Here is a 55,913-nt window from a genome sequence, read left to right as displayed (position 1 = left end):
CCCGGGACACCCGGATGCTCAACAGCATCGGCTTCCTGACGCTGATCTACTTCGTGATGGTCCTCCCCTTCACCATCTGGACGCTGCGGGGATTCATCGCCGCGGTCCCCCGGGAGCTGGAGGAGGCCGCGATGATCGACGGCTGCAACCGCGCCCAGAGTTTCTTCCGGGTCGTCTTCCCGCTGCTCGCCCCCGGGCTGATGTCCACCTCCCTCTTCGGATTCATCACCGCCTGGAACGAGTTCGCCATGGTGCTGGTGCTCAACAAGGAGTCCGAGGCGTACACCCTTCCCCTGTGGCTGACCCAGTTCCAGTCCGCCTTCGGCAACGACTGGGGCGCCACCATGGCCGCCTCGTCCCTGTTCGCCGTCCCCGTGCTGCTCCTGTTCCTCGTGCTCCAACGACGTGCCGTCGGCGGTCTGACCTCCGGCGCGGTGAAGGGATGACGCACCGACCATGACGACTCGCACCGGTTCCGCCGACGCCGCCGGCACACTGGCCCGCGACGCCCTCGCCGTCCTGCAGCCGGGCTTCACCGGCACCGAGGCGCCCGACTGGCTGCTGCGCCGGCTCGACGAGGGACTCGTCTCCGTGGGACTGTTCGGCCGCAACATCGCTTCCCCCGCGCAACTGGCCGAGCTCACCGCCCGGCTGCGCCGGGTCCGGCCCGAGGTGCTGGTGGCCGTCGACGAGGAAGGCGGAGACGTCACCCGCCTGGAGGCCCGCACAGGATCGTCCTTCCCCGGCAACCTCGCCCTCGGCGCGGTCGACGACACGGACCTGACCCGCGCCGTCGCCCGCGAGCTGGGGCGCAGGCTGGCCGAGTGCGGTGTCACCATGGACTGGGCACCCTCGGCCGACGTCAACTCCAACCCCGACAACCCGGTCATCGGCGTCCGCTCCTTCGGCGACACGCCGGACCTGGTGGCCCGGCACACCGCCGCATGGGTCGAGGGGCTGCAGTCCGCCGGAGTCGCCGCCTGCGCCAAGCACTTCCCCGGGCACGGCGACACGGCGGTCGACTCCCACCACGCCCTTCCCCGTATCGACGCCGACCTGGCCACGCTCACCGAGCGCGAACTCGTCCCGTTCCGGGCGGCGATCGCCGCGGGCAGCAAGTGCGTGATGAGCGCCCACATCCTGCTGCCCGCCCTCGACCCGGCACTCCCGGGCACGCTCAGCCCGGCCGTCCTGAACGGTCTGCTGCGTGCGCCCGAGGGCGAGGGAGGGCTGGGTTTCCAGGGGCTGATCGTCACCGACGGGATGGAGATGCGGGCCGTCGCGGCGGCCTACGGGATCGAGCGCGGCAGCGTGCTGGCCGTCGCCGCGGGTGCCGACGCCATCTGCGTCGGCGGAGGACTGGCCGACGAGGACACCGTGCTGCGCCTGCGCGACGCACTGGTGAGGGCCGTGCGGGACGGGGAGCTGCCCGAGGAGCGGCTCGCCGACGCCGCGGACCGGGTCCGCGCGCTCGCCCACTGGGCCGCCGAGGCCTCCGGCCGCGGAGCGGAGACCGTCCCGCCCGACCCGGGGATCGGGCTGGCCGCCGCCCGCCGCGCCCTGAGGATCACCGGCGCGGAGGACTACACGCCTCCGGACGGGCCACCGTACGTCGCCGCCTTCACCCCCGTCGCCAACATCGCCGTCGGCGACGAGACCCCCTGGGGAGTCGCCGCCGAACTGGCGGACCTCCGTCCCGGCACCGTGACCGGCTCCTGGAACCGCGAGCAGGCCGAGGAGGCGGGTGCGGCCGCGCTGGTCGAGCGGATGCTCGGCGAGGCGGCGAACCGTAGGATCGTGGCCGTGGTACGCGACGTCCACCGGCACCCCTGGATGGCGGAAGCCCTGGACGCCCTGCTCACAGCCCGGCCGGACACGGTCGTGGTCGAGATGGGCCTGCCCCAGGCGCCGCCGTCCGGAGCCCTCCACATCGCGACCCACGGCGCCGCCCGCGTCTGCGGACGGGCCGCCGCGGAGGTCATCGCCGGCCGGGGGACCGGGGACTGAACCTCCGTGGACCGTACACACCACGGACGACGGGAGGCACCAGCATGTCCGCCACCACCGCACCCCGCGGCGAGCGGCCGGGCCGGATCATGGCCGGTGAGATGGCCGAGCAGCCCGCCGTGCTGCGGCGGATCCTCGGCGAGGGCGCGCCGAGGATCCGCGAGGTCGCCGAGCGCATCGCGGCCCGCCGCCCCCGCTTCGTCCTGCTGACCGCCCGCGGCACGTCCGACAACGCGGCTCTCTACGCGAAGTACCTGCTGGAGATCCTGCTGGGCAGGCCCTGCGGCCTGACCTCCATGTCCACCACCACCGCCTACGGAGCCCGCCAGGACCTCACCGACTGCCTGGTCGTCGCCGTCAGCCAGTCCGGCGGCTCCCCGGACCTGGTGGCCTCCACCCGGGCCGCACGCGAGGCCGGTGCCGTCACCCTGGCGGTGACCAACAACCCGGGCTCGCCGCTGGCCGAGGCCTGCGAGTTCCACATCGACATCCTGGCCGGCCCCGAGAGGGCCCTCCCGGCGACCAAGACCTACACGGCCGAGCTGCTGTCGCTGTACCTCCTGGTCGAGGGGCTCCGCGGCGGCGACGGCACCGCCGCGGCCAAGGCGCTGCCCGATCTGGCCGAGTCGGTCCTGGCGCGCCAGGACGAGGTGAGGCGGCTCGCGGCACGCTACCGCTTCGCCGAGCGCATGGTGATCACCTCCCGCGGCTACGGCTATCCGACGGCCAAGGAGGCCGCGCTGAAGCTGATGGAGACCAGTTACATCCCGGCGCTGTCCTACTCCGGTGCCGACCTGCTGCACGGTCCGCTGGCGATGGTCGACAACGTCTCACCGGTGATCGCCATCGTCACCGACGGCAAGGGGGGCAGGGCGCTTCAGCCCGTCCTCGACCGGCTGAAGGACCGAGGCGCCGACCTCGTCGTCATCGGCCCCGAACAGCAGGTGGCCGACGCCTCCGCGGGCTTCGTCCTGCCGACGGAGGGGGTGGCCGAGGAACTCCAGCCCGTTCTGGAGATCCTCCCGCTGCAGATGCTGGCCCATGAGGTGACCCTCGCCCGGGGCCAGGATCCGGACGCCCCCCGCGCCCTGGCGAAGGTCACCGAGACCCGCTGAACCCACGCGGCCCCCGTACCGCGTCCGCCCGGCGCGGAGCCCGCGCGCGCCGTGGGCTACAGCAGCGCGCCACCCGTCGTGTCCAGCCAGTGGCCCGTCACCCAGCGGCTGTCGTCGGAGGCGAGGAAGGCCACCACGTCGGCCACGTCCCGCGGCTCGCCGACCCGTCCCAGGGCGCTCTGCGCGGCGGTCCGCCGCCGTGCCTCCTCGTTCCCGCGCAGCCAGTCCGCGTTCATGTCGGTGTCCACCGCACCCGGAGCCACGGCGTTGACCGTGATGCCCCGAGGCCCCAGTTCCTTCGCGAGGGTCAGGGTGAAAGCGTCGAGGGCGCCCTTGGTCATCGCGTAGGAGATCAGCTCCGGCACGGTGTTGCCGCGGGTCAGGTTCGTGGAGACGTTGACGATCCTCCCGCCGTCGCGCAGCCGTTCCAGGGCGAGACGGGTGATGAAGAACGGCGCCCTGGCGTTGACGGCGAAGACCCGGTCGAAGTCCTCCGGTGCGATCCCGGACAGGGGGGCGCGCCGACCGGTGATCCCGGCGTTGTTGACCAGGATGTCCAGCCCGTCGGCCTCCCGGTCGAATGCCTCCCACAGGGACTCCGCGTCACCCGGCACCCCCAGCTCCGCCCGGATCGCGAAGGCCGAACCGCCGGCGGCCTCGACGGCGGCCACCGTCTCCTTCGCCGCCGCCTCGTCGTGGCCGTAGTGCACCCCGACCCGGGCGCCGTCCCTGCCCAGCCGCTCGGCCACGGCCCGCCCGATGCCCCTGCTGCCGCCGGTGACCAGGGCCGTCCTGCCCGCGAGCCGGGCCCCTTCAGCGGTCCTCGCACGCTGCTCGAGTACGGACACAGTGGTCCCCTTTCATTCTTTAGCGCTCGGTACAGAAAAACCGTAGCACGATTTTTTGAGTGCTCGCTATAGAATCGGTGGCATGACGACCGGACAGCGGGGACGACCCCGCTCCTTCGACCGCGACACGGCTCTGGAGAAGGCGCTGCGCGCTTTCTGGGAGCACGGCTACGAGACGACTTCGATCGCCGACCTCACCCGGGCCATGGGCATAGCCGCGCCCAGCCTGTACGCCGCCTTCGGCGACAAGAGGACGCTGTTCGAGGAGGTCGTGGAGGTCTACGTCCGCCGGTACGGCGGCTTCATCGGGCGCGCGCTGACCGAGGAGCCCACGGCCCGGGACGCCGTCGGGCGCGTTCTGCGCGAGGCGGCGGTGGAGTACACCGAACCGGGCCGCCCGCCCGGCTGCCTGGTGATCAACGCCGCGGTCAACGCCGCACCCGCCTCCGCGGAGGTGGCCGGGGCGCTGCGGGCGATGCGCGAGGAGAACGTCCGTGCGTTCGCCTCCCGCATACGGACGGGCGTCGCCGCCGGGGAACTGCCGGAGGACACCGACGCCCTCGCCCTCGCCCGGTTCGCGACCTCCGTGATGCAGGGCATGTCGCAGCAGGCACGGGACGGCGCCGGCCGCGAGGAACTGGAGGCGGTGGCCGCCACGGCGATGCGGGCCTGGCCGGAGGGGCCTGGAGGCACCCCCTGAGAACACCCGCGGGCCGCGGCGCCGGGACGGGACCCTCAACCCGTCCGGCACCGCAGCCCGGAGCGATCGGAGACCCGGCGCAGTCAGGGCAGAGAGCGCCCGGTCTCGCTCCACCCTCCTGTGCGGGGAGGGCGGAAGTCGGCGGCCATTCTGGACCGGACCGGCAGCCCGTGTCCATGCCTTGAACACAACACCGGTCGTTCGGAACGGCTGCCGTCAATTCTTGCGCACACGGGCGCGTATGGACAGACGTGCGACACGACCGGTTGCGGTTAGGCTCGCACCGTGCCCTCCATGAACGACCTCGTACGCCAGCACACCGCCCTCGGCGACTCCGACCTGGAATGGCTGCACCTGCTGGTCTCCGAGTGGCAGCTGCTGTCCGACCTCTCCTTCGCCGACCTGGTGCTGTGGGTTCCCACCAGGGACGGGACGCGCTACGTCTCCGTGGCGCAGATGCGCCCCAACACCGGCCCCACCTCCTACCAGGACGACATGGTCGGCCACTTCGTGCCGCGCGGACGCCGCCCGCTGCTGGACATCGCCCTGGACGAGGGCCGGATCGTGCGTGAGGGCGACCCGGAGTGGCGCGAGGAGGTGCCGGTGCGGGTCGAGTCCATCCCCGTGCGCCGCGAGGGACGTGTCCTCGGGGTCATCGCCCGCAACACGAACCTGCTGACGGTGCGGACGCCCAGCCGCCTGGAGCTGACCTATCTGCAGAGTGCGTCCGACCTCGCGCAGATGATCGCCGCGGGATCGTTTCCCTTCCCCGACCAGCAGGTCGACATGGACGCCTCCCCGCGGGTCGGCGACGGACTGATCCGCCTCGACGCCGAGGGGGTCGTCCAGTACGCCAGCCCCAACGCGCTCTCCGCCTACCACCGGCTCGGCCTGGCCGCCGACCTGGTCGGACTGCACCTGGGCCAGACCACCGACGAACTGGCGCCCTCCCGAGGCCCGACGGACGAGTCCCTGGTCAAGCTCGCCAGCGGCTGGGCGCCGCGCGAGACCGAGATCGAGGGCAACGGCTGCGTGGTGCAGTTGAGGGCCATTCCGCTCAAACCGAAGGGCGTCCGGATCGGTTCGCTCATCCTGCTGCGCGACGTCACCGAACTCCGCCGGCGGGAGAGGGAGTTGATCACCAAGGATGCCACCATCCGGGAGATCCACCACCGGGTGAAGAACAATCTCCAGACCGTCGCGGCCCTGTTGCGGCTCCAGGCCCGGCGCATCGGCGCGGACAGCGGCGGCACCGCGCGGGAGGCGCTGGAGGAGGCCGTCCGCAGGGTGGGCTCGATCGCCATCGTCCACGAGACGCTCTCGCAGACCCTGGACGAGCGCGTGGAGTTCGACGAGATCGCCGACCGGGTGCTGGCGATGGTCGCCGAGATCTCCCCCGGGCTGGTCACCGGGCGCCGTACGGGCCGCTTCGGCGTACTGGCCGCGGAGGTGGCCACCCCGCTGTCCATGGTGCTCACCGAGGTGCTGCAGAACGCCCTGGAGCACGGATTCAGGCCGGGCGAGAAGGGCCTGGTCGAGGTCGCCGCGGTCCGGAGCGCGGGAGCGCCCCGCGGAGAAGGGCGGTTGCTGGTCACCGTGCAGGACAACGGGCGCGGTCTGCCGGACGACTTCGACGCCCGCACGGCGGGGAACCTGGGGCTCCAGATCGTACGGACGCTGGTGGAGGGGGAGTTGGGCGGCACCTTCGACATGGTGCCGGCGCCCGGAGGCGGTACCCGGGTGGTCCTGGACATCCCCGTGGAGCAGGACAGGCGTTAGGGCCTGCCGGGGCCCGGGCGGACGTGCCCCCGCCGGCCCGCTGCCCGGGGGCCGAACAGGCCCCGCACAGCACCGAACCCCGGACCGTGGCGGGGCCGTACGGTCCGGGGTTCGACGTCGTCGTTGCGGTGCGCACTGCGGGCACTGCGCGCTGCGGTTCGGGGCAGCGGTGGCGGGGTGGGCGTCAGGCAGTGGCCTTGCGCGCCCGGTTGCGGGCGGCGCGGCGCTTCATGGCGCGGCGCTCGTCCTCACTGAGGCCACCCCAGACGCCGGAGTCCTGGCCGGTCTCCAGCGCCCACTGCAGGCACTGCTCCATCACGGGGCAGCGGCGGCAGACGGCCTTGGCTTCCTCGATCTGCAGCAGCGCGGGACCGGTGTTGCCGATCGGGAAGAAGAGCTCGGGGTCTTCCTCGCGGCAAACGGCGTTGTGACGCCAGTCCATGGCTGCTCCATCTCCTACGCGTTGCGATAATTGCTTGTGAATGTGAACGCTTTCACGAATCCCTCCGCAAGGGAAGGGGCATCGCCCAGTTTTCCTGGGTGTGTCCCTGAGGATGAGGAGGGGGATTCGAGGCTCTCAAGGGGGTCGGCGTCGACCGTCCCGATCGCCATGAAGAGCCTCGCAAACCTCGGCTGCGGATACAACCCCCTCCGGGAAGTTTTTTTTGATTCCTTGGTGTCGACTAGGTCACAGCCGTACTTCCAGAGGGTGGATCCTGGCCTAAACGTTCGACTGAAAGGACTTTTGCCGCATCCGCTTACGCAATCACACGCAGTGCGCGGCGTACGCCTGTGAACGTCACGCTCGTACGCAGTCCCAGGTGGTCACCGTCCAGCTGAAACGGCAGTGGAACCTGCGAATGCAAGGTGAAGTCGGTGAGGTCGTGGAGGGAGACCACGTGCCTGCCGTGCGGGCCGCGCTCGGGCGAGGACGTCAGCAGCTGGGTCCCGTAGCGGGTCACCGCGGACGGGGTGAGCCGGGTGAGGCCGAGCACGTCGAGGGCGGTGTCGAAGGAGGCCCGGGGAGCCGCGTACACCGGGCGGTTGCCCAGATAGGTCCAGGGCGCGGTGTTGCAGACTATCGACAGGGCCAGACCGCGGACGGGCTCCTCGCCCGGCCGCCGGAGCGTGATCGTCCCCTCCCGGCGGCGGGCGTCCCCCAGGAACTGCCGTACCACCTGGCGCAGGTAGAGGGCGTGGGTGGAGCGCCTGCCGAGCTCCCGCTTCTGCTCGACCCGGCCCACCACACCGGCGTCGAAGCCGAGCCCCGCGCAGAAGGTGAACCAGCGGGCGGGCACCTCGGCGTCCTCAGTCCCCGGCGTGCCGGCCGCCAGGCCCAGACCCACCGTGCGCTCGCTGCCCGAGTGCAGCGCGTCCAGCAGGGCCCCCGTGGCCTCCACCGCGTCGTTGGGGAGGCCGAGCGCGCGGGCGAAGACGTTGGTCGAACCGCCGGGCACGACCGCGAGACGGGGGAGGACGTCGGGATCGGGGCCCCGGTGCAGCAGCCCGTTGACGACCTCGTTCACCGTGCCGTCCCCGCCGAGGACGATGACCAGCTCGATCTCCCCGCGCTGGACCGCCTGCCGGCCGAGGTCGCGCGCGTGGCCCCGGTACGCGGTGGTGGCGACCTCCAGTTCGAGGTCGTTGGCCAGGGCGTGGATGAGCACGTCGCGGGTCCGCGCACTGGTGGTGGTGGCTGCCGGGTTGACCACGAGGAGTGCGCGCATGGAGTGCAGGGTACCCAGCCGCCTCCGGGGCGATCCCACCCCGGGGTGGGCGGCGGCCGCCCTGCCGGGAGGCCCCCGTTACCCTGGCGGGGTGAGCACGGACGCATCCTCCGCCGAGACCCCCCGCACCTCCGCAGCCACCCGGCCGGCGCGGCTCACCGCCGCGGCCGCGCTGGTGGCGGCGCAGGGCTTGGTGGTGGCGGGCCTGGGGATCGCCATGCTGGTCATGCTCCTGACCGGACGCCACGCCGACGACACCGTCCAGGCCCTCACCGGGGCCGCGACCGTGCTGGCGCTGTCCGTCCTGCCGCTGGCCGCCGCGCGGGGGCTGTGGCTGCTGCGCCGGTGGAGCCGGGGGCCGGCCATGATCGTGCAGCTCATGGCCGTCCCGGCGGGCTGGCAGATGGCGCAGAACGGCGGTGTGTGGCTTGCGGGCGGGGCGGCCATCGCACTCACCGCGCTGGCCGTGCTGGTGTGCGTGCTCAGCCCGACCGCCACCCGGGCCCTGGGCATCGGCCCGAGCGAGCCCCGGGACGTCTGACCGCCGTACCGCTGCCGGTCACTCCTCGACCAGCAGCCGGTCGCGCAACTGCGCGAGGGTGCGCGCCAGCAGCCGAGAGACGTGCATCTGCGAGATGCCGACCTCCTGGGCGATCTGGGACTGGGTCATGTTGCCGAAGAAGCGCAGCAGCAGGATCTTCTTCTCGCGCGGCGGCAGCTCCTCCAGCAGAGGCTTGAGGGACTCGCGGTACTCCACGCCCTCCAGCGCGTCGTCCTCCGCGCCGAGGGTGTCCGCGACCGCCGGGGACTCGTCGTCGGTGTCCGGGACGTCGAGGGAGAGCGTGCTGTAGGCGTTCGCCGACTCCAGGCCCTCCAGGACCTCCTCCTCGGAGATCGACAGCCGCTCGGCCAGTTCGTGGACGGTCGGGGCGCGCCCGTACCGCTGGGACAGCTCCGCCGTCGCCGTCGTCAGGGACAGCCGCAGTTCCTGGAGCCGACGCGGCACCCGCACCGCCCAGCCCTTGTCGCGGAAGTGCCGTTTGATCTCGCCGACGACCGTCGGGGTGGCGTACGTGGAGAACTCCACCCCGCGCTCCGGGTCGAAGCGGTCCACCGACTTGATCAGGCCGATCGTGGCGACCTGCGTCAGGTCGTCCAGCGGCTCGCCCCGGTTGCGGAAGCGCCGCGCCAGGTGCTCGACCAGGGGCAGGTGCATCCGTACCAGGGCGTCGCGGAGTTCGGCCCGCTCCGGGGAGCCGTCCGGGAGACCGCGCAGTCTGACGAAGAGCTCCCGTGCGCCGCCCCGGTCCTGCGGGCCGGGGCGGCGGTGCCCGTCCGCACCGTCCGCGCGCCTGCCGTTCTCCTGGTCTGCCATGGCACCCGCCCGTTCCGCCCGCCGATGGGAGTCGGCCGGATGAGGCCGGGCGTGCTGCTCGGGAATGACCGGACCGGCCGCCTTCTCGTGGCGGCCCGTCCGCGTTTCACGCTCCAGGTCGTTCACACCGACCCCCTTGTCCCGTACCGGCCCCTGTGTGTCGGTCACGACGCCCCTGGGCCGGCGCCGCGCTTCTTGTGCAGGCTGATGCTGACCGTGCGATCCTCGGCCACGCTCGAATCGACCTCGCCCGCCAGGGCGGAGAGCACCGTCCAGGCGAAGGTGTCGCGCTCGGGCGCGCGGCCGTCGGTGGTGGGCGCCGAGACGGTCACCCACAGAGAGTCCCCGACGAGCTTGAAGACGCAGCTCAACACGCTGCCGGGAACGGCTTGCTGGAGCAGGATGGCGCACGCCTCGTCGACGGCGATGCGCAGATCCTCGATCTCGTCGAGGGTGAAGTCCAAACGGGCCGCGAGACCGGCGGTGGCGGTACGCAGCACCGACAGGTAGGCGCCCTCTGCGGGCAGCCGGACCTCGACGAAGTCCTGCGTCCCGGGCTCGCCTGCGATCTGGGACACCCTCACCTCCAAGGTGGCACGAGCTGATGGCTGCGAACGCCGGTCCGGCGTCCCCGTGTCGGAGGAGGAACGGACCGGCGCGGCAGATCGTTCGCCTGCGACGCTACCGCGATCGGAGGCGTGATGTCGCCCGGTCCGGGACGGCACCTTTCCTGCGAACGTAACCCATAGTAAACACATGACCACTGTGCGTGGCTAGGGGTCTGTGGTGCCCAATCCGTTCCGGCCGCGCCGAGTTCACAGCGCTCCGCGGTCCCCGGATGTTCCCGGCGCCGCGGTCGTTCCGGTGCCGCCCGGTGTCCCGGCGCCGGCGGCGAGGGACCGCAGCGGTTCGCCGGAGAGCCGGAAGACCGTCCACTCGTCCATCGGCTCGGCGCCGAGCGACCTGTAGAAGCCGATGGACGGCTCGTTCCAGTTCAGTACCCACCACTGGAACCGTTCGTAACCCCGCTCGACGCAGATGCGGGCGAGTTCGGCCAGCAGGGCCCTGCCGTGGCCCGCCCCGCGCGCGTGGGGACGGACGTACAGGTCCTCCAGGTACACGCCGTGGGTGCCGGTCCAGGTGGAGAAGTTGAGGAACCACAGGGCGAACCCGACCGGTTCGCCGCTGTCGTCGTCCTCGGCCACCAGCGCGAAGACGGCGGGGTTCGCGCGGAAGAGGGCGTCGCGCAACTGCTCCTCGGTGGCCCTGGCCTGCTCCAGCGCGCGTTCGTACTCCGCCAGTTCGCGGATCATGGAGTGGATCACGGGAACGTCCGCGGGAGTGGCTGTTCGTATCACGCCGGAAGGCTAACCGGTCACCACGGCGGCCACCGACGTCCCCGGGGGGAAGGCGCCCTCCCCGGCCAGGACGGTCAGTCCGTACAGCGTCTTGGCGACGTAGACGCGGTCCAGGTCCGGCAGGCCGTGCCGGTCCGCGAAGTCCCGGGCGAAGGACTCCAGTCCGGGCGTGGTGCGGGCGAAACCGCCGCAGTGGAAGCGGTCCTCCACCGTCCAGGAGCCGCGGAGTCCGCCGAAGGCGGCGCGCTGGAGCCGCTCCACCTCGCCGGGGAGGAAACCGCCCCGGAGGACGGCGAAGCCGACGGCCCGCTGCCCGTCCGCCAGCCCGGCGGCGAGCCCGGCGAGGGTGCCGCCCGTGCCGCACGCGACGGCCACCACGTCGGCGGCGCCGCGCAGTTCCCGGCCCAGCCCGGCGGCGCCCCGCACGGCCGCCGCGTTGCTGCCGCCCTCCGGTATCAGGAGGAACGGACCGAAGAGGTCCCGCAGGCGGTCGGTCCACTCCGGGTCGTTCCTGCGGCGGTACTCGGCCCGCGTCACGAAGTGCAGCCGCATGCCGTCGGCGGCGCAGCGGGCGAGGGATTCGTTGAGCGGCCGTCCGGCCAGTTCCTCGCCCCGCACCACACCGATCGTGGACAGGCCCAGCAGGCGTCCGGCGGCGGCGGTGGCCCGCAGGTGGTTGGAGTAGGCGCCGCCGAAGGTCAGCAGGGTGCGCCGGCCGTCCCGCAGGGCGGTGCGCAGGGTGGGGACGAGTTTGCGCCACTTGTTGCCGACGAGGTCGGGGTGTATCAGGTCGTCGCGTTTGAGCAGGAGGCGGACGCCGCGGCGGGTGAAACGCTCGTCGGCCACCTCCGTCAGCGGGGAGGGCAGCCGCGGGGCGAGGGCGTCCAGGGCCGCCCCGGGGTCGGGCGGCGGCGGTGTGCCGGGGGACCGGCCGGAGGTCGCGCTGCTCATCGTGCCATTGTCACGCCGGGGCGGCACTCCGTGTCACCGCGGTCCCGTCCGGAGCCGCGGGGGAGGAGGGGCCGCCGCGCGCCCCGGTGGGGCCGGAGCGGGTGCCGTTCCGGCCGCGAAGACCCCGCGCCGGGCGGAAGGAGCCGGGAATCCCCGCGTCACGGGAGGTTGTGGCCGGTGGTGGCGGAGGGAGCGCAAGTGGCTCGTGCGCCACTGCGAACTCTTGAAGTCCTTCTGTGTGAAAGCGTTTTTCCGGGGCACATGGGTGTACGCCCCGATCCGTGGAAGCCCGTTGCCGCGCCCCCCGTGATCAGGGCTGACACGAGGTGGCTGTGCTGCTGTGAGTCGGCTATTGTCAAGTTTTCTTGACCTGAGCTATACAGGTGTATGGAGGGCATTGCACTCAGTGCCGCGCCGGCTGCCCTGCGCACGCCGGCACAGCGAGCGACGGCCCGTGCCGACCACCTCACCGGTACCAGCAGTACGGAAGGGGAGATGGACATGCGGTGGAGCGAGTTCGTGGCGAAGGTACGCGAGCGGGGGCAGTACCCGACGACCAAGGAGGCCGAACGCGTCTCGCGGATCGTGCTCTCGGCCCTGGGGGGCCACCTCACCGGACCGGAGCGCACGGAGCTGGCCGTCCGCCTCCCCGAGGAGGGGATGCGCGTGCTGACCGACCAGCTCCGGGTCACCAAGCCCCTGAGCGGGGCGCAGTTCGTCGACAGCGTCGCGGCGCGCATCGAGGGCGCCACCCCGGCGACCGCGCGCTGGGACGTCAGCTCGGTGCTGAGCGTCGTCGCCGAGATAGCCGGCGGCGACCTGCTGGACCGCATCATCGACCGGCTCCCGCCGGGGTACGCCCTGCTGTTCGGGCGTGCTCAGCTCGCCCAGCTGGTCTGAGCACGGACGGTCGGGCCAGCGGCCCGCAGCGACGCGCATCGCTGCGGGCCGCTGGCCTGTCCGGGCCCGGCCGGGACGGAGGGCGGGGAGCGGGGGTGCGCAGGCGGGACGGCACCGGATGGTCCCGCAGGCCGGCATGGCGGCACGGTGAGGAAGGGAACGGGACGGTGCGCGCGCCGCCGCGCTGGACAGCCTGCGCGGTCCGGCGCCGGGAGACGGGTTCGGCCAGCGGTGGTTCTTCCACCCGCCCGGGCAGGCGGTCGCGATGATCCGCGCCCGCACCCTCCTCGCCGAGGCGCCCTGGTGCTGGACCGACGACACCGCCGTGGCACTGTGCGTGACGCGGGTACTGCCGCGTTCCGGGGCCGTCGGCCAGGAGGCGCCGGTCCGCGAGTCCGCCGCGGCGTACGAGGCCGATCCGGGCCGCGGACACGGGCACGGCATGCACGAACTGCTGCCACGGCCGGCCTTTGACCCCGGCTCCCGGGAGTCCCGTGCCCGGTCGCTCTTCGACGGCCGGGGCAGTCCCGGCAACGGGGCCGCCATGCGCGTCGCCCCGCTGGGCGCGTGGTTCGCCGGGGACGTCGGCCGTGCCGCCGCCGGGCACGGGGGAGAGGACGACGGACGGGCGGCGGACGGACGCGACACCCCGCCGACCTCCGCGGCGGGACGGCCGAGGCCGCCCCGCCGGACCGGTTCACGACGGACTGCTGGCCGCCGCCGGCCTTCCCGGGGACACCCCGCCCCACCGCGCGGCCGACCTGCTGGGCAACGGCGCGCGCATCCGCGCCCCGGACACGGTGCCGTTCGCGCTCTGGAGCGCCGCCCACCACCTCGACGACCTGGTCCCGGCGCTGTGGACCACGGTGGGGGGCTGGGCGACGCGGACACCACCTGCGCCGTCACCGGGGGCGTCGTCGCCGCCCGGACGGGCCTGGACGCGGTTCCGCAGACCTGGCGGAAGCTGTGCGAGCCGCTTCCGGACTGGGCGGCCGCCGCGGAGGCGGACGCGGGCCCGGTGCGACGCCCGCGGAGGGCGGGAACGGCCGCACCCGGCCCGCCGGGACTCGTTGCGGAGCCGGCGGGCCGGGTGCGGGGAAGAAACCGTCAGGGCGTCGCCGCGCGCAGGGCGACGCCGTTCCGGATCAGGCCTTCTTGGTCTCCCAGAAGATCTTGTCGATCTCGGCGATGTAGTCCAGCAGCTTCTGGCCCGTCGCCGGGTCGGTGGAGGCCTTCGCGGCCGAGGCGGCCTTCAGGGCGTCGTTCACCAGCTGGTGCAGCTGGGGGTACTTCTCGAAGTGCGGAGCCTTGAAGTAGTCGCTCCACAGCACGGAGATGTGGTGCTTGGCGAGCTCGGCCCGCTGCTCCTTGATGTACGTGGCGCGGGCCCGGAAGTGCGGGTCCTCGTTGGCCTGGTACTTCTCCTGGATGGCCTTGACGGACTCGGCCTCGACGCGGGCCTGGGCCGGGTCGTAGACGCCGCAGGGAAGGTCGCAGTGGGCGCTGACCTTGACCTTCGGGGCGAACAGGCGGGAGAGCATGAAAGCTGTCCTTCCTCGTGATCGTCTTCTCACGTGTGAGATTACTCCCTGAGGAACGCCTTTTCGCGTGTGCCCCCACCCGCCTAGGACAAAAGTCCCGGTGGAGCGGGGAGGGCGGGAAGGGGCCGCTGACACAGGGACGAGGGCCGGAGGTGCCGCGGATGCCGGAGCAGGTGGACGAGCAGGAGGACCGGGGGCTGCTGAGGATCGGGCTGGCCGAGGTCTACAACCCGTCGATGGAGCCGACGCTGCTCCCCGGCGACCTGCTGGTGGTGCGCTACGGGGGTGCGGTGCGGCGCGGGCACGTGGTGGTGGTGCGGCACCCCTTCCAGCACGACCTGCTGATCGTCAAACGCGCCGTTGAGCGGCGCCCGGGGGGCTGGTGGGTCCAGGGGGACAACCCGTCCGTGCGCAACGACAGCCGCGAGTTCGGGGTGGTGCCCGACGACCTCGTGGTGGCGCGCGCGTGGGTGCGGCTGCGTCCCCTGCGGCAGGTTCAGCGGACGCCCGGCGCGCTGCTGGGCTGGCTCTTCTCGGGGGTGCGGCCGCTGTTCTCCAGGCGTTTGCGGGCTCGGTAGGCGGCGACGTTGGCGCGGGTCGCGCAGCGGTCCGAGCAGTAGCGCCGGGACCGGTTGGTGGAGGTGTCCAGGTAGGCGTTGCGGCAGGGGTCGGCCTGGCAGATGCCCAGCCGGTCCACGCCCAGCTCGGTGAGGTGGAAGGCCAGGCCCATGCAGGCGGTGGCGGCGTACCCGGCCGTGGCGTTGGCCGGGTGGTCGGCCAGGTGCATGTGCCAGCGCGGCCGTCCCTCGTCGTCCAGGTGGTCGTGCCCGGAGATCTGGGGGCTGGCGGGGAACTCCATCAGCAGGGCGTTGAGGAGGTCCACGGCCCTCGCCTCGTCGCCCTCCGAGGCCGCGGTGAAGACCGCGCGCAGCCGCGTCCGCACGTTCCGCAGCCTGGTCACGTCGGCCTCGGTGGCGCGCCGTGCGGCGGACTGGTTGGGGCCGAAGAGTTCGCGCACGGCCTCGACCGAGGTGAGCGCGTCCTCGCCGCGCTGGGGCTGCTCGGTGTTGACCAGCCGCACGGCGAAGTCCGAGTAATAGTTCAGTTCCACTTGTGGTCCTTACGGATGCATTCTATGGTCATACCGGGAAGCGGTAAGGGGCTTACCTGATTCCAGACTATTACTTGCTGCGAGTGGAGGGGGTTGTCATGACCGAGAAGGACACGGCCGCGGGTGCGGACTGGCAGCACTGGCAGTCGACCTGGGACCGCCAGCAGGAGTGGTACCTGCCCGACCGCGAGGAGCGGTTCAGGGCGATGCTCGACGCCGTCGAGGCCCTGGTCGGCCCCGAGCCGAAGGTACTGGACCTGGCGTGCGGCACGGGCAGCATCTCCGACCGCCTGCTGCGCCGGTTCCCCAAGGCCACCAGCACGGGGATCGACCTGGACCCGGCCCTGCTGACCATCGCGCGCGGCTACTTCGCCGCCGATCCCCGGGTGGAGTTCGTCCGGGCCGACCTGCGCGACCCCGGATGGCGGAGCGCCCTGCCGCACCGCGACTACGACGCCGTCCTCACCGCCACCGCGCTGCACTGGCTGCGCGACGACGAGCTGCGGACGCTGTACGGGCAGATCGCCGGCGTGGTGCGGGACGGCGGGGTCTTCCTCAACGCCGACCACATGCCCGACGACACCACGCCCCGCGTCAACGAGGCCGTGAACGCCTTCTACCGGGCGCGGCGCGAGAGGGAGAAGGCGGCGGGCACCCAGGACTGGGCGGACTGGTGGGCGACGGCCGCCGCCGACCCGGTGCTGGCCGGGCCGACCGCTGAACGCTTCCGCATCTTCGGCAACCCGGCCGAGGGGGACCACGCCGACGGGCAGACGCAGTCCGCGGCCTGGCACGCCGACGCGCTGCGGGCGGCGGGCTTCGCCGAGGCGCGGACGGTGTGGGCGTCTCCGGCCGACGCGATGGTGCTCGCCCTGAAGTGACGCCGGACGGCGCCGGGCCCCGGACGGCAGACGGCCGCGGGGGCGGTACGGGACCGGGCTCCCTCCGGTCCGCACCGCCCCCGCGGCCGTCCACGGGGCGCTCAGCGCCGGGCCACGCCCTCCGCGCGGGCGGCGGCGGCGACGGCCGCGGTGACGGCCGGGGCGACCCGCTCGTCGAACGGCGAGGGGATGACCCTCTCCGCGCTCAGCTCGTCGGCGACCACCGAGGCCAGGGCGTCGGCCGCGGCCAGCTTCATGCCCTCGGTGATCCGCGAGGCCCGCACCTGGAGCGCGCCCGCGAAGATGCCCGGGAAGGCGAGGACGTTGTTGATCTGGTTCGGGTAGTCGCTGCGGCCGGTGGCGACGACCGAGGCGTACTTGCGGGCCACGTCCGGGTGGATCTCCGGCGTGGGGTTGGCCATGGCGAAGACGAACGCGTCGTCGGCCATCCTCGCGACGGCCTCCTCGGGGACCGTGCCGCCGCTGACGCCGATGAAGACGTCGGCGCCCTCCATCGCCGTCTCCAGCGACCCGGCCAGGCCCGCCTTGTTGGTGAAGCCGGCCAGTTCCCGCTTGACGTCGGTGAGGTCCGTGCGGTCGGGGGAGACGATGCCCTTGCGGTCGCAGACGGTCACGTCGCCGATCCCGGCCTCGACCAGGATGCGGGCGATGGCGACACCGGCCGCTCCCGCACCGGAGATGACGGCGCGCAGCTCGCCGAGCCCGACGCCGCGCAGCCGGGCGGCGTTGCGCAGCGCGGCGAGCGTGACGACGGCGGTGCCGTGCTGGTCGTCGTGGAAGACCGGGATGTCCAGGCGCTCCTGGAGCCTGCGCTCGATCTCGAAGCAGCGGGGCGCGGAGATGTCCTCCAGGTTGACGCCGCCGAAGGAGGGCGCCATGCGGACGATCGTCTCCACGATCTCGTCCACGTCCGTGCAGGCCAGCGCGATCGGGACCGCGTCCACCCCGCCGAACTGCTTGAAGAGGATGGCCTTGCCCTCCATCACAGGGAGGGAGGCCTCCGGGCCGATGTCACCCAGGCCCAGCACCGCGGTGCCGTCCGTCACGACCGCCACCACCTGGGACTTCCAGGTGTAGTCGTGGACCAGTTCCGGCTGCTCCGCGATGGCGCTGCACACCTTGGCCACGCCAGGCGTGTAGGCCAGGGACAGGTCGTCCGCGTCCCGCACCGGCACGGTCGCCCGGACCGCCATCTTGCCGCCGCGGTGCAGGGCGAAGGCCGGATCGATGGCCGGGTCGACGTCGGTACCCAGCTCGCTCCCGGAATTGACGATCTCCGCTGCCACTGTTCTAACCCCTTTGTCGAAATCTTCTGCGAGGGTGGCCGCTTCCTGGTCGAGGAGCGGGCGGGCACCACGTCCGCGGCCTGTCCGGCGGATGGGGCCACCGTCGAGGGGGATACGGACGCCGGACGCGCCGCACACGCGCCCTGGTCCCCGGGTGAGGGGTGTAACTGCTCTTTCTACCGGATGCCCAACAGGACGTTCGAGTCGCTTTCGTCTCCATGGACGCGGCGGGACACCACTGCGAACAGGGACAGCATGGGCAAAACCCCTGCACAGAGGCTGGAAGAACGCTGGAGCACGCCACAGGGAAGAGTGACGAAGCTCTCTCCCTTGTTCGGGTCACCGCTCAGACGAGCGCCCGACCGCCGATCGCAACTGTCGTTCGATGATCGATCTTCTTATCCCGTTATCCGATTTTGACCTGGCGGCCATCCTGGCCCCTTGCGGCCGGATGGCAAGATTCCCTTCATCGCAGAGTGCCGCGCCACGCCCCCGTGGAGACGTGCCCGGCCGACCGGATACTCCACTCACCCCGCAGGAGGACCACCCATGACCGCACGCACCAGCCGCCCCCTGCCCACGGTGGGCGGTGCCTCCCGTCCGTCCGCGCGCCGGCGTCTCGCCGCGGCCGGAGCCCTCGCGGTCGCGGGCTCCCTGCTGCTGACGGCGTGCGGCGACCAGACCGACGGCGGAGGCGAGGGCGGCGGCGACACCAAGGCCAAGACCTCCGAGGCCCCGCTGTTCGACAAGCTCCCCGAGAAGATCCGGTCCGCGGGCGTCATCAAGGTCGGCTCGGACATCGCCTACGCCCCGGTCGAGTTCTACGACGAGAACGACGAGGTCGCCGGCATCGACCCCGACCTGGCCGATGCGCTGGAGAAGCAGCTCGGCGTCGAGTTCCAGTTCAGCCAGGGCACCTTCGACCAGCTCATCCTCGGCATGAACTCCGGCCGCTTCGACATCGTGATGTCGGCCATGACCGACACCAAGGAGCGCCAGAAGGGCGCGAGCGAGGACTCCCAGGGCGGCGCGGACTTCGTCGACTACTTCCGGGCCGGCTCCGCGATCCTGGTCAAGAAGGGCAACCCCGAGGGCATCAAGTCCCTGGAGGACCTCTGCGGCGAGACCGTCGCCCTCCAGCGCGGCACGGCCAACGAGGACCTCGCCGAGGCGCAGAGCAAGAAGTGCGACAAGCCGATCAAGATCCTCGCCTTCGACAAGGACACCGAGGCGCTGCTCCAGGTGAAGCAGGGGCGCGCGGTCGCGGACATCAACGACTACCCGGTCGCCGCGTACAACGCCAAGACCTCCGGCGGCGGCAAGGACTTCGAGGTCGTCGGCGACCAGATCGACGCCGCTCCCTACGGCATCGCCGTGAGCAAGAAGAACACCCAGCTGCGCGACGTCCTCAAGGCCGCCCTCGACGCGATCATCGACAACGGCGAGTACCGGAAGGTCCTGGAGAAGTGGGACGTCACCGACGCCGGAGTCGAAGAGGCCGTCATCAACGGCGGCAAGTGAGCCGTACCGGACCATACGGCCCCACCGCAGACTCACAGCAAAGGTAACCATCCGTGTCCGACCCTGAAGACAAGGCGCCGACCCCCGCGGTCTCCGTCACCAAGGAATCCGGCGGGGCGGGCGGGAGGGGCCCGGCGACCACGAGCGCGCCGGTCCCGCCCGAGGCCGTCAAGGCCATCCCGGTACGCCACTACGGCCGGTGGGTCAGCGCCGTGATCGTGCTGGCCGTCCTGGCCCTGCTGGTGTCGGCGTTCGCGAACGCCCAGATCAGCTGGTCCACCGTGGGCGACTTCTTCGATCACGAGACGATCGTCGTGGGAGCCCTCAACACCCTGTGGATCACCGTGCTCTCGATGCTCCTGGGCGTCGTGCTCGGCACGGTCCTCGCGGTGATGCGGCTGTCGAAGAACCCGGTGATGTCCTCCGTCGCCTGGGGCTACATCTGGATCTTCCGCGGCACGCCCGTCCTGGTGCAGCTCCTGCTCTGGTACAACCTGGCGCTGATCTTCCCGATCCTGGACCTGGGCTTCTACCGCGACGAGATGAACGACGTGATGACGCCGTTCCTCGCCGCGCTGCTGGGACTCGGGCTGAACGAGGCCGCCTACATGGCCGAGATCAGCCGGGCCGGCATCCAGTCGGTGGACGAGGGCCAGACCGAGGCGGCCCACGCCCTCGGCATGACCCGCGGCCGCACCATGCGGCGGATCGTGCTGCCGCAGGCCATGCGGGTGATCATCCCGCCGACCGGCAACGAGTTCATCAACATGCTCAAGACCTCGTCGCTGGCCTACGCCATCCAGTACGGCGAGCTGCTCCTGTCGGCCACCAAGATCTCCTCGCGCAACCTCGCGGTGATGGAGCTGCTGCTGGTGGCGACCATCTGGTACCTGCTGCTCACCTCGGTCTTCAGCATCGGCCAGTACTACCTGGAGCGCCATTTCCAGCGCGGCTCGACCCGCAGCCTGCCGCCCACCCCGTGGCAGCGGGTCAAGACGAGCCTCGGCTCGTTCCGCACGCCGAGCCAGGTGGGAGGGAGGACCATATGAGCACGCAGGCGGTCCCGATGGTGAAGGCGGAGGGCGTCCACAAGTCCTTCGGCCACGCCCACATCCTCAAGGGCATCGACCTGGAGGTGGCCCAGGGCGAGGTGTTCTGCCTGGTCGGCCCGTCCGGCTCCGGCAAGTCCACCTTCCTGCGCTGCATCAACCACCTGGAGAAGATCAGCGCCGGACGGCTGTGGGTCGACGGCCACCTCGTCGGCTACCGGCAGAAGGGCGACAAGCTCTACGAGCTCAAGGAGCGCGAGGTCGCCGCCCAGCGCCGCGACATCGGCATGGTCTTCCAGCGCTTCAACCTCTTCCCGCACATGACGGCGCTGGAGAACGTCATGGAGGCGCCGGTCCAGGTCAAGGGCGAGACCAGGGCGGTGGCCCGGGAGCGGGCGCTGAAGCTGCTGGACCGCGTCGGCCTCGGCGAGCGGACCGGCCACTACCCCGCCCAGCTCTCCGGCGGCCAGCAGCAGCGGGTGGCCATCGCCCGGGCGCTGGCGATGGAGCCCAAGCTGATGCTCTTCGACGAGCCCACCTCGGCGCTCGACCCGGAACTGGTCGGCGAGGTGCTGGACGTCATGCGCGATCTGGCCGAGGACGGCATGACGATGATCGTCGTCACCCACGAGATGGGCTTCGCCCGGGAGGTCGGCGACTCGCTGGTCTTCATGGACGACGGCGTGGTCGTCGAGTCCGGCCATCCGCGCGAGGTGCTGACCAACCCGCAGCACGAGCGGACGAAGGCGTTCCTGTCGAAGGTCCTCTGAGAGGCGGCCGAGACGGCGGCGCAGGGGCGGTGCGGAACCCGGACGGGGGCCGCACCGCCCCTCGCGTTCCCGGCCCGTCTCCCGCCCGTCGGCCCGCCCCCCGGGCCGCGCGGCGCGCGTCACACCGGCGCCCGGTTCCCCCGCGCCCCCGCGCGTCCTAGGGTTCTGATCATGTTTGCTGCCTATGCCGCGCGCATCGATCGCGACCAGCCGCTGAACGGACTCGAACTGGGCGAACGTCCGGAGCCGAACGTTCCGCCGGGGTGGACGACCATCGACGTCAGGGCCGCGTCCCTCAACCACCACGACCTGTGGTCCCTGCGCGGGGTCGGCCTGGGCGAGGAGTCGCTGCCGATGATCCTCGGCTGTGACGCGGCCGGGGTGGACGCCGACGGCAACGAGGTGGTCCTCCACTCGGTGATCGGGCAGACCGGCCACGGCGTCGGACCGCGCGAGCCGCGCTCGATCCTGACCGAGAAGTACCAGGGCACCTTCGCCGAGCGGGTCGCGGTGCCGCAGTGGAACGTCCTGCCCAAGCCCAAGGAGCTCTCCTTCGAGGAGGCGGCCTGCCTGCCGACGGCGTGGCTGACCGCCTACCGGATGCTGTTCACAGGCGCCGGGGTGCGGCCCGGGGACTCCGTCCTGGTCCAGGGCGCGGGCGGCGGCGTGGCCACGGCCGCCATCGTGCTGGGCGCCGCGGCGGGTCTGCGGGTCTTCGCCACCAGCCGTGACGAGGCCAAGCGCAGGCGCGCCGAGGAACTGGGCGCCGAGGCCGCCTTCGAGAGCGGGGCCCGGCTGCCGCACCGGGTGGACGCGGTGATCGAGACGGTGGGCGCCGCCACCTGGTCCCACTCGGTGAAGTCCCTCAAGCCCGGTGGCACGCTGGTGATCTCGGGGGCGACCAGCGGTCCCAACCCGCCCGCCGCGGAGCTGAACCGGATCTTCTTCCTGGAGCTGAAGGTCGTCGGCTCCACGATGGGGACCAAGGAGGAACTGGCCTCGCTGCTGAGCTTCTGCGCGGCCAAGGGCGTCCGCCCGGTGATCGACACCGTCCTGCCGCTGGACCGCGCCCGCGAGGGATTCGAGAAGATGGCGACGGGCGACCTGTTCGGCAAGGTCGTCCTGACGGTCTGAGAGCCCGGCGGCCCGGCCGGGAGCGCCGCGCGGCGGCCGTACGCACGGCCGCCGCACGGCGGTGTGTCCGCGGAGCGCCACTCCGTCCGCGGGAGGCTACTCCGGGCGAGGGGGCCGCAGCAGGGCGACGATGCGAGCCGCCGCCGTGGACAGGTGGCGGCGTGCCTCGCCCAACTGCTCCTCCCCGACCCCGTGGTCGCGGGCGGCGTCCCGCACGTCGTCGCGGAACCGGTCCAGCAGCCGCTCCAGATCGCGCCGCGGGTCGCCGGAGGGGGCGAAGTCCGCGGCCCATTCCGGAACCGGCGCGTCGGCCGGATCGGGCTCGGCGTGCGACGGCCGGGTCGCGGTGTGGCCGGCGAGCCGGCCCAGATTGCCCATCTGCCGGGCCAGTTCGGACACGCCCAGCCGCACCGCGCCCTGCCAGTCGCCCTGTTGGGCACGGGCCTGCACCGACTGCACCTGCTCCTGGACCTGACGGGTGATCCGCTCCATCTCCTCCCGTGCCGCGTCCCGCGCCTGGCGGGCCTTGTGCGCCTGGACCCTCGCCTGCTGCGCCTCCTGACGGGCACGGCGGGCCTGCTCCTTCAACTGCTCCCCGGCCCGGCGCATCTCCTCCTTCGCCGTCCGCAGCGACTCCTTGTCCGGCCAGGAGCCCTGGAAAGCCCCCTGGAGAGCCGTCTCCCAGGCTGACTCCCAGCCCTCCCAGCCGGGGAAGGGCTCCTCGTCCCCGGCGCTGAGGTTGCGCCGTGCCTCCTCGCGCACCTCGCGGCGCAGATCGCCGGCCGCACCGCTGACGTCCTCGCGGATGTCGGCGGCCAGGGCCGCCAGCGATTCCCGGATCTCCCGCTCCAGCTCGGTCAACTCGCGTCGGCGGTCGGAGAGTTCGGAACGGCCCGCGTCGGTGAGGGAGTACACCTTGCGGCCGCCCTCGGTGGTGTGGCTGACCAGGCCCTCGGCCTCCAGCTTGGCCAGGCGCGGGTAGACCGTGCCGGCGGAGGGCGCGTAGAGGCCCTGGAAGCGTTCCTCCAGCAGCCGGATCACCTCGTAGCCGTGGCGCGGCGCCTCGTCGAGCAGCTTGAGCAGATACAGGCGCAGCCGGCCGTGGGCGAAGACGGGGGGCATGTCACACGTCCTTACAGGGGGAGGGCCCGGCCGCCGGGACCGTGCCGTCGGGGGTGGCCGGGGCGCCGCCGTCCGCCGGAGGGCGGCGCAGCAGGGCGATCGAACCGGAGACGGTGGTGGCCCGCAGCCGCCCGCTGCCCGCTCCGAGGGTGCCCGTGATCCGCTTGGCCCCCCACTGCCCGGAGACCCGGAGGTCGTCGAAGGCGCAGGAGACGGCGCCGCCGGCGGTGTTGGCGTCGACCACGGTGTCGGCCGGGTGGGGCAGCCGGATGGCGATCTCGCCCGAGACGGAGGTGAGCCGGACGTCGGGGCCCCGGTCCTTCCGCACCGGGTCGAGGTCCAGCACCATGTCGCCGCTGACGGAGTCGGCCCTCACCGACGAGCCGCCGCCGTCGACGACCGTCAGGTCGCCGGAGACGGAGGTGAAGCGCAGATCGCCGGTCACGCCCTGCGCCTCGACGCCGCCGGAGACCGTCTCGGCCCGCACCGGGCCGGTCAGGCCCACCAGCGTGACGCCGCCGGTGACCCCGCGCACGTCGGTGCGGCCCCCGACGCCGGTGACGACCGCGTCGGCCCCGACCACCCTGATCTCGACCCGGATCCCCGGGGGCACGGCGAGCGACACGTCGGCCCGGCGCTGCGGGCCCTTGCGGTCGAGGAGGGTGAGGAAGCCCTTCCAGGGCAGGTCGTCGTACGCGACCGTGAGGGTGCCGTCCTCCAGGGACACCGTGAGCGGAGGGCCTTCGAGGACGCCGATCTCCAGCCGGGTGGCCGGATCGCCGGTGCCGACGACGTTGACCGCGCCGCCCACGACGCGGACCCGCAGTGTGTGAAGGGCCTCGTCGAAGTCGAGCCTGCGCGGCTCGCTCACGGACCACTCGGACCGGCCTGACACGACGGCCTCCCCTGGCTCGGCGTACAACGACATATCGCGTCTACGGTCAAGACGATATATCGCGGTTGCGGGAAGTCAAGAAGCAGTTCCGCCCCGTCCCCGGCGGGAGGGCCGGGGACGGGGCGGACGCGGGGCCGGGGGCGGTCTCAGTCGTCCTCGTCGTCCAGCCGCGCCAGCCAGGTCGCGAGCCGCTCGACGGGCACCTCGAAGTCCGGATTGAGGTCGACGAAGGTCCGCAGCTGCTCGGAGAGCCACCCGAAGGTGATCTCCTCGTCGCCGCGCCGCTGCTCCAGCTCCTCGATGCCGCGGTCGGTGAAGTACATCGGTGCTCCCAAAACGCCAGGTGTCTCTGCTCGGGTCAGCGTATGCGCGCGGGGAGGCGCCCCCGCCGGGCGGCGGGGCGGCCTCCCCGCGCGGCGGGGCCCACCGTACGCACCGTACGGTGGGCCCCGCCGCGTCGGACCGCCTCAGGCCTCAGAGGTCGAAGACCTCGCTGATGAGCTGCTGCTGCTCGGCCTGGTGGCGCTTGGCCGAGCCGACCGCCGGGGACGAGGACGACGGGCGCGAGACCCGGCGCAGCCGGTACGCGCTCGGCGCCTTGCCGGCCCCGATGAACACGTCCAGGTGGTCCACCAGGTTGAGCGCGATGAACGGCCAGGCACCCTGGTTCGCCGGCTCCTCCTGGGCCCAGACGATCTTCGAGGCGTTGCCGTAGCGCGCCATCTCCTCCTGGATCTCCCTGCCGGGCAGCGGGTAGAGCCGCTCCAGCCGGATGATCGCGGTGTCGGTCACGCCCCGCTTCCGGCGCTCCGCGTCGAGGTCGTAGTAGATCTTGCCGGAGCAGAAGACGACCTTGGTGACCTGGGCCGGGTCGACCGAGTCGTCACCGATGACCGGACGGAAGCCGCCCGAGGTGAACTCCTCCGCCCTGGAGGTCGCCGCCTTGAGCCGGAGCATCGACTTCGGGGTGAAGACGATCAGCGGCTTGTGGTGCGGGTTGTGGACCTGCCAGCGCAGCAGGTGGAAGTAGTTCGACGGCAGGGTCGGCATCGCGACCGTCATGCTGTTCTGCGCGCACAGCTGGAGGAAGCGCTCGATCCGGCCCGAGGAGTGGTCCGGACCCTGGCCCTCGTAGCCGTGCGGCAGCAGCAGGGTCACACCGGAGGTCTGGCCCCACTTCTGCTCGGCCGACGAGATGAACTCGTCGATCACCGTCTGGGCGCCGTTGGCGAAGTCGCCGAACTGCGCCTCCCACATCACCAGCGCCTCGGGACGGGCCAGGGAGTAGCCGTACTCGAAGCCCATCGCCGCGTACTCGCTCAGCAGCGAGTCGTAGACGTTGAAGCGGGCCTGGTCCTCCGAGAGGTACAGCAGCGGGGTGTAGTCCTCGCCGGTGTTCTGGTCGATGAGGACGGCGTGGCGCTGGCCGAAGGTGCCGCGGCGGGAGTCCTGCCCGGCCAGCCGGACGGGGACGCCCTCCATCAGCAGCGAGCCGATGGCCAGGGTCTCGCCCATGCCCCAGTCGATCTTCCCTTCCTCCACCATCGCCACACGGCGCTGGAGCTGCGGCAGCAGCCTGGGGTGGACGGTGATCCGCTCGGGGATGTTCACCTGGGACTCGGCGATCCGCTTGAGGACCTCCTGGCCGACGCCCGTCTCCACCGCCACCGGGAACTCCGGCTGCGGGGCCTCGGGTTCGGCCTGGGCCGGGTTGGTGGTGGCCTCCCGGACCTCGGTGAAGACCTTCTCCAGCTGGCCCTGGAAGTCCTGGAGCGCCTGCTCCGCCTCCTCCAGCGTGATGTCGCCCCGGCCGATCAGCGACTCGGTGTAGAGCTTGCGCACCGAGCGCTTCTTGTCGATCAGGTCGTACATCAGCGGCTGGGTGAAGGACGGGTTGTCCGTCTCGTTGTGCCCGCGGCGGCGGTAGCAGATGAGGTCGATCACCACGTCCTTGTTGAACGCCTGGCGGAACTCGAAGGCGAGCCGCGCCACGCGGACGCAGGCCTCCGGGTCGTCGCCGTTGACGTGGAAGATCGGAGCCTCGATCATCCGCGCCACGTCGGTGGCGTACATCGAGGAGCGCGCCGACTCGGGCGGGGCGGTGAAGCCCACCTGGTTGTTGATGACCACGTGCACGGTGCCGCCGGTGCGGTAGCCGCGCAGCTGCGACATGTTCAGCGTCTCGGCCACCACGCCCTGGCCCGCGAAGGCCGCGTCGCCGTGCAGCAGGACCGGGAGGACGGTGAAGTCGGTGCCGCCCTTGCCGATGATGTCCTGCTTGGCCCGGGCCACGCCCTCCAGCACCGGGTCCACGGCCTCCAGGTGCGAGGGGTTGGCGGTGAGCGAGACCTTGATCTTCTCGCCGTCCAGGCCGGTGAAGGTGCCCTCGGCGCCCAGGTGGTACTTCACGTCGCCGGAGCCGTGCATCGACTTCGGGTCGAGGTTGCCCTCGAACTCGCGGAAGATCTGGGCGTAGGACTTGCCCACGATGTTGGCCAGGACGTTCAGCCGGCCGCGGTGGGCCATGCCGATGACGACCTCGTCCAGCCGCGCCTCGGCGGCGGCGTCGAGGACGGCGTCCAGCAGCGGGATGACGGACTCGCCGCCCTCCAGGGAGAACCGCTTCTGGCCGACGTACTTGGTCTGGAGGAAGACCTCGAAGGCCTCGGCGGCGTTCAGACGGCGCAGGATGCGCAGCTGCTCGTCACGCGCCGGCGAGGAGTGCGGGCGCTCGACGCGGTCCTGGATCCACTTGCGCTGCTTGGGGTCCTGGATGTGCATGTACTCGATGCCGGTGGTGCGGCAGTACGAGTCGCGGAGCACGCCCAGGATGTCGCGCAGCTTCATCACCGACTTGCCGGCGAAGCCGCCGACCGCGAACTCCCGCTCCAGGTCCCACAGGGTGAGGCCGTGCTCGGTGATGTCGAGGTCGGGGTGCTTGCGCTGCTTGTACTCCAGCGGGTCGGTGTCGGCCATGACGTGGCCGCGGACCCGGTAGGAGTGGATCAGGTCGAAGACGCGGGCGGCCTTGGTGACGTCGTCGTCGTGGCTGGTGTCGATGTCCTTGAGCCAGCGGACCGGCTCGTAGGGGATCCGCAGCGCCTCGAAGATCTCGTCGTAGAAGCCGTTCTCGCCGAGCAGCAGCTGGTGGATGATCCGCAGGAACTCGCCGGAGGCGGCGCCCTGGATCACCCGGTGGTCGTAGGTGCTGGTCAGCGTCATGACCTTGGAGATGCCCAGCTTGTTCAGGGTGTCCTGCGAGGTGCCCTGGAACTCGGCCGGGTACTCCATCGCGCCCACGCCCAGGATCACGCCCTGGCCGGGCATCAGGCGGGGCACCGAGTGGACGGTGCCGATGCCGCCGGGGTTGGTCAGCGACGCGGTGACGCCGCTGAAGTCCTCCATCGTCAGCTTGCCCGCGCGGGCGCGGCGGACGATGTCCTCGTAGGCCTGCCAGAACTCGAAGAAGGTGAGCGTCTCGGCCTTCTTGATGGCGGCCACGACGAGCTGGCGGTCGCCGTTGGGCTTCACCAGGTCGATGGCCAGACCGAGGTTGACGTGGTCCGGCTTGACGAGGGTCGGCTTGCCGTCCTTCTCGGCGTACGCGTAGTTCATCGACGGCATCGCCTTGAGCGCCTTCACCATGGCGTAGCCGATCAGGTGCGTGAAGGACACCTTGCCGCCGCGGGCGCGCTTGAGGTGGTTGTTGATGACGATGCGGTTGTCGATGAGCAGCTTCACCGGGACCGCGCGCACCGACGTGGCGGTGGGCAGTTCCAGCGAGGCGTTCATGTTGCGGGCGACCGCGGCGGCCGGGCCGCGCAGCGGCACGTACTCGGTCCCGGCCTCCGGCGCCTGCGCGGGCCGGCCGGCGGCCTTGGCACGCCCGGCCGGCTCGCTCTTCGCGGGGGCGGCCGGAGCCGCGGGCTCGGCGGGCTTCTTCTCGGGCGCCGGCGCGGGGGCCGGGGCCGCCTTCCGGGCGGGAGGCGCGGTCTGCGCCGGAGCCTGGGAGGTCTGGGAAGCCTGAGGGGCCTGCGGCTGGGCCGGCGGCTTCGAGGCTGTGGGGGCCGCGGCTCCTCCGGCGGCCTGTCCCGGCTTGTAGTCGGCGAAGAAGTCCCACCAGGCCCGGTCTACCGAGTTCGGGTCCTGGAGGTACTGCTGGTAGATCTCGTCGACGAGCCACTCGTTGGCACCGAAGCCGGCGGAGGGACTCTTTCCCTGCCCGTCCTGGCCGGTGTTGGGAGAACTCGAAGTCTTGGGGGCCTGTGGCGACACGGCGGCAACCGCCCTCTTCCGCTTACCTGTGTTGGTGGACAGCAGAAATAAAGGCTACGCCCCCCGCGCCGTTCGGTGCAGTCGGCATGGGGTCGGCGTCAGGTAAGTCACATCCAGCGGTATGTTTCGGTGCCTCGTTTGACGGGAAACACACCCGGTTCCACGGAATCAGGCGAGGTGGGAGCGGTGGAACGAGCCCGACGGCTCGCTCCTTCGAACCCCGACTCCTCAGACCCTACGTCAACTCCGCTTTGGACGTGTCGCCGGGAAGTGTGACGAGGATCCGGCAGCCGCGCGGGGATTCGGCCACCCGGATCCGCCCGCCGTGCAGATCCACCGCCCAGCGCGCGATGGCCAGCCCCAGCCCCGTGCCGCCGTCGCCGCCCTCCGCCGGGGCCGAGCGGCCGAAGCGCTCGAAGACCCGCTCGCGGTCCGCCTCGGGGATGCCCGGCCCCTCGTCCAGCACCTCCAGCTCCAGCGCCAGCGGGGACCGCCCGGGCCGCGCCCGCACGGTCACCCGGCCGTGGGGCGGGCTGTGCTTGACGGCGTTGTCGATCAGGTTGGCGACCACCTGGTGCAGCCGCTCGGTGTCCGCGTACGCGACCAGGCCCGGCGGGGAGACGTCCAGGTGGAGGTGGACGTCCGTGCGGGAGCGCCCCTCGCCCTTGGTCATGTTGGCCTCCTTGAGCACCCCCGACAGGTACGGCCACACCTCGAAGCGCCGGGTGTGCAGCGGCACCACGCCGTTGTCGAGCCGGGACAGGTCCAGCAGGTGCTCGACGAGGCGGCCCAGCCGCTCGGTCTGCCGCAGCGCGGTGTCCATGGTCGCCGGGTCGGCCCGGGAGACCCCGTCCACCACGTTCTCCAGCACCGCGCGCAGCGCCGCGATGGGGGTGCGCAACTCGTGGGAGACGTTGGCCACCAGCTCCTTGCGGTGCCGGTCGGCGGCCTCCAGGTCGGCGGCCATGAGGTTGAAGGCGTCGGCCAGCTCGCCCAGCTCGTCACGGCGCTGGACGCGGACCCGCCGGCTGTAGTCGCCGCGGGCCATCGAGCGGGCCGCGTCCGTCATCTCGTCCAGCGGCTCGGCCAGGCCGTGCGCCACGAACTGGGTGACCACCAGCGAGGCGATCACCGCGAGCAGGGCGATCACCCGCAGCTCGATGGCCGAGTAGAGCGCGACGATGGTCAGCGCCGTGGTGATCGCCACGGTGACGATCACCAGCGCGCCCAGCGCGGCCTTGACCGACCGCCTGGGGTCCACGGGCCGCAGGTTCTCCCAGAACCGGCCCCACAGGGACTGCCGGGGGACCACGCCCGGCCCGCTCAGGCCCAGTCGGAGGCCGGTGCGGGGGCCTCCAGCGCGTAGCCGACGCCGTGGACCGTGCGTATCCGCTCCGCGCCTATCTTCCGGCGCAGCGCCTTGATGTGGCTGTCGACCGTCCGCGTCCCGGAGGCGTCCGCCCAGTCCCACACCTCGGCCAGGAGCTGCTCGCGGGAGAGCACCGCGCGCGGCGAGTTGGCCAGGCAGACCAGCAGGTCGAACTCGGTCGGGGTGAGGTGGACGTCCTTGCCCGCCACCCGCACCCGGCGCTGGGCGTGGTCGATCTCCAGTTCGCCCAGCCGCAGGGTGCCCGAACGCGGGGAGGCCACGGCGAGGGCGGCCCGCTCGACGCGGCGCAGCAGCACGTGGACCCGGGCGACCAGCTCGCGCATGGAGAACGGCTTGGTCATGTAGTCGTCCGCACCGACCCCGAGGCCGACCAGCATGTCGGTCTCGTCGTCGCGGGCGGTGAGCATCAGCACCGGCACCGGACGCCGGGCCTGCACCCGGCGGCACACCTCCAGGCCGTCGAAGCCCGGCAGCATCACGTCCAGCACCAGCAGGTCGGGCTGCCACGCCTCGGCGGCCTCCACCGCGGCCGGGCCGTCCCCGGCCGTCCTGACCTGGAAGCCCTCGGCGCGCAGCCGCACGGCGATCGCCTCGGTGATCGTGGGGTCGTCCTCCACGACCAGGACCCGGCGCTGGCCCCCCGGGGTGGCCGCCGCGGGGGTGCCGGTGCCGTGCGTCTGCGTGGTGTTCCTGTGGTCCATGCGTCCCAGTCCTGCTGCCTCGGTTCCTTCCAGCAGCGTAGAGGGCCGCGGTGAGGCGCGCTACGCCGGTCGGGTGGCGAGGTGGACCACGTCCGGGACGCCCCGGGCGACGGGGACCTCTTCGGTGCGCACCCGGACGAACCCGGCGTCGCGCAGAGCCTCCTCGAACGCCGCGGACGGCCGCGCGGACCACACGGCCAGCACCCCGCCCGGGGCGAGCCGCCGGGCGCAGGCGGCGAGCCCGGCGGGGGAGTAGAGCGAGCCGTTGTCCTCGGTGACGGTCCAGCCGGGACCGTTGTCGACGTCCAGGCACAGGGCGTCGTACGGTTCGCCGCCGTCCGCCAGGTACGCGGCCAGGTCGGCGCGGACGACCTCCACGCGCGGGTCGGCCAGCGCGCCGGCGGTGATCGCGTCCAGCGGCCCGTCGCGGTGCCAGTCGACGACTGCCTCCTCCCGCTCGACCACCGTGATCCGCCCCCAGCGGGGCTCGGCCGCGGCCTCGGCCAGGGAGAAGCCGACGCCGAGCCCGCCGATCAGCACACCGGGCGCGGGCCGGGGGCCGGAGGCGTCCTCCAGCTCCCGGAGCGCGGCGCGGACCAGCAGCCGCTCGGAGCGGCCGTCGGAGGTGTCCATCAGGAAGCAGCCGTTGGCGATGATCTGGAACAGCTCCCCGTGCCGCCGCAGCACCACCTCGCCGTGGGGGCCCGTCCGGTGGTCCAGGACACGGGGCTGCTCCGCTGTCTCGTACGGGATCGGCATGCGCCTCATCCTGCCGCCGCCGCGCGGGGCGGGCGGGGAGAACGGACGAAGAGGGGGGTTCGCGGCGGAAGGGGCCCGCGGCGGAAGGGCCGCGGTGCGACGGGTGCTCCCGGGCCGCTCCTGGGGTGCTTCCGGGGTGTTTCCGGCGCGGACGCGCGGCATGTGCCGTGATGTTCCGATCGCTCAGGGCGAACACGTGTCGGGGAACACATGCACCGGCTCGGGCATTGAACAGACGTTGAGTCCTCCAAGCTCAATTTGCCTGCCGAGGGAGAGATCATGGCTCTGTCGCCCACAACGCTCACCCTGCCCGTGCTGCCGCTCGACAACGAGGTGGTGCTGCCCGGGATGGTGGTGCCCCTGGACCTGTCGGACGCCGAGGTGCGGGCCGCGGTGGAGGCCGCCCAGTCGGCCGCCGGCAGAGACGGCGGGGGCGGTGAGAACGGGGCGGGACGCGGGGAACGCCCGGAGAAGGGGGAGAAGCCCCGGGTGCTGCTGGTGCCGCGCGTGGACGGCACCTACGCGGGAATCGGCGTGCTCGGCCGCGTGGAGCAGGTCGGGCGGCTGGCCGACGGCGACCCCGGAGCGCTGATCCGCGGCCTGAGCCGGGTGCGGATCGGCGCCGGCACCACCGGGCCGGGCGCCGCGCTGTGGGTGGAGGGCACCGAGATCGAGGAGACCGCGTCCGGCACCGACGGCAGGCCCCCCAGCCCCGGCGCGGTCGCCGAGCTGGTCAAGGAGTACAAGGCCCTGGCGACGACCTGGCTGCGCAAGCGCGGCGCCTGGCAGGTCGTGGACCGCGTCCAGCAGATCGACGACGCCGGGCAGCTCGCCGACAATTCCGGCTACAGCCCGTTCCTGGGCGTCGAGCAGCGGGTGAAGCTGCTGGAGACCGTCGACCCGGTCGAGCGGCTGAGGCTCGCGACGGGCTGGCTCCGGGACCACCTGGCCGAGCAGGACGTGGCCGAGGCCATCGCCAAGGACGTCCAGGAGGGCGTGGACCGGCAGCAGCGCGAGTTCCTGCTCCGCCGCCAGCTGGAGGCCGTCCGCAAGGAGCTGGCCGAGCTGAACGGCGAGTCCGGCGACGAGGGCGACGACTACCGGGCCCGGGTGGAGGCCGCCGGTCTGCCCGGAAAGGTCCGCGAGGCCGCGCTCAAGGAGGTCGACAGGCTGGAGCGCGCCTCCGACCAGAGTCCGGAGAGCGGCTGGATCCGCACCTGGCTGGACACCGTCCTGGAGATGCCCTGGAACGAGCGGACCGAGGACGCGTACGACATCGCCGGCGCGCGCGCCGTCCTGGACGCCGACCACGCCGGGCTGGACGAGGTCAAGGAACGCATCATCGAGTACCTGGCGGTCCGCAAGCGCCGCGCCGAGCGCGCGGCGGACCCGGCCGGCGGAGCCGGCGGGGACGGTGGGGACGGTGGGGCCGGCGGGGAGCGGCCCGGCGGGCGGCGGGCCGGCGGCGCCGTGCTCGCCCTGGTCGGCCCGCCCGGCGTGGGCAAGACCTCCCTCGGGGAGAGCGTGGCCCGCGCCATGGGGCGGAGATTCGCCAGGGTGGCGCTGGGCGGCGTCCGCGACGAGGCCGAGATCCGAGGCCACCGGCGCACCTACGTCGGCGCGCTGCCGGGCCGGATCGTCCGGGCGGTCAAGGAGGCCGGCTCGATGAACCCGGTCGTTCTCCTCGACGAGATCGACAAGGTGGGCAGCGACTTCCGGGGCGACCCGGCCGCCGCCCTGCTGGAGGTCCTCGACCCCGCGCAGAACCACACCTTCCGGGACCACTACCTGGAGGTGGAGCTCGACCTGTCCGACGTCGTCTTCCTCGCCACGGCCAACGTCCTGGAGGCCATCCCGCAGCCGCTGCTGGACCGCATGGAACTGGTGCGGCTCGACGGCTACACCGAGGACGAGAAGGTCGTCATCGCCCGCGACCACCTGGTGCCCCGGCAGCGGGAGCTGGCCGGGCTGGCGGCGGACGAGGTGACGGTCGAGGAGGCCGCGCTGCGCAAGCTGGCCGGGGAGTACACGCGCGAGGCCGGCGTCCGCGACCTGGAGCGCTCCGTCGCGCGGGTGCTGCGGAAGATCGCCACCCGGCACGAGCTGGGGGAGCGCGAACTGCCGTACACCGTCGGCGTGGACGACCTGCGCCCGCTGATCGGCCGCCCGCACCACACCCCCGAGTCCGCCCAGGACTCGGCCGAGCGGCGCACGGCGGTGCCGGGCGTGGCCACCGGACTGGCGGTCACCGGCGCGGGAGGCGACGTGCTGTACGTCGAGGCGTCGCTGGCCGACCCGGAGACGGGCGGCTCGGGGCTGACCCTGACCGGCCAGCTCGGCGACGTGATGAAGGAGTCCGCCCACATCGCGCTCTCCTACCTGCGCTCGCGCGGCGCCGAACTGGAGCTCCCGGTCGGCGACCTGAAGGAGCGCGGCGTCCACCTGCACGTCCCGGCGGGCGCGGTGCCCAAGGACGGGCCGAGCGCGGGCATCACCATGACCACCGCGCTGGCCTCGCTGCTGTCGGGCCGTCAGGTCCGTCCGGACGTGGCGATGACCGGCGAGGTCTCGCTGACCGGCCGGGTGCTGCCGATCGGCGGGGTGAAGCAGAAGCTGCTGGCCGCGCACCGGGCGGGGATCACCACCGTGATCATCCCCAGGCGGAACGAGCCGGACCTGGACGACGTGCCCGAGGAGGTGCTGCGGACGCTGGACGTGAAACTGGTCTCCGACGTCCGCCAGGTCCTGGAGCTGGCGCTGACGCCGGCCGGTACGGAACTGCCCGTCGCGGCCTGAGCCGCCGGGCCGGTACGCGCCCGCCGCCCCGCCCCGCGCGGGGCGGCGGTTCGCGGTGGCGGCCGTCAGAACTCCACCAGCACCGCCGTCGCGTCGTCGTGGACCTTGCCGCGGGGGAAGGCCGTCCCGGCGCGGTCGGCGGACTCGGCGGCGCGCACCCGGGCGATGAGCGACCGCGGCCCCTCCGCGCGGAGCACCGCCATCAGCCCGGCCCAGTCGCCCAGGCGGAAGGTCTCCGCCCAGCGGGTGACCCCGTCGCTCAGCGCGGCCAGCGCGCGCACCCGCTCCCGCGGCACGGTTCCGGTCACGGCGCGGGAGGCCGCCTCCGGATCGGCCGCCGCGGTGAAGAAACCGCCCTCCGCGTTGCGCAGCCCCTCCAGGTACGCGGCGCGCTCCGCCGGCGGCAGCGCCCGCGCGGCGGGCCGCAGTCCGTCCAGCCGGGTGTCGAGCACGGGGGTCACGGAACCGTCCGGGCCCTCCAGCAGCAGCGCCGAGTCGGAGAGCACCAGATACTCGACGGCCGACTCGTCCCAGCGGACCAGCACCACGGTTGCCTGCGGCGTGCGAGCGTGAGAAAGGTCACAGCCCGGGCCGTGCGCGCGGGCCGTCCGCCCGATGGCCTCCGCGAGGCACTGGGCCAGCGTCCTGTCCCGCCGCGAACCGGACAGTTCGAGCAGCGTTCCGCCGAGGCGGGTCACGTACCAGGGCACGCCGTGGTCGCAGCCGACGTCCCGGGGCGGCGGAGTCACCCCGTCCAGCACCACCAGCGCTCCGCCGCGTCCTGCCGCAGGTAGGGCTGCCGACGCGTAGTCCTCGTTGGGGATCCGCGGGCTGCCGGGCTCGCTCGCCATCTCGATCCGCATGCGCGCCAGTCTGCCGGAGGGCCCGCGGGCGGGCGGCGGCAAGGAGCGGAACGGAGCGGAACGCCACCGGGGCACCGTCGTGACCTGCGGTTCCCGCCGGACTTCCACCGGAATGGGGGCGTCCGCGAAATGAAGGGCGAGCATCTTGCCAAAACCCCGGACGGATTTCCATCCCCCACCCGGCGTGTGGTCAAACTGTCGACCGGGCCGGAGTTGTTCGGCAACTCCTTGGTGATGTTCACTCCTTCGAGTGGCCCGGCACAGGGAACCGCCCCAATCCTCACGGCAGCGCTGGAAAGGTCGGTCGCCGCAGGTGAGCGCGGACGGGCGCGGTACGGTCCCTTGCCGCACACGTTGGACTGTCGCGTTCCGGGCAGGACCGGGACGGCGGAACGAGATTGCGAGCGCGGGTGGGGAAGAAGCGACTCCGGGGCAGCCGGCAGAACCAGCAGGACACCACGGTCTCCACGGCGGCCTCCACGGTCTCCACGTCCGCGCGCAGGGCACGGGTGCGCAACCGGCTGCTGGTGTCGGTCACCCTGTGCGCCGTCGCCGTCCTCGCCGCGGGCGCGCCCGGAGTGGCCACCGCCTCCCACGACCTGACGGAGTCCCAGCGGCTGGTGGACCGCGCCGACCTGGGCCTGCGAGCGATCTCCCTCTCCCACGCCCTCGCCGACGAGCGGGACGCCGTCGTCCGCCGCGCGGCCGCGGCCGCCGGTGACGGAACCGGAAACGGAGCGGGGGACCCGGGGGCCGCCGGGAACGAGGCGCTCCCCGGAGACCCGGGCCTCCCCGGCAGCGAGGGCCTCCCCGCGGACCAGGGGACCGCCGGGGACCAGGCGACCCCCGAAGGCGGGAAGGCCTCCGAGGCCGGGGGACCCACCGGGGCGGAACGCGCCCGCGTGGACAGCCGGATCCGCGAGCTGCGCGCCGACGCGCCCGCCGGCGTGCGGCGACTGCTGGAGGAGTTCCCCGCCGTCCGGAAGCGGGCCCTGGCCGGGCGGAGCGACGCCGGGGAGGCCTACGACGCCTACACCCGGGTCATCCAGTCCCTCGGCGGCATCACCGCCGCCACCACCCGGGCCCTGCCGGGCCGGGCGGAGAACGCCACGGCCGACGCGCTCCCCGACCTCGGCCGCGCCGCCGAGCAGGCGTCCGCCGCCCGCGGACTGCTGCTGGCCGCGCTGGCCGCCGGAGGCGCACAGCCGGAGCTGACCGCGGCGGGCCAGCAGGCCCACCTGCGCGAACAGGCCGCCCTGGCCGACTTCCGGCAGACCGCGCGGGCCGCCGACCGCGACGCGTACGACAGGACGGTCACCGGCACCGACGTCACCCTGGCCGAGCGCTACCTCGCCCGCCTCACCGACCAGCCGCGGCTGGACGCCCGGGACCTGCAACTGAACCGCGCCCGCGTCGGGACCGCGCTGAACGCCCGCGTGGACCGCATGCGCAGCATGGAGTCCTCGCTGGCCGTCGCCGAGGTGGAGCGGCTGAGGAAGCTGCGCGACGACGACCTCACCGCCCTGGAACTGCGCATCGCCCTGCTGGGGATCTGCCTGCTGCTGACGGTCGGCATCAGCGTCCAGACCGCCCGGTCGACGACCCGGCCGCTGGCCGTCCTCAGGCTCGGAACCCAGCGGGTCGCCGACGACCCGGTGGGCCAGGAGCCGGTGGCGTACAAGGGGCGCAACGACGAGTTCGCCGACGTCGTACGCGCCGTCAACCGGCTGCGAGAGGCCGCCGTCGCCCTGCACGAACGCGCCGGCGAGGCCGAGGCCCAGGCCGTCGAACTCGCCGCCGAGCGCAAGCGGCTGCAGCGCGAGCTCACGGCCATGGGCGAGCGGCTGGAGGGCGGGAGCGGCGTCTCCCACGGCACGTTCGTCCATCTCGCGCTGCGCACCCTGGGTCTGGTGGAGCGCCAGCTCGCCCTCCTGGACGGCATGGAGCACCAGGAGAAGGAGCCGGAGCGGCTCGCGGCCCTCTTCAAGCTCGACCACCTCGCCACCCGGATGCGGCGCCACAGCGAGAACCTGCTGCTCCTGGCCGGAGCCGAGCATGCCACCGGCCAGGTGGAGCCGGTGCCGCTGCTGGACGTGCTGCGCGCGGCGATCAGCGAGGTCGACCGCTACGAGCGGGTGGAGCTGACCGGACTGCCCCAGCACGCCCAGGTCTCCGGCCCCGCCGCCGGCGACGTCAGCCACCTGATCGCCGAACTGGTCGACAACGCCATGGCCTTCTCCCCGCCGGAGAGCGGGGTGCGGCTCTCCGGCTGGAAGCTGGAGAGCGGCGAGATCGTGCTCTCCGTCCAGGACGAGGGCATCGGCGTCACCTCCGAGCGTCTGGCCGAACTCAACGCCCAGCTGGCGGGCGAGCACCAGGGCGGCCCGGAGGACGACAGCGCGCTGGGCATGGGCCTGTACGTGGTGGCCCGCCTCGCCGCGCGGCACAGGATCAAGGTGGAGCTGCGCGAGCAGGAGCAGGGGGGCATCGCCGCGGTCGTCGTCCTGCCGAAGGCCCTGCTGCCGGACCGTCCGATGCCGGGGGCGGCCGTGAAGGCCGCCGTGGGCGAGGTGCCGGTCCTGCCGGGCACGGTCGCCGAGGCCAACGACAACGCGCTGCCGTCCCGCAAGTCCCGGGCGGAGAAGACGGAGGACGCGGAAAACGCGGCGGACGCGGAAAACACGGCGGACGCGGCGGACGAGGACGCCGGGGCGTCCGGGCCGGCGGAGCCCGCGGGGTCCGCCGGGGAGTCCGGGGCACCGGAGGAGTCCGCCCCCGCCGAGCACGGCCGGACCGAGGACGAGGCGCCGGTTCCCGGCCCCCTCCCGGAGGAGGAGTCCGCCCCCGCCGGACGGACCGTCACCGCCAAGGGGCTCCCCAAGCGGACCCCCCGGACCGTGCCGACCGGCGCCTCGGTCCCCCGTCCCCGCGCGGGCGGGCTGAAGGCCGAGGAACTGCGGCGGCGGCTCGGCGGCTTCCAGCAGGGCGCCCGGGAGGGCCTGCGGGAGGCGGAGGCCCGGATCGCCGCGGAGGAGAGCGGCCGAGCGAAGCCGACCGGTACGGGCGGCACTGTTGAGGAGGCACGGAAGTGAACGCGCCCAGCACCGCACACACGCCCAGCAAGGAGGCCCGCAACCTGCGCTGGCTGCTGGCCAAGCTGGTCGACGAGGTCCCCGGCGTACGGTCCGTCGCCGTGGTGTCCTCCGACGGGCTGCTCCTGCTGTCCTACGACCCCGACGGGACCGCCGGGCCCGGGAGCGGCCCGACCCGCGGGGAGGAGGGGAAGCGGGCGCCGAGCGGCCCGCGGGGCTCCAGCGCCGACCTGGCGACCATCGTCTCCGGGCTCGGCTCCCTGACCCAGGGCGCCGCGCGGGTGCTGGACGGCGGCCCCGTCAAGCAGACCGTGGTCGCGATGGACGAGGGCAGCCTGTTCGTGATGGCGATCAGCGACGGCTCGCTGCTCGGCGTCCACGCCGACCCCGACTGCGACATGAGCGTCGTCGCGTACCACATGGCCCTCTTCGTCGGCCGGGCCGGACACGTCCTCACCCCCGAACTCCGCACCGAACTGCGCGCGTCGATGGAGGATACGGACCAGTGACGTCCAGCAGCAGCCCCCTGCCCCTGCGCAAACCCGCGCGGGTCCGCCCCTACTCCCTCACCGGCGGACGCACCCGCTTCGGCCACGTCCTGCTGGTGGAGACCCTCGTCGGCGCCATCGAGGCGCCCGAGGCGCACCGGGAGCTGACCTCGGGCGGCCTGCGCGACCGGGTGATGCCCGAGATGAGGGCCATCGTCGAGCTGTGCCGCCGGATCAGGTCGGTCGCCGAGATCGCCGCCCGCCTGCGGATGCCGCTGGGCGTGGTGCGCGTGCTGCTCAGCGACCTCGCCGACCAGGGGCGGATCCGGGTCTACGGCACCGGATACGACGGCGCCCGTCCCGACCGCGCACTGCTGGAAAGGGTGCTGGGTGGACTCCGCAAGCTCTGACACCCGGGAAGACCCCGCAAGAGACACCACAGGAAACACCGCAAGAGACACCGCAAGAGACACCACAGTGGAAGACCCCCAGAGGAACACCGGGGAGGGCTCCGAGGAGCGCCTGCCCCGGCAGGAGGAGCGCGACCGCGCGCCCATCGCCGTCAAGATCGTGGTGGCGGGGGGCTTCGGCGTGGGCAAGACGACCTTCGTCGGCTCGGTCTCCGAGATCGAGCCGCTGACCACCGAAGCGGTGATGACCCAGGCGAGCGAGGACACCGACGACCTCACCGCCACCCCGGACAAGACCACCACCACGGTCGCCATGGACTTCGGCCGCATCACCCTGGAGTCCGACCTGGTGCTCTACCTGTTCGGCACCCCCGGCCAGCGGCGTTTCTGGTTCATGTGGGACGACCTGGTGCGCGGCGCGATCGGCGCCGTGGTCATGGCCGACACCCGGCGGCTGGAGGACTGCTTCCCGGCGCTCGACTACTTCGAGAGCTGCGGCCTGCCGTACGTCGTCGCCGTCAACCACTTCGAGGGGACGGAGTACTACGAGCCCGAGGACGTGCGCGAGGCGCTGTCCGTCCCGGCCCAGGTGCCCGTCCTGGTCATGGACGCGCGCAAGAGGGACACGGTCGTGGACTCGCTGACGGCGCTCGTCGGCCACGCCCTGGACCTCACGCCCGCCTGACCCGGGCGGCCCTCCCGCCCGGGGAACCCGGCGGGAGGACCGGGCCGGGACACCGCCGGGACCCATCCGTCCACCACATCCAGGCACCCCAGGGGAGATCCGCCATGCGGAAAATACTCATCGTCGGGGCCGGCCAGTCCGGTCTCCAGCTCGCGCTCGGCCTCCAGGCGCACGGCTACGAGGTCACCGTGATGTCCAACCGCACGGCGGACGAGATCCGCGGCGGCCGGGTCATGTCCACCCAGTGCATGTTCGACCAGGCCCTCCAGCACGAGCGGGACCTGGGGATCAACTTCTGGGAGAGCCAGAGCCCGAGGACCGAGGGCCTGGGCGTCTCGGTCGCCGGCCCCGACGGTTCGCGCGTCGTCGACTGGCTCGGCCGGCTCGACGGCTACGCGCAGTCCGTGGACCAGCGCCTGAAGATGGCGGGCTGGCTGGAGACCTTCGCGCAGCGCGGCGGCCGGCTGGTCGTCCACGGCGCGACGGTCTCCGACCTGGACTTCTTCGCCCGCACCTACGACCTGGTGCTCGTCGCGGCGGGCAAGGGCGAGCTGGTGTCGATGTTCGAGCGCGACGCCTCCCGCTCCCCCTACGACAAGCCGCAGCGCTCGCTGGCGGTGTCCTACGTGCACGGCCTGGAACGGCGCCCGGAGCACCCCGACACCCTGGCGGTCCGCTTCAACCTGGTGCCGGGCGTCGGCGAGCTGTTCATGATCCCCGGCTACACCCTCTCCGGCGCCTGCGACATCCTGTTCTGGGAGGGCGTCCCCGGCGGTCCGCTGGACGTCTTCCAGGGCGTCAGGGACCCCGCCGAGCACCTGGCCCTCACGCTGGAGCTGATGAAGCGCTTCACCCCCTGGGAGTATGAGCGGGCCCGCAAGGTCGAGCTGACCGACGCGGGCGCCACGCTCGCCGGCCGCTACCCGCCGACCGTCCGCAAGCCGATCGGCCGGCTGCCCTCGGGCGGCACGGTGCTGGGCGTGGCCGACGTGGTGGTGGCCAACGACCCGATCACGGGTCAGGGCTCCAACACAGCCTCCAAGTGCGCCGCCATCTACCTGGCCTCGATCCTGGAACGGGGTGACGGGCCCTTCGACGAGGAGTGGATGCAGGCCACGTTCGACCTCTTCTGGGAGAAGGTCGCCCGGCACGTCACCACGTGGTCGAACGGGCTGCTGGCGCCGCCGCCGGAGCACGTCCTGAAGCTGATCGGCGCGGGCGCGCAGCACCAGGAGCTGGCGGACCGCTTCGCCAACTGCTTCAGCGACCCCTCCGACCTGGAGAACTGGTTCTTCGACCCGGAGAAGGCGGAGTCCTACCTGGCGAGCCTCGCCGCCTCCTGAGCGCGGGCACCGTCCGGCGGCCGTCGTGTCACGGGCCGCCGGACGGTCGCGGGGCCTGCTCCAGGCGGCGCAGGCGGTCCAGTTCCTCGTCGGTGAGCGAGACGAGCAGCCGCTGGACCTCCGCCAGCCGCCGCCCGGCCTCGTCCCGCTGCCGCTCGCGCCGCGCGGCGAGCGTCCGCTGCCGGTCCAGGATCCGCCGCGCGGCGGACGCCAGGGCGGCCAGCCGGCGTTCCCCGGCGGCCAGCCGCCCGGCCAGGGCGTGCTGACGCGCCGCCATCCGGTCCAGCGCCCGCCCGTACTCGAACACCGCCCGCGCGTCCCGTTCGTCGCGGCCGAGCAGCAGCCGCAGGTGGGGCGGGAAGGTCCCGGCGCCCCGGTACTGCTGCCGGGCGACCCGTCCGGCCTCGTCCCGCGCCTCGTCCAGCCGGACGCGGGTGTCTGCCAGGCGGTCCTGGAAGCTGACGACGCGGGACCGCTGCGCCGTCAGCTCCCGCTCGGTCGAACGGTACGCCGCGGTCGCGGCCTCGCTGCGGCGGTGCGCCTCCCGCAGGCGGAGGAGGAGTTCACCGACGGGTTCCCCGGCGGTCCCGGCGCGGGGGACGGCGCCGGCGGGTGTCCGCGGCGCGGCGGGGACGGCAGTGGCGAGCAGCACGGCGGCCACGGCGGCCACGGTCACCGCCGCCCGTGGGGACCGCGCTCGGCTTCCCCGCGCCCCGGACACCGCCTCACCTCCGCCTCCGTGCCGACCGTGGGGGTACCCGGCGATCGTGGCACGCGGGGCCGGGGCCGGCCTCCCGGCGGTGCTCCGGATGCGGCGATCGCGGGAACCGGAGCACCGGCCGGGTGAGCGTCACCCTCCGCGCGGCCCCGTCAGGAGGGCCGCTTGAGCGTGACGGTCAGCGCCCAGTCGGAGGGCCGTTCGGTGTACATCACCGCGCCCGCCAGGTCGCTCTCCCGGGCGGGGGTGACGTCGTCGTAGGGGAAGGCGTAGCCGCGGCCGTCGGCCACCAGTTCGTGGACCAGGCGCGCGTACTCGTGCCGGGGGCCGTGGACGTAGAAGTCCTGGGAGGTGGCGTCGGGCTGGGAGGGGTTGCTCACCAGGGTGGTCCGGCAGAACGCGGCGCCCAGCACGGCGGCGATGCGGCCCTGCTGGGTGGCGTTGATCCCGTGGAGGGAGCCGTCGCAGCCGAAGATGTCGGCCTCGGCGGTGGATCCGGCCGTTCCGGGCTTGGGGAAGGAGTTCGGGGAGCCGTCGGTGATGCCCTCGAAGACCAGCCGGTCGCCGCGGGTGCGGCCGACCACGGTCTTCCCCGGCCAGACGTCGCCGAGGGTGATCCGCAGGTCCTTCCCCCCGTCGGCGCGGTAGGTGTGCCAGACCTCGTCGACGTAGGACCGGTAGTGCCCGGCGAACACGTCCTTGCCCAGGCCGGGGAGCTTGGCCGGACTGGAGACCCGCACCAGCCTGCCGCCGTCGTACAGCGCGCACCTGCCCCAGTCGCCGCCCGCCTGCTTGAGCCGCTCGGCCAGTGCGGCGGTGCCGCCCGCGGGCATGCCGCCGACGTGCTGCACCGCTCCGCTGCCGGGGGTGAGGGTGAGGGCGATGGGGAGGGCGACGCCGTCGACGCAGGTGATGTTGCCCCAGATCCCGCTCGGGTTGTAGGTGAACTCGCAGTAGTCCCAGACCGTGCGGTACGAGGGGTCGGAGGGGTTGGCGGCCGAGGGCTGGACGAGGGCGCCCGCGGGGGCTCCGGCGTTGGGGTTGGCGAAGAAGGCCACGCTCCGGCCGAGGGAGAAGTACACCCGGGCGCCGGTGAGGTGGGTGTTCAGCCGGATGTCCTGCCCGAACGGCAGCCGGTGCGAGTCCAGGAAGCCGCTCAGGTCGTGCATCCGCTCGGACGGGTTGGGGATCGGGTCCAGGCGGCCGGTGGAGGGGTTGAGGAAGCCCTGTCCGCCGCCGGGGTAGTCGGCGTGGAGGTAGGCGAACACGGTGGACTGGCCGGTCTCGTCGGCCAGCCGCAGGGTCGGGGCCGCGGCGGCCGCGGGGGAGGCGAAGCCGGTGGAGGTGGCGGCGTAGCCGATGACGGGGGCGGAGAGGGCTGCGGCGGACAGGCCGATGAACCTTCTGCGGGACACCACGGTGGGGATCTCCTGTGGGGGACGTGGCTAATGGCGTGAGCACGACAAAGGGAGCCGTGCGTCCGGTCACCGCCCGAAGGGAGGAGGGGAGGGCCGGATGCCGCCACTGTGGTCAGCGGACGCGCAAAGGTCAAGACCTTTCGTGGAGAGCGCTCTCATTTAAGGTTCGCTTACAACTCCTGAAAGCTTCAGGCGAGTTGGAGTCCGCTCGCGGCCACCGCCCGAACGGGCGCTCCGCCGGCTCGCGGCCCCCGGACGCCCGGCCCCGCCGCGCCGCCCCGGGGCTCAGCCGCCCGCGGACGTTCCGCGCCCGCCGCGCCACGGCCACCTCGGGCCGCTCCTCGGCCTGCCCTCCGGGAGGTACACGTACCGCCAGCCGCGCGGCAGGGCCAGCCGTCCGCCCCCGGCGACCGCCTCCAGCCGGTAGACGTGGACCACCGGCTCGCCCCCGCCCGGAGGGGGCACGGGAATCTCGTAGTACTTGGGCGGCCGTCCCGTGGGACCCACCAGCACGGGCAGCACCCGTCCGTCCATCGGCCCGCCGACGAACGCCGTCTCCTCGCTTCTCACCGCACCAGTCTCACAGGTCCCCGAGCAGGTGCAGGGCGTCGCCGACCACCGGGGCGACGCGCCGGGCGAGCCGGCCCGCCGGGCCGTCGGGGCGCTCCAGCGCCAGTGCGCCGCGGATGGCCTCCGCCGTCTGCGGGTCGGCGGCGGCGGTGGCGGCGAGCAGGGCGAGGAAGTGGTCCACCAGCCAGTCGCGCAGCTCCTCCAGCGGTGGCCGCTTGTTCTCGTCGAGCCAGATCAGCGAGGCGGCCTCGACCGCCGCGATCCAGGTGCGCACCATCATCCGCAGCCGCGGACCGGGCTCCCGCACCCCCAGGTGCAGCAGGATCTGCTCCGCGGCGGCCCGCCGCACCCCGTCCACGATCGCGTTCGTCCGGGACGTCTCGGCGACGCTGCCGCCCTGGAGCAGCGCGGCGAACCCCGCGTCGTGCCCGTCGACGAAGGCGAGGTAGCGGTCCAGCGCCCGCGACAGCCGGTGGCTGAGCGGACCGGTCTGCGGCTCGGCGAAGCACTGCCGCAGCTCGTCGGCCGCGCTGCCGAGGGCGGCCTCGTACAACTGCTGCTTGCCGCCGGGGAAGTAGCGGTAGACCAGCGGACGCGAGACACCCGCGGCGGCGGCCACGTCGTCCAGGGAGACGTCCTCGGGCGCGCTGTGCGCGAAGAGGACGAGCGCCGTGGTGATGAGCTGTCCGCGCCGCTCCTCCACGCTGAGCCTGCGGTACGCCGGGGCGGTCATACGGGCAGCGTACCGCCGCCGCCCCGGCGGCCCCGCGCGCTCAGCGGGCCAGCAGACCCGAACTCACCCAGAGCCTGCGGCCGACCCCGCGCAGCACCCCGATCTCGTCCAGGAAGTCCGTCAGCTTCCGGGCCGCCGTCTGCATCACCTCGCGCCGGTGCGCGCTGGCCCTCACCTGGGCGAGGGCCTCGCGGCGGTCGAGCCCCACGTCGGTGTACACCTGCGGGTTGACGAAGGACACCGACATGACGCGGGCGGACTCGCCGGAGCTGATGCGGGTCAGCTCGGCCTCCCAGCGCGGGCAGCTCACCATCTGGCGGCGCAGCTCCTCACGCGCGTAGCGCACGTGCCGCGCCTCCTCCACGACGTGGATGCGGGTGATGCCGCGCACCAGCGGCTGGACCCGCTCGTCGGGGAAGGTCAGCCGCTGCATCCAGTCCAGGATCTCCTCGCCCAGGAGGGTGGCGGTGAACGAACCGGGCGTGGTGGAGACGGACTTGAGCACCCGGGCGAGGTTGTGGTGCAGTCGCGTGACCGGGTACGCCCGCGTCCCCGCCTTCTGGATGAAGCGGGCGAACATCTTGGAGTGGCGGCACTCGTCCTCGATCTCGGTGAGGGCGTAGCGCACGTGCGCGCTGGTCAGGGGCTTGTCGTAGATGTGCCGCACCAGGAGCTGCATCAGGATGATCTCGAACCAGATGCCGAGCGAGGCGAGGGAGGCGGCCTCGTGGCGGGCCAGGTCCATCCGCTGCTCCTCCGGCATCCGCCGCCACAGCGGGGTGTCGTAGAGGGAGACCAGCTCCGGCGGCCAGAACCACTTGCCCTCCTCGAAGGGGGCGTCCCAGTCCAGTTCGCGGTCGGGGTCGAAGGAGTGCCTGGCCGACGATTCGAGGAGGCGCCTGGCCACCTGCTCGCGGTCCTTGAGCGGTCCGAGGGCGTCCCGGAGCCGTTCGGCATCGGTCGCGGTCGTCATCGCACGGCCACCTCACTGTCGGGGGTTACTGACGGTCACACCGGTCGCCTCTTATGAGACTACTCGTCAGCAAGGCCGTCAATCCCCTGTGCACGCCGTGCGGCTCCGGGCGGCGGGCACCCCCGCCCGGCGGCCCGGAGACCCTGCGCGCGCCGAACGCGTACGGCGCCGGGCCGTGCTCGCGCGGGTGGACGGGACACTCCTCCGCCCCGCGGCCGCCGGACACGGCGGCACGGGGTTTCCGGCGCGCGAACGCCCCCGCCCCCGGCGCCGTACGCGGCGCCGGGGGCGGGGGCGTTCAGGGCAGACTTCAGCGGTGGTGGCAGAAGTGCGGAGCCGGCCCGATGTTGGTCACGTAGCGGGCGGAGACCCAGCCGTTGTGACGGTGGTAGTCCCGGTCGAGCTTGTACCACAGGTTGTTGCCGTTGACGTTCTCGCCGCGGACCTTGCACTCGATGTGGACGATCTTGCCGTACGGCAGCGTGTTGATGACTCGGCTGCGGGTGTTGGGGTGGGTGCGGACGTTCAGACCGCTCCGGGCGATGACGCGGCCCCTGTAGCTGTCGGCCGCCATCTCCTTCGAGGCTTCCTCGACGGCCCGCGGAGCCTCGACGGACTTCGGGGCCTCGGCCATGCCCGGGGCCTCGACGGACTTCGGGGCCTCGACGCTCGGCCGGCCGAGGTCGGTGACGGGGGCGGGCGGCTCGGCGAGGGCGGGCCCGGCGGCGGTGGCGAGCGCGATGGCGCCACCGGCGGCGCTGAGGGCGAGCTTGCTGAACCTGGAGTTGAACATGTGCAGGAACCTCCTGGGAGGGGAGGGCCCGGCGCGGGGCCGGGCCCGGGGAAGGGACACATGGACTACGTCACGGCCCGTGGCGAGCCGATCACAACCACGCGCAATTCACGTTAAATCGGTAGATATGTGCATGCAATTCATCACAGAGTGTTACCGATTCGGTCAAACCCCAGCTCAGAGCCCCTGTGCGGGCTCCGGCCCCTCCGTCGCCGGGCTGCTCCACACGGGCGGACGTCCCGCCCGTCTGCCCAGGTCAGCGCTCTGACGCGAGGCCGGCGGTACGGAGAACGGATGAACCTGGCCTCCCTTCCCACACGTCCCCTTGCGCAGCCGCACGGCCGGACTCCCGTGCCGGCTTCCCCGGCCGGGGGCTCCGCGGTCCACGGACACCGGAACGGGAGGCGTGCCAGGATGAACGGCCGTACCCCGCCGGGACGTACGGGGAGGAACCGTGGGAGGCGGACCGTGACGAGAGGCTTCGGCCCCGGCCCCGAGAACACCGCCGGCTTCACCGAGGACGACCTGCGCGCCCTGGCCGGCGACCGGTCCTTCCGGCGCGGCCGAACGTACCTCCGGGCCGTCGAGGACCTGGCCGCCGACGGCGACCGGATCACCGCCACCGTGTACGGCAACGACGCCTACCGTGTGACCCTGCTGCCCGCCCCCGGCGGGCTCGACGGCCGCTGCGACTGCCCGTACGGCCAGGAGGGCTTCTTCTGCAAGCACTGCGTCGCCGTGGGCCTGCGGATCCTGGCCCTGGACGAGGGCCCGGACGGCGAAACGGGCGGCGTCATCGACCGGCTGCGCGCGGAGACCGCCGACCGCACCCGGATCCTGGAGGACTGGCTGGAGTCCCTGGACCGCGCCCGGCTGCTGGACCTGATCCGCGAACAGCTCGCCGCGGACCCGGAGTTCGCCCGCCGCATGGAACTGCGGGCCGCTGTGGAACGGGCGGACCGGGAGGGAGCGCACACCGTACGGCACCGGGTCCTGCGGCTGCTCGACACCCGGCCCTTCGAGCAGTACGGCGTGGTGGACCACCGCGACGCCGGCGCCTACGCGGCCCAGGTCGCCGAAGCGGCGCACGCCGTCCGTTCCCTGGCCCGGGGCCCCCTCGCGCGGGAGGCGGTGTCCCTCGCCCAGGAGGCCGTCGAGGCGCTCGGCGAGGCCGCGGAGCGGATCGACGACTCGGGCGCGGGCCTCGCCCGGGCCGCCGACGCCCTCGCCGCGGCCCACCTGGAGGCGTGCCGCTCCGCACGCCCCGCCCCCGGGGACCTCGCCGCCTGGCTCGCCTCCCGCCTCCTGGGCGACACGGGCCATCTGCCCGAACTCGACCCCGCCGACTACCGCGACGTCCTCGGCGGGACCGGCTGGGCCGCTCTGCTCCGCCACGTCCACCGGGCCCGCCGCGGCAGCCCGCCGGGCCGGGAGGGGAGGCACGTGCTGGAGCGTCTTCTCAGGGCCGGGGGCGGCGTGGACGTCCTGATCGGGGAGATGGCCGCCGACCCGGAGCCCGACGGCTCCACCCACCTGCGCATCGCCGAGGAACTGGACGCCGCCGGACGCCCCGGCGAGGCCCTGGCCTGGGCCGAGCGCGGTCTGGCCGAGCGCGGGACGGACGAGGGGACGGGCGAACCGGTCCCCGCCTTCCCGCCGCTGGTGGAGTACCTGGTCCGCCGCCACCGCGAGGCCGGGCGCCACGAGGACGTGCTGAGGGTCGTCCGCGGCCACTTCCGTGCTCTGGGCACCCTCGGCGCCTACCGCCGCCTGCGGGAGGCCGCCCGCGCGGCGGGCCGCTGGGCGGAGGAGCGCCCGGCCGCCCTCGACCGGCTCGACGGCACACCCGTCCTGGTCGAGGCCCTGCTGGACGACGGGGACGCCGACGCCGCCCACGACGCCGCCTCCCGGCTCCCCGCGCCCCTGCCGCTGAGGGTGCGCGTCGCCGACGCCGTCCGCGAACGCCGTCCCGCCGACGCCCTCGCCGTCTACCGCCGCGCCGTCGACCGGCTGCGGAGCCGGACGGGCAACGCGGAGTACGAGCGGATGACGGAAATCCTGCTCTCGGCCCGCGCCTGCCACCGAGCCCTGGGCACGGAGGACGAGTTCACCGCCTACCTTGCCGAGCTGCGTACCGGGCAGAAGCGCAAGCGGAACCTGATGCGGATGCTGGACGAGGCCGGCCTGACCGCCCCCTGAGCCCCGTGGCCGTATCCGTGCGCGGGAACCGGGGTCCGTGTCCGGGCCCGTCCGCGAACGCGGCGGGACCCCGCCGGCCACACCCGGCGGGGTCCCTCCCTTATCACGTCGTCATCGGGGCGCGGTGCCCTCCGTCACCACGTGACCTGGCCGTTGCCGCCGTCGAAGACGACGTCGGAGCAGGAGTAGAAGTTCTCCTGGCTGTCGGAACGGATCCAGTGGATGTAGATGATGTGCTGCCCGGAACGCTGCGGGAGCTGGACGTTCCAGTAGTAGTGACCGGTCTCGGAACCGACGCTGCCCGACTGCGGCGGGTTGGTCACACTGTTGATCTTCTCCAGGTCACCCCAGGCCAGGGACTTGGTGGGGGACCAGCCCTGCTTGGTGATGTACACGTCGAAGCGGCCCGGGTGGTGCGCCCAGTTGCTGTGCTTGATCTGGATGTTCGAGCCCGAGGTGAGGTGCGTCTTGGGCCAGTCGGCGCGGGCCGCGTTGTACGCGGAGAACTGGAACGGGCCCCGGTCGCCGCCGCTGCACAGCTTGCCGTCGGGGATGTAGCCCGTGGTGCGGCCGCCGCCGTTGGAGTCGAGCACGGCGAACCAGTTGTACAGGCCCGTGGTGCCGTTCTGCCGGACCGCGGCGGCGCAGGCCGGGTTGGACGGCATCTGGTGCCCGTTCCTCACCAGGTCCTGGTAGCAGAACCAGGTGCGCGAGCCCGGGAACAGGGTGGCGCCGTGGGCCGAGGCGGGGGTGGTGGTGGCGGCCGCCGTGACGAGGGCGAACAGCACCGCGCCCAGGGCGCTGAGCTTGCGCGGTAAGCGGATCGAGGACTTCCTCCGCTCGGTGTTCCTTATGGCCATGTGGGGGGGTCTCCTTCGGAGTGCGTATGACCGGCGGCAACGACCCGTTGGCGTCCGGCGGGTCGATCGCAACCCGCCGCCGGGATGTGCAGCCATGCTCGGGGGCGCTCCTACGGGCGTGCACAACCCAGGGTGGGAGCGCTCCCATGTATCCAACGTACCGTCAAGCGGAGGATTCGTAAACGTTTCTGCGGTGTTTTCCCGGAGGACGCCCCGGGCCGGGCGGAACCGTGGACGGAGCGGCGGACGGAACGGCGCGGCACCGTGCCGCGGACGCCCCGCCGCGCGCTACGCGCCGGGCGCGCTCCCCTGCCGGGAGAAGAACTCCCGCATCACCGCGGTGTGCGCCGGGAAGGCGAGCTCGACCGCCTCCTCGAGCGCGAGCCACTCCGTCGCCTCGGCCGTGGGGGCGGACGGAGGGAGGGTCTCCGCGTCCCGGGCCGGCAGCAGGCCGAAGACGAGGACGGTGCGGGGAGAGCTCTGGACGTCGAAGAGCCGGACGTCGTCCGCGGCGGCCTCCAGTCCCGTCTCCTCCCACAACTCCCGCACGGCGGCCTGCTCCCAGGTCTCGCCCGTCTCCATGTAGCCGCCGGGCAGGGCCAGTTCGCCCCGGAACGGCTCGATGTCCCGCCGTACCACCACCAGCGCCCGGCCGCCGGACGCCGTCACGACCGGCTGCAGCGCGACCGCCACGGGAAGGGGGTTCGCCCAGAGCGTCTCGCCGCACCCGGGGCAGTCCCTGGGCCAGCCGGCGTCGGCCCCGTAGGCGGTCCCGCAGAACGGGCAGTGGGTGATCAGACGGCCCGGGGTGTATGCCATGTGCGAACTGTCCCTTCTCACGCGCGGAGGGCCGGGCGGCGCCTCCGGCTCGGGACCGATCCTGCCACCGGACGCCGCGACGGGGCACGGCCGGTGGGCTTCCGGCGTCCGGGCCGGGGGCGGGGCCGGGGGCGGGGCCGGGGGTGGTGAGGGCGTGCTTGTGGCCGTGCGGGCCGGTGTCGGCGAGGAGGGCGGCGGTGCGCCGGGCGGCCGGCTCGGTGGCCGGCTCCACGACGAGGCGGGAGAGCGTCCCCCCCCAGCGCGGGGCGCCTGGCACGGGAGCGGACCACTTCCACCGGAGCGGCTGCGGGGAGGATCACGCGCAGGCCGCCGGTACGGGCGAGGGGGGCCGGGCGGCACGGTCGCGGCGGGGGAGCGACGGGGAACGAGGGCCGGACCCGGATGCCCCGAGGACCCGCGTCCGGCGGCGTCCGCCCGCACAAGCAACAAGACCCCGCTCCCAGCGTCGTGGCTGGTGGCGGGGTCTGTCGGCACCTTCTGCGAGGTGCCCCCGGCAGGATTCGAACCTGCGCACACGGCTCCGGAGGCCAGTGGCGGGCGGACCGGCGCATGGGCGCTGACCTGCGGGGGAGCGAGGTAGGGACTCGGCCAAACCCAAGATCATTACGTCATTACTACGCGGACTGCCTGTCACGGCCGCGAGGCGGCCGGTAGCGTCGTTCGCATGATCCGGGGTGATGACGAGTCTCAGGGCGGTGCGGAAGAGTTCACGGCCGAGAGCGCGGGGGCCGTCCTCCGCGAGGCATGCGAGGCGGCTGGGCTGGACCCCTCCGGCGCGGAACTGCTGCGGCTCGGCTCCAACGCGGTGTACCGCCTGGCGGCCTCCCCGGTCATCGTCCGCATCGCGCGTGACCGGGACAGCCTGGAGGAGATGGAGCGGGCCGTACGGGTCGCGCGCTGGCTGGAGGAGCAGGACTTCCCGGCCACCCGCGTCCTCCCCGGCGTGGAGCAGCCTGCGGTGATCGGCGGCCGTGTCGTCACGTATTGGGTGAACGCGCAGGACCGTACCGAGTACGCGCGCCTGGACGAACTGGCCGACCTGCTCCGCCGGCTGCACTGGCTGGAGGAGCCGGAGTCGCTGCGGCTGCCGTACTTCGATCCGGCGGCCAAGCTGTGGGCGTCCTTCGACGGCCTGGACGGCGTCTCGGGGGAAGACCGGACCTTCCTGGAGGAGCGGGCCGGTCGGCTGCTCAAGGAGTACGACCGGCTGGACTTCGTTCTCCCCTTCGGCATGATCCACGGTGACGCGAACATCGGGAACGCGCTCCGCGACCGCGACGGCCGGGCCATCCTCATCGACCTCGACGGCGTCGCGCTCGCTCCCCGCGAGTGGGACTTGATCCTGACCGCGCTCTACTATGACCGGTTCGGCTGGCACACCCGCGCCGAGTACGAATCGTTCGTCCGCCACTACGGCTTCGACCTGCTGAACTGGCCCGGCTATCCGGTCCTCGCCGACCTGCGTGAGCTGATGATGACGCTCTGGCTCGGCCACCGGGTGACCACCGACCCCAGGTCGGCCGAGGAGTTCCCCCGCCGCGTCCGCGCCCTGCGCACGGGCGGCAGCCGGAAGGATTGGCAGCCGTTCTAGAGCTATCCTTGCTAGCTCTGGTCTTGCTTCCTTAGATATTCGACCGCTGATAGAAGTCGATTCACGTCATCCCCAAAATGCCCTAGGGCTAGATTGCATTTATGGCACAGCAGGCCACGTACGCATCCGGTCTTGTGGTCGTGGTCAACTACTGGTTTCCGATCATGTATATCGGGGTCGAACTCTTCTTTGCAAATTGCACACCTCATTCCCTGCTCGATGAGGCGCGCCTCGAACTCTTCGATGCTCATTCCATAAAGAACTCGAAGCCAACGCGCACACTCCTTCTCTGAAAAGCATTTTCGGCAAACTCGGGTTTCTCCGTTGAAGTAGAACCCTACTTCGGTGTAAACGTGCCCCTTGCTGCACTTTTGGACGGCCTCTCGGGGCTTGCGGCGTTTCCACTGTCTACTTGCAGGGTTGATTCCTTGGGAGCGCATACGAGATTCCGCTTGGCACCTTCGGCAGGACCAGCGGCCTTTCGGATCTATATATAGCGTCTCCTCGGTCCAGGCATGCCCATTTGCGCACCTCTCTTTAGCATCAGGGCGTGGTGCTCGTCGGGTTCCTGCCGACCGGGGCGGGGGCGTATCTTCGTCAGCGAATGGGCCGCGGGCGCTCAAATGGGCAGGAAATACGCAAAGTTTGTTTCCGCATGTTCGAGTAACGTGCTGGCCTCTACGGAGCCGCACTCCCTGATGACGTTCAAACATCCAACGATGAATTAGTATTTGTCGTTGCTTCCCTTCCGACTCCCAAAGTTCTCTATCTGTGGTTTGCGGATTCCCTTCCTTGCTGATGTTTCCTCGCCAAAGCAGGCAAGATCCCTCCTGCTTGCACTGTGACAGGATCCACTCGGCTGTCAGGACGAGAGGGGCGCGCTCTTTGTAAACTGGGTTTCCGTACTTGGCTTGGCGTCTGTAGCACGGCTGACATAGTTTGCGCCTGAGTGGCCTATACACTTTTCCACAGTTTTTGCACACCGAGGGCGGCTTGGGAGGTATCAGGTTCTCCATGGCGGAGGAAAATACATGATCGATGCAGCAGGATGCAAACTCCCATGTTGATCACTCGATTGGTTACCAACCTTGCGGGTTGCGGGGTCCGATTAGTCGGAGTGCCTACATCAATCAGAACCACGCAAGAGTGCGCCGCTGGCGAGCCATAGTCGGTGCCCAGATGCCTGCTCATGGAAGTCGCGCAGGACGGCCGTGGGGCCGAGCCGCGCCAAACGCTGCCGGAACTCGGCGAGATAGCTGACACAGCGGGCGGACTTGAGCTGTTCGCCGAGATCGAGAGCGTCCAACGCCACCCGAGACGCCTCCTCCACCTCGCCGGCCCGTAGGTGGGCGTCGGCGAGCACCATGGTGGCGAAGAAGTCGCTGCGGACGTGCGTGCCGCTCATGGCGTTCTCGGCGTGGGCGACGGCCCGGCGCGCGTGGTCGACGTCGCGGAAGCAGTGGGCGGCCTCGGCGGCGAGTTCGGCCTCGTCGAAGTAGGTGATCCACTCCGGCTCGTCGCCGCTGTTGCGCCGCTCCAGGGCCTTGGTCGCCTCGGTGAGGGCCTGTTCGCACGCCCGCGCGTCGCCGGTACGGGCCAGCGCTCGGGCCTCCATGGCGTGGAACTGGGCCAGCAGCGTCGGAGTGGCCACTCCGGAGATGCCCATACGGGCCGCGCGGGCGAGCGTGGCGGCCTGGGTGTAGCGGCCGAGGAAGGTGGCCTGGTGGCTCATCGCGGACAGGATGCTCCCGGCAAGCCGCCGGTCGTCGGCGTCCTGGGCGAGCCGGAGGGCCTGGAGGAAGTACCGCTGGGCAAGCCCGTGGTGACAGGCGTCGTAGGACATCCACGCCGCGAGGAGCGTGGCCTCCGCGACGGTGGAGAACAGGGCGCGGCCGACGGACGCCTTGTACTGGCCGGTGAGCAGCGGCGCCACGTCCCTGCTGAGGTACTGGATCAGCGCGTGACGGGCGTGGTCTCCGCCGAACCGGTCGTCCAACTGCGCGAACATGTCGCTCGTCGCCTTGACGGCGGCCACGTCGGCGGGGCCCACGCGCACGCCGCTTTGCTGCTCCCCGCTCCTCGGCGGCGACGGCTCCGGGGCCACCAGCCAGCGGAGAGACGCCTCGTGCCACGCGGGCTCGGACGGCTGGGCGAGAAGCAGCGGCTCGTAGCCGTTGAGATCCGCGCGCCACAGCTCCCGTACCGAGTCGATCGCGCTCTCGGCGCTCGGCGGGTAGCGGGTCTCCAGAAGCCGGGCGTCGTGGCCGGTGAGGTGGTTCAGTCCCAGCTCGGCGCCGGTTCTGCCGAGTGCTTCGCACAGCAGCGGACCGTAGAACTCGTCAGGAACGCTGTGGTCGTTCTCCCAACTGGCTATGCGGCGCTTCACGCTGGCGTCGGCCGGGAGAGTGTGCCCCTGGCGCGCGGCGGCCTGGCGCATCTCGCGGACCAACCGTAACTGCCCCCATCCGTGGGCCTTGCGTGCGTCACGGAGGAGAGCGCCTGTCGACTGGGCTGCTGCCATAGCCATCACCCCCTGTACGGGCCACTGTCGCAGCCACCACTGACACGACTCTACGCATCCGGAAGATCACCCTGAACCGAAAACCGGTGCCGCTTCCCCGCACGGGGGATGACGAGGGGTGACGCGACGGCCGGGCGCTCGTCACCCCTCGTCGCCTGTCGTCATCTCCCCAGCTCAGAGGCGTGAGACCGAACCTGGAAACCCGGCGGCCGGACGGCGGTCGCATCGGTCAACGAGGTGGTGTCAGGTGCAGATGATGACGCGGCGGGGTGTTCAGTGGCTCTCCGCTGCCGCTGACGATCCGGGCGCGTGCCGTGCGGTCTGGGCGGACGACCCCCGCAGGCCCTGTCTGCTGTCCGCCGGTCGCCTCTTCGACGTGGTGGTACTCGGCCAGCGGATCGGCCTGGAGACCTTCGACCAGCTCGACCGGCGCGGCATGCCGCTCGGTCCGGTCGCGGTCGACTGGCGGGCGCGGCAGGTGGGATTCTTCGTCCCCCCGAACTCCCGCAGCAGCTTCACACGGATGCTGGAAGGGGAGTCGCCCAGCGCTCCTGAGTACCGCTACCTGGACGACGGCTCGGCCATCGTCGTCCCCGGACCGATGCCGCTCACGGGCGACCGCTACACCTGGCTGCGCGCTCCCATAAGGCAGCCGAGCGGCAGCTCCGCCCAGCTCGCGGCGCTGGCGGCCATGCTGGTGGCGGCCTCCGAACTGCTCGCACGGGCGGACCGGTACGGCGAGGAGCACACGCACCCGGGCGATGCGGGACAGGAGCCGGCCCGTGCACGGTGACAGCGAGGAGCGGGGCGACGCGGCGCGCTGGTCGCCGATCGACAGCCAGGAGTGGTACGCGGCCCGTGAGGCGGTCGCGCTGCTGCGGGACGTGCTGATCGCGGCCGGCCTGCAAAAGGAGTTCCCCTACCTGCGGGCGGACCTCAACGCCTTCGGGCAAGGGCTGATCGAACTGGGCCGGATCTCACCGCAGACGGCGGAGCGGCTGGCCGAACTGCTGAGGCTGGCCGTGGGAGACCCGCAGGGCGCCGAGACGGCCGGCGACTCGCGCGACCGGCACAACGACGGAACCTAGAGGCAAGGGGTGGATAACGTGACGGACCCGCGGGGCGTATGCAGGAGGCGCGCGGAGAACCTGGCACCGGAGGTGCCGTACGTCCGTGGCTGGGCGGAGGGCAAGCGCAGCGCGGATGCTCTCGCCACCGTGCTGCGCGGCCTGGGCCTGGACTCCGACTTCCCCGGCCTCAAGGCGGACGTGAACGAGGAGGGCGACGGCGTGGTCTGCCTCGGCACCATCCGCCCCGAAGCAGCGGAACTGCTGGCGTCCATGCTGATCGTCGGCCTCACGGTGGAGATGGCCACCCAACTCGCCTCCGCTCCCCCGAACGGCCCAGACACCACAGCGGCCTGAACCTTCACTCTCGGCCCGCGCACTGTGCGCTGCTTGTGCCTCCCCGCCACAGCGCACGGTGTGCGGGCTCTGCCGTGCTCCACGTCATATCGGCGGTGGACTGACCGCCGCCTTACAAGTTCGATCACCGGACTGCGCGGCCTGCTCGGTTCTCGTGTCCCTGGCAGCTCTTGGTCCTCGTACGACCGTCCCGCTCCGCTGCTGTCTGGGGACGTTGATGTCATCTGACGATGTCAGCCGCTCGACTGCCGCCTCCTCAGACGCCAATGGGCAGTTCCCCGGCCAGGGGCTGTTGCATGATCGCTATCTGTCCGGAAGGCCGGGCTGGCCCGGAGTCGGGGTGGGACGTCCCGGTTCGGGCAGGGGGCGAACGCAGTGCA

At 72.4% G+C, this 55,913-nt stretch carries 51 protein-coding genes and 2 pseudogenes (1 of these 53 running past the window's edge); 25 read left to right on the top strand and 28 right to left on the bottom strand.

All coding sequences use genetic code 11. The features are described from left to right. The 3 genes in view from ABD358_RS14725 to ABD358_RS14715 are tightly spaced (at most 44 nt apart) and all read left to right on the top strand, a layout consistent with a single transcriptional unit that may run on beyond the window. Positions 1-446, top strand: the 3' portion of a protein-coding gene (locus ABD358_RS14725; RefSeq protein WP_344631539.1) for a carbohydrate ABC transporter permease. It extends 367 nt beyond the left edge of the window; only the last 446 of its 813 coding nucleotides appear in the window; its start codon lies off the left edge, out of view; the stop codon is at positions 444-446. A 10-nt stretch (positions 447-456) separates the two neighbouring features. Beyond that, positions 457-2,007, top strand: a complete 1,551-nt coding sequence (locus ABD358_RS14720; RefSeq protein WP_344631441.1) for a glycoside hydrolase family 3 protein — start codon at positions 457-459, stop codon at positions 2,005-2,007. A gap of 44 nt (positions 2,008-2,051) precedes the next feature. Then, positions 2,052-3,122 (top strand): SIS domain-containing protein, encoded by a 1,071-nt coding sequence (locus tag ABD358_RS14715; protein WP_344631440.1) that lies wholly within the window; start codon positions 2,052-2,054, stop codon positions 3,120-3,122. Positions 3,123-3,178: 56 nt separating this feature from the next. Here ABD358_RS14715 and ABD358_RS14710 read toward each other — a convergent pair whose 3' ends face one another. Next, the gene (locus ABD358_RS14710; RefSeq protein WP_344631439.1) at positions 3,179-3,970 is read right to left on the bottom strand and encodes an SDR family oxidoreductase; all 792 of its coding nucleotides are present in this window, start codon (positions 3,968-3,970) and stop codon (positions 3,179-3,181) included. An 82-nt stretch (positions 3,971-4,052) separates the two neighbouring features. Here ABD358_RS14710 and ABD358_RS14705 point away from each other — a divergent pair, with 82 nt between their 5' ends. Both ABD358_RS14705 and ABD358_RS14700 read left to right on the top strand, forming a co-directional pair. Beyond that, on the top strand, positions 4,053-4,670 hold the full coding sequence (locus tag ABD358_RS14705) for a TetR/AcrR family transcriptional regulator (protein WP_344631438.1): 618 nt from the start codon (positions 4,053-4,055) through the stop codon (positions 4,668-4,670). A gap of 294 nt (positions 4,671-4,964) precedes the next feature. Next, complete coding sequence (locus tag ABD358_RS14700) at positions 4,965-6,449, top strand: histidine kinase N-terminal domain-containing protein (RefSeq protein WP_344631437.1); 1,485 nt, start codon at positions 4,965-4,967, stop codon at positions 6,447-6,449. Between the two features lie 184 nt (positions 6,450-6,633). On the opposite strand, the gene ABD358_RS14695 is transcribed toward ABD358_RS14700, so the two are convergent. Next, positions 6,634-6,891, bottom strand: coding sequence for a WhiB family transcriptional regulator (locus ABD358_RS14695; RefSeq protein WP_031505974.1), 258 nt, complete (start codon positions 6,889-6,891; stop codon positions 6,634-6,636). A gap of 316 nt (positions 6,892-7,207) precedes the next feature. Next, complete coding sequence (locus tag ABD358_RS14690; protein WP_344631436.1) at positions 7,208-8,176, bottom strand: diacylglycerol/lipid kinase family protein; 969 nt, start codon at positions 8,174-8,176, stop codon at positions 7,208-7,210. Between the two features lie 91 nt (positions 8,177-8,267). Here ABD358_RS14690 and ABD358_RS14685 point away from each other — a divergent pair, with 91 nt between their 5' ends. Beyond that, on the top strand, positions 8,268-8,717 hold the full coding sequence (locus ABD358_RS14685; protein WP_344631435.1) for a hypothetical protein: 450 nt from the start codon (positions 8,268-8,270) through the stop codon (positions 8,715-8,717). Positions 8,718-8,735: 18 nt separating this feature from the next. On the opposite strand, the gene ABD358_RS14680 is transcribed toward ABD358_RS14685, so the two are convergent. The 4 genes from ABD358_RS14680 to ABD358_RS14665 all read right to left on the bottom strand — a co-directional run bounded on the left by ABD358_RS14680 (position 8,736) and on the right by ABD358_RS14665 (position 11,860). Beyond that, positions 8,736-9,677, bottom strand: coding sequence for an RNA polymerase sigma factor SigF (locus ABD358_RS14680; RefSeq protein WP_425576334.1), 942 nt, complete (start codon positions 9,675-9,677; stop codon positions 8,736-8,738). Between the two features lie 38 nt (positions 9,678-9,715). Continuing rightward, a complete protein-coding gene (locus ABD358_RS14675) occupies positions 9,716-10,129 on the bottom strand; it encodes an ATP-binding protein (protein ID WP_344631434.1) in 414 nt (137 codons plus the stop codon). A gap of 237 nt (positions 10,130-10,366) precedes the next feature. Continuing rightward, the gene (locus ABD358_RS14670; RefSeq protein WP_344631433.1) at positions 10,367-10,909 is read right to left on the bottom strand and encodes a GNAT family N-acetyltransferase; all 543 of its coding nucleotides are present in this window, start codon (positions 10,907-10,909) and stop codon (positions 10,367-10,369) included. A 9-nt stretch (positions 10,910-10,918) separates the two neighbouring features. Beyond that, positions 10,919-11,860, bottom strand: coding sequence for a 1-aminocyclopropane-1-carboxylate deaminase/D-cysteine desulfhydrase (locus ABD358_RS14665; RefSeq protein WP_344631432.1), 942 nt, complete (start codon positions 11,858-11,860; stop codon positions 10,919-10,921). A gap of 495 nt (positions 11,861-12,355) precedes the next feature. On the opposite strand from ABD358_RS14665, the gene ABD358_RS14660 reads away from it, so the two are divergent. Both ABD358_RS14660 and ABD358_RS14655 read left to right on the top strand, forming a co-directional pair. Continuing rightward, positions 12,356-12,760 (top strand): DUF2267 domain-containing protein, encoded by a 405-nt coding sequence (locus ABD358_RS14660; protein WP_344631431.1) that lies wholly within the window; start codon positions 12,356-12,358, stop codon positions 12,758-12,760. A gap of 184 nt (positions 12,761-12,944) precedes the next feature. Beyond that, a pseudogene (locus tag ABD358_RS14655) lies at positions 12,945-13,349 on the top strand (ADP-ribosylglycohydrolase family protein); the annotation flags it as partial. A 556-nt stretch (positions 13,350-13,905) separates the two neighbouring features. Here ABD358_RS14655 and sodN read toward each other — a convergent pair. Further along, positions 13,906-14,301: a superoxide dismutase, Ni gene (sodN, locus tag ABD358_RS14650; protein WP_344631430.1), complete on the bottom strand. Its 396-nt coding sequence runs from the start codon at positions 14,299-14,301 to the stop codon at positions 13,906-13,908. A 161-nt stretch (positions 14,302-14,462) separates the two neighbouring features. On the opposite strand from sodN, the gene sodX reads away from it, so the two are divergent. Next, positions 14,463-14,879, top strand: a complete 417-nt coding sequence (gene sodX, locus ABD358_RS14645) for a nickel-type superoxide dismutase maturation protease (RefSeq protein WP_344631429.1) — start codon at positions 14,463-14,465, stop codon at positions 14,877-14,879. Here sodX and ABD358_RS14640 read toward each other — a convergent pair. Next, positions 14,798-15,412 carry a CGNR zinc finger domain-containing protein gene (locus ABD358_RS14640; RefSeq protein WP_344631428.1) on the bottom strand — a complete coding sequence of 205 codons (615 nt, stop codon included), beginning with the start codon at positions 15,410-15,412 and terminating at the stop codon, positions 14,798-14,800. The genes sodX and ABD358_RS14640 overlap by 82 nt on opposite strands. 98 nt (positions 15,413-15,510) lie before the next feature. On the opposite strand from ABD358_RS14640, the gene ABD358_RS14635 reads away from it, so the two are divergent. Then, a complete protein-coding gene (locus ABD358_RS14635) occupies positions 15,511-16,293 on the top strand; it encodes a class I SAM-dependent methyltransferase (protein WP_344631427.1) in 783 nt (260 codons plus the stop codon). 101 nt (positions 16,294-16,394) lie between these two features. Here the strand turns inward: ABD358_RS14635 and ABD358_RS14630 are convergent, their stop codons facing one another. Further along, positions 16,395-17,600 (bottom strand): NAD(P)-dependent malic enzyme, encoded by a 1,206-nt coding sequence (locus tag ABD358_RS14630; RefSeq protein WP_425576327.1) that lies wholly within the window; start codon positions 17,598-17,600, stop codon positions 16,395-16,397. A 549-nt stretch (positions 17,601-18,149) separates the two neighbouring features. Here ABD358_RS14630 and ABD358_RS14625 point away from each other — a divergent pair. The 4 genes from ABD358_RS14625 to ABD358_RS14610 all read left to right on the top strand — a co-directional run bounded on the left by ABD358_RS14625 (position 18,150) and on the right by ABD358_RS14610 (position 22,074). Further along, positions 18,150-19,121 carry an ABC transporter substrate-binding protein gene (locus tag ABD358_RS14625; RefSeq protein ID WP_344631426.1) on the top strand — a complete coding sequence of 324 codons (972 nt, stop codon included), beginning with the start codon at positions 18,150-18,152 and terminating at the stop codon, positions 19,119-19,121. A gap of 53 nt (positions 19,122-19,174) precedes the next feature. After that, complete coding sequence (locus ABD358_RS14620; RefSeq protein WP_344631425.1) at positions 19,175-20,170, top strand: amino acid ABC transporter permease; 996 nt, start codon at positions 19,175-19,177, stop codon at positions 20,168-20,170. After that, on the top strand, positions 20,167-20,940 hold the full coding sequence (locus tag ABD358_RS14615) for an amino acid ABC transporter ATP-binding protein (protein WP_344631424.1): 774 nt from the start codon (positions 20,167-20,169) through the stop codon (positions 20,938-20,940). Before ABD358_RS14620 ends, ABD358_RS14615 begins: the two co-directional genes overlap by 4 nt. Positions 20,941-21,111: 171 nt before the next feature. Beyond that, positions 21,112-22,074: a zinc-binding dehydrogenase gene (locus ABD358_RS14610; RefSeq protein WP_344631423.1), complete on the top strand. Its 963-nt coding sequence runs from the start codon at positions 21,112-21,114 to the stop codon at positions 22,072-22,074. A gap of 96 nt (positions 22,075-22,170) precedes the next feature. Here the strand turns inward: ABD358_RS14610 and ABD358_RS14605 are convergent, their stop codons facing one another. The 7 genes from ABD358_RS14605 to ABD358_RS14575 all read right to left on the bottom strand — a co-directional run bounded on the left by ABD358_RS14605 (position 22,171) and on the right by ABD358_RS14575 (position 31,216). Then, complete coding sequence (locus tag ABD358_RS14605; protein WP_344631422.1) at positions 22,171-23,196, bottom strand: PadR family transcriptional regulator; 1,026 nt, start codon at positions 23,194-23,196, stop codon at positions 22,171-22,173. A 1-nt stretch (position 23,197) separates the two neighbouring features. Then, complete coding sequence (locus ABD358_RS14600; RefSeq protein ID WP_344631421.1) at positions 23,198-24,091, bottom strand: DUF4097 family beta strand repeat-containing protein; 894 nt, start codon at positions 24,089-24,091, stop codon at positions 23,198-23,200. Between the two features lie 146 nt (positions 24,092-24,237). Further along, positions 24,238-24,414: a DUF6104 family protein gene (locus tag ABD358_RS14595; protein WP_169745188.1), complete on the bottom strand. Its 177-nt coding sequence runs from the start codon at positions 24,412-24,414 to the stop codon at positions 24,238-24,240. A gap of 151 nt (positions 24,415-24,565) precedes the next feature. Then, positions 24,566-28,366, bottom strand: coding sequence for a multifunctional oxoglutarate decarboxylase/oxoglutarate dehydrogenase thiamine pyrophosphate-binding subunit/dihydrolipoyllysine-residue succinyltransferase subunit (locus ABD358_RS14590; RefSeq protein WP_344631420.1), 3,801 nt, complete (start codon positions 28,364-28,366; stop codon positions 24,566-24,568). Between the two features lie 235 nt (positions 28,367-28,601). Beyond that, entirely contained in the window at positions 28,602-29,678 is a 1,077-nt protein-coding gene (locus ABD358_RS14585; protein ID WP_344631419.1) for a HAMP domain-containing sensor histidine kinase, read from the bottom strand. Between the two features lie 11 nt (positions 29,679-29,689). After that, on the bottom strand, positions 29,690-30,457 hold the full coding sequence (locus tag ABD358_RS14580) for a response regulator transcription factor (protein ID WP_344631418.1): 768 nt from the start codon (positions 30,455-30,457) through the stop codon (positions 29,690-29,692). 60 nt (positions 30,458-30,517) lie between these two features. Beyond that, complete coding sequence (locus ABD358_RS14575; protein ID WP_344631417.1) at positions 30,518-31,216, bottom strand: spermidine synthase family protein; 699 nt, start codon at positions 31,214-31,216, stop codon at positions 30,518-30,520. A 279-nt stretch (positions 31,217-31,495) separates the two neighbouring features. Between ABD358_RS14575 and lon the strand changes: the two genes are divergently transcribed. Continuing rightward, positions 31,496-34,012 carry an endopeptidase La gene (lon, locus tag ABD358_RS14570; protein ID WP_344631416.1) on the top strand — a complete coding sequence of 839 codons (2,517 nt, stop codon included), beginning with the start codon at positions 31,496-31,498 and terminating at the stop codon, positions 34,010-34,012. 65 nt (positions 34,013-34,077) lie between these two features. Here lon and ABD358_RS14565 read toward each other — a convergent pair whose 3' ends face one another. Next, complete coding sequence (locus ABD358_RS14565; RefSeq protein WP_344631415.1) at positions 34,078-34,875, bottom strand: protein phosphatase 2C domain-containing protein; 798 nt, start codon at positions 34,873-34,875, stop codon at positions 34,078-34,080. Positions 34,876-35,285: 410 nt separating this feature from the next. Here ABD358_RS14565 and ABD358_RS14560 point away from each other — a divergent pair, with 410 nt between their 5' ends. From ABD358_RS14560 to ABD358_RS14540, 5 genes are all read left to right on the top strand, one after another. Next, positions 35,286-37,967: a sensor histidine kinase gene (locus tag ABD358_RS14560; RefSeq protein ID WP_344631414.1), complete on the top strand. Its 2,682-nt coding sequence runs from the start codon at positions 35,286-35,288 to the stop codon at positions 37,965-37,967. Beyond that, positions 37,964-38,476, top strand: a complete 513-nt coding sequence (locus ABD358_RS14555) for a roadblock/LC7 domain-containing protein (protein ID WP_344631413.1) — start codon at positions 37,964-37,966, stop codon at positions 38,474-38,476. Before ABD358_RS14560 ends, ABD358_RS14555 begins: the two co-directional genes overlap by 4 nt. Beyond that, entirely contained in the window at positions 38,473-38,865 is a 393-nt protein-coding gene (locus ABD358_RS14550; protein ID WP_344631412.1) for a DUF742 domain-containing protein, read from the top strand. Before ABD358_RS14555 ends, ABD358_RS14550 begins: the two co-directional genes overlap by 4 nt. Before the next feature lie 112 nt (positions 38,866-38,977). After that, positions 38,978-39,550: a GTP-binding protein gene (locus tag ABD358_RS14545; RefSeq protein ID WP_344631537.1), complete on the top strand. Its 573-nt coding sequence runs from the start codon at positions 38,978-38,980 to the stop codon at positions 39,548-39,550. 104 nt (positions 39,551-39,654) lie between these two features. Next, positions 39,655-40,893 (top strand): styrene monooxygenase/indole monooxygenase family protein, encoded by a 1,239-nt coding sequence (locus ABD358_RS14540; protein ID WP_344631411.1) that lies wholly within the window; start codon positions 39,655-39,657, stop codon positions 40,891-40,893. A 28-nt stretch (positions 40,894-40,921) separates the two neighbouring features. Here the strand turns inward: ABD358_RS14540 and ABD358_RS14535 are convergent, their stop codons facing one another. The 6 genes from ABD358_RS14535 to ABD358_RS14510 form a co-directional block, all read right to left on the bottom strand. After that, on the bottom strand, positions 40,922-41,554 hold the full coding sequence (locus ABD358_RS14535) for a coiled-coil domain-containing protein (RefSeq protein WP_344631410.1): 633 nt from the start codon (positions 41,552-41,554) through the stop codon (positions 40,922-40,924). Positions 41,555-41,763: 209 nt separating this feature from the next. Further along, the gene (locus ABD358_RS14530) at positions 41,764-43,029 is read right to left on the bottom strand and encodes a glycoside hydrolase family 64 protein (RefSeq protein WP_344631409.1); all 1,266 of its coding nucleotides are present in this window, start codon (positions 43,027-43,029) and stop codon (positions 41,764-41,766) included. 285 nt (positions 43,030-43,314) lie between these two features. Then, positions 43,315-43,599 (bottom strand): hypothetical protein, encoded by a 285-nt coding sequence (locus tag ABD358_RS14525; RefSeq protein ID WP_344631408.1) that lies wholly within the window; start codon positions 43,597-43,599, stop codon positions 43,315-43,317. A gap of 10 nt (positions 43,600-43,609) precedes the next feature. Continuing rightward, positions 43,610-44,332: a TetR/AcrR family transcriptional regulator gene (locus ABD358_RS14520; RefSeq protein WP_344631407.1), complete on the bottom strand. Its 723-nt coding sequence runs from the start codon at positions 44,330-44,332 to the stop codon at positions 43,610-43,612. 40 nt (positions 44,333-44,372) lie between these two features. Next, positions 44,373-45,305, bottom strand: coding sequence for an AurF N-oxygenase family protein (locus ABD358_RS14515; protein ID WP_344631406.1), 933 nt, complete (start codon positions 45,303-45,305; stop codon positions 44,373-44,375). A 310-nt stretch (positions 45,306-45,615) separates the two neighbouring features. Continuing rightward, entirely contained in the window at positions 45,616-46,098 is a 483-nt protein-coding gene (locus tag ABD358_RS14510) for an SH3 domain-containing protein (RefSeq protein WP_344631405.1), read from the bottom strand. Between the two features lie 468 nt (positions 46,099-46,566). Here ABD358_RS14510 and ABD358_RS14505 point away from each other — a divergent pair, with 468 nt between their 5' ends. Next, complete coding sequence (locus tag ABD358_RS14505) at positions 46,567-48,297, top strand: SWIM zinc finger family protein (RefSeq protein ID WP_344631404.1); 1,731 nt, start codon at positions 46,567-46,569, stop codon at positions 48,295-48,297. Between the two features lie 140 nt (positions 48,298-48,437). Here ABD358_RS14505 and ABD358_RS14500 read toward each other — a convergent pair. Continuing rightward, a pseudogene (locus tag ABD358_RS14500) lies at positions 48,438-49,157 on the bottom strand (lytic polysaccharide monooxygenase auxiliary activity family 9 protein); the annotation flags it as partial. A 288-nt stretch (positions 49,158-49,445) separates the two neighbouring features. Further along, positions 49,446-49,976: an NUDIX domain-containing protein gene (locus ABD358_RS14495; RefSeq protein WP_344631403.1), complete on the bottom strand. Its 531-nt coding sequence runs from the start codon at positions 49,974-49,976 to the stop codon at positions 49,446-49,448. A 685-nt stretch (positions 49,977-50,661) separates the two neighbouring features. On the opposite strand from ABD358_RS14495, the gene ABD358_RS14490 reads away from it, so the two are divergent. Beyond that, positions 50,662-51,588 carry a phosphotransferase enzyme family protein gene (locus tag ABD358_RS14490; RefSeq protein WP_344631402.1) on the top strand — a complete coding sequence of 309 codons (927 nt, stop codon included), beginning with the start codon at positions 50,662-50,664 and terminating at the stop codon, positions 51,586-51,588. A gap of 11 nt (positions 51,589-51,599) precedes the next feature. Here ABD358_RS14490 and ABD358_RS28425 read toward each other — a convergent pair whose 3' ends face one another. After that, the gene (locus ABD358_RS28425) at positions 51,600-51,839 is read right to left on the bottom strand and encodes an endonuclease VII domain-containing protein (protein ID WP_425576326.1); all 240 of its coding nucleotides are present in this window, start codon (positions 51,837-51,839) and stop codon (positions 51,600-51,602) included. A gap of 875 nt (positions 51,840-52,714) precedes the next feature. Continuing rightward, positions 52,715-54,109, bottom strand: coding sequence for an NsdA family TPR-like regulatory protein (locus tag ABD358_RS14480; RefSeq protein ID WP_486388651.1), 1,395 nt, complete (start codon positions 54,107-54,109; stop codon positions 52,715-52,717). Positions 54,110-54,362: 253 nt separating this feature from the next. Here ABD358_RS14480 and ABD358_RS14475 point away from each other — a divergent pair, with 253 nt between their 5' ends. From ABD358_RS14475 to ABD358_RS14465, 3 genes are all read left to right on the top strand, one after another. Beyond that, positions 54,363-54,902, top strand: a complete 540-nt coding sequence (locus tag ABD358_RS14475; RefSeq protein WP_344631536.1) for a bifunctional DNA primase/polymerase — start codon at positions 54,363-54,365, stop codon at positions 54,900-54,902. After that, positions 54,892-55,197 (top strand): hypothetical protein, encoded by a 306-nt coding sequence (locus tag ABD358_RS14470; RefSeq protein WP_344631399.1) that lies wholly within the window; start codon positions 54,892-54,894, stop codon positions 55,195-55,197. Before ABD358_RS14475 ends, ABD358_RS14470 begins: the two co-directional genes overlap by 11 nt. 72 nt (positions 55,198-55,269) lie before the next feature. Beyond that, positions 55,270-55,533: a hypothetical protein gene (locus ABD358_RS14465; RefSeq protein ID WP_344631398.1), complete on the top strand. Its 264-nt coding sequence runs from the start codon at positions 55,270-55,272 to the stop codon at positions 55,531-55,533. The last annotated feature ends 380 nt before the right edge of the window (positions 55,534-55,913 follow it).

The organism is Streptomyces glaucosporus, from assembly GCF_039533345.1.
GTDB classification, from domain to species: Bacteria; Actinomycetota; Actinomycetes; order Streptomycetales; family Streptomycetaceae; genus Streptomyces; species Streptomyces glaucosporus.
The sequence above is the reverse complement of the archived record's forward strand: the minus strand, read 5'-3'. Positions and strand labels throughout refer to the sequence as shown.

What these genes read in the sequence shown, in the direction of transcription:
- ABD358_RS14615 (WP_344631424.1), top strand. Translation starts at nt 20,167, where the DNA reads ATGAGCACGCAGGCGGTCCCGATGGTGAAGGCGGAGGGCGTCCACAAG.
- lon (WP_344631416.1), top strand. Translation starts at nt 31,496, where the DNA reads ATGGCTCTGTCGCCCACAACGCTCACCCTGCCCGTGCTGCCGCTCGAC.
- ABD358_RS14705 (WP_344631438.1), top strand. Translation starts at nt 4,053, where the DNA reads ATGACGACCGGACAGCGGGGACGACCCCGCTCCTTCGACCGCGACACG.
- ABD358_RS14695 (WP_031505974.1), bottom strand. Translation starts at nt 6,891, where the DNA reads ATGGACTGGCGTCACAACGCCGTTTGCCGCGAGGAAGACCCCGAGCTC.
- ABD358_RS14660 (WP_344631431.1), top strand. Translation starts at nt 12,356, where the DNA reads ATGGACATGCGGTGGAGCGAGTTCGTGGCGAAGGTACGCGAGCGGGGG.
- ABD358_RS14515 (WP_344631406.1), bottom strand. Translation starts at nt 45,305, where the DNA reads ATGACGACCGCGACCGATGCCGAACGGCTCCGGGACGCCCTCGGACCG.
- ABD358_RS14490 (WP_344631402.1), top strand. Translation starts at nt 50,662, where the DNA reads ATGATCCGGGGTGATGACGAGTCTCAGGGCGGTGCGGAAGAGTTCACG.
- ABD358_RS14495 (WP_344631403.1), bottom strand. Translation starts at nt 49,976, where the DNA reads ATGGCATACACCCCGGGCCGTCTGATCACCCACTGCCCGTTCTGCGGG.
- ABD358_RS28425 (WP_425576326.1), bottom strand. Translation starts at nt 51,839, where the DNA reads ATGAGCATCGAAGAGTTCGAGGCGCGCCTCATCGAGCAGGGAATGAGG.
- ABD358_RS14700 (WP_344631437.1), top strand. Translation starts at nt 4,965, where the DNA reads ATGAACGACCTCGTACGCCAGCACACCGCCCTCGGCGACTCCGACCTG.
- ABD358_RS14580 (WP_344631418.1), bottom strand. Translation starts at nt 30,457, where the DNA reads ATGGACCACAGGAACACCACGCAGACGCACGGCACCGGCACCCCCGCG.
- ABD358_RS14605 (WP_344631422.1), bottom strand. Translation starts at nt 23,196, where the DNA reads ATGCCCCCCGTCTTCGCCCACGGCCGGCTGCGCCTGTATCTGCTCAAG.
- sodN (WP_344631430.1), bottom strand. Translation starts at nt 14,301, where the DNA reads ATGCTCTCCCGCCTGTTCGCCCCGAAGGTCAAGGTCAGCGCCCACTGC.
- sodX (WP_344631429.1), top strand. Translation starts at nt 14,463, where the DNA reads ATGCCGGAGCAGGTGGACGAGCAGGAGGACCGGGGGCTGCTGAGGATC.
- ABD358_RS14575 (WP_344631417.1), bottom strand. Translation starts at nt 31,216, where the DNA reads ATGCCGATCCCGTACGAGACAGCGGAGCAGCCCCGTGTCCTGGACCAC.
- ABD358_RS14565 (WP_344631415.1), bottom strand. Translation starts at nt 34,875, where the DNA reads ATGCGGATCGAGATGGCGAGCGAGCCCGGCAGCCCGCGGATCCCCAAC.
- ABD358_RS14625 (WP_344631426.1), top strand. Translation starts at nt 18,150, where the DNA reads ATGACCGCACGCACCAGCCGCCCCCTGCCCACGGTGGGCGGTGCCTCC.
- ABD358_RS14540 (WP_344631411.1), top strand. Translation starts at nt 39,655, where the DNA reads ATGCGGAAAATACTCATCGTCGGGGCCGGCCAGTCCGGTCTCCAGCTC.
- ABD358_RS14665 (WP_344631432.1), bottom strand. Translation starts at nt 11,860, where the DNA reads ATGAGCAGCGCGACCTCCGGCCGGTCCCCCGGCACACCGCCGCCGCCC.
- ABD358_RS14715 (WP_344631440.1), top strand. Translation starts at nt 2,052, where the DNA reads ATGTCCGCCACCACCGCACCCCGCGGCGAGCGGCCGGGCCGGATCATG.
- ABD358_RS14595 (WP_169745188.1), bottom strand. Translation starts at nt 24,414, where the DNA reads ATGTACTTCACCGACCGCGGCATCGAGGAGCTGGAGCAGCGGCGCGGC.
- ABD358_RS14635 (WP_344631427.1), top strand. Translation starts at nt 15,511, where the DNA reads ATGACCGAGAAGGACACGGCCGCGGGTGCGGACTGGCAGCACTGGCAG.
- ABD358_RS14720 (WP_344631441.1), top strand. Translation starts at nt 457, where the DNA reads ATGACGACTCGCACCGGTTCCGCCGACGCCGCCGGCACACTGGCCCGC.
- ABD358_RS14480 (WP_486388651.1), bottom strand. Translation starts at nt 54,109, where the DNA reads ATGGCAGCAGCCCAGTCGACAGGCGCTCTCCTCCGTGACGCACGCAAG.
- ABD358_RS14520 (WP_344631407.1), bottom strand. Translation starts at nt 44,332, where the DNA reads ATGACCGCCCCGGCGTACCGCAGGCTCAGCGTGGAGGAGCGGCGCGGA.
- ABD358_RS14610 (WP_344631423.1), top strand. Translation starts at nt 21,112, where the DNA reads ATGTTTGCTGCCTATGCCGCGCGCATCGATCGCGACCAGCCGCTGAAC.
- ABD358_RS14510 (WP_344631405.1), bottom strand. Translation starts at nt 46,098, where the DNA reads ATGTTCAACTCCAGGTTCAGCAAGCTCGCCCTCAGCGCCGCCGGTGGC.
- ABD358_RS14690 (WP_344631436.1), bottom strand. Translation starts at nt 8,176, where the DNA reads ATGCGCGCACTCCTCGTGGTCAACCCGGCAGCCACCACCACCAGTGCG.
- ABD358_RS14475 (WP_344631536.1), top strand. Translation starts at nt 54,363, where the DNA reads ATGATGACGCGGCGGGGTGTTCAGTGGCTCTCCGCTGCCGCTGACGAT.